This window comes from Lentzea tibetensis (assembly GCF_007845675.1).
In the GTDB taxonomy this organism is placed as follows: Bacteria; Actinomycetota; Actinomycetes; order Mycobacteriales; family Pseudonocardiaceae; genus Lentzea; species Lentzea tibetensis.
Genome location: NZ_VOBR01000002.1, coordinates 343,744 through 401,414, shown reverse-complemented (window position 1 = coordinate 401,414; position 57,671 = coordinate 343,744). Strand labels below are relative to the sequence as shown.

Sequence of the window (57,671 nt, the reverse complement as noted above, 5' to 3'; positions counted from 1 at the left end):
GCCGACCAGGAAGAGCGAGAACCCCGCGGTCTCGTGCGCCTCCCGGTTGCCGCTCGTGCGGTGGTGCCCAGGCTGGACCAGCGGCTCGTCGCTGAGTGGCACGAGCTGGTGCTGCGCAGGGTCGTAGCGGTAGACGCCCTCGGCGAGCGCGCTCACCCCGGCGCTGTGCACCTGGACGTACACGTCGACCGGGTAGACGCCGGCGGCCGATCCCCAGGCGCGGCGGGTGGTGCCGTCCTCGGTCCACTGCCGCAGGTGGTCCAGCAGGCCGCCGAACGCGTCCAACCGGACCCTGGATCCGCTGAACTCGCGGACGCTGCGCCTGCGGCGATCCGGGCCCGCGCCGGACGGGAGACCGATGCCGGACGACGACAAGGCGTGCCGGCTGCGGGCCTGCTCCTTGAAGTCCTCTCTGGCGTCCACGTCGAGCAGCAACTGCTGTGGCTCGAGCCGGTCCGGCGCCGCGGCGTCCCCCGCGTAGAACCGGACCAGCTCGTCGACCGAGCGGATCTCGTAGAGCACTTCGAGACTGGGGTGGGAGCCGAACTCGGACGACAGGCCGTTGGCGATGCGGATCAGGTCCATCGAGGTCAGCCCAGCCGCGCCGAGGTCGATCTGGGAGAGGTCACCGTCATCCAGCCCGGACTCGGCGAGCACCTGGGACAGCACCGACAACACCTGGGCGGTGACGTCGTCGGTCTCCCCCACCGGCGTCGGCGCTGCGCCGAACAAAACTCCCCGGTCGACCTTGCCGTTCGCCGTGAGCGGGTAGTCGTCGACCACCCGGATCAGGTCCGGTACCAGGTAGCGGGGCAGCTCGTGGGTCAGCTCGGCGCGCAGCCCGACCGGGTCGAGCGCCGAGCCTGGGCAGGGCCGGACCACCGCGACGAGCCGCCGGTCCTGGTCACGGGCGCCCTCGGCCCCGACCACCGCGTCGCGGACCCCGGCGAGCCGCACCAGTGCGCTCTCGATCTCGCCGGGTTCGATCCGGTTGCCCTGGATCTTCATCTGCTGGTCCTCCCGACCGAGTAGTTCGAGCACACCGTCCGGACCTGCCTGGGCCAGGTCGCCTGTGCGGTAGAGCCGTTCACCGGTGGCGGGCCGGATCGGGAAGCTGCGCCGGGTCCGTTCCTCATCACCCCAGTAGCCGCGGGCCAGGCCGGCGCCGGACAGGAACAGCGGGCCAGGGGTGCCTGCCGGCACCGGTGCGAGCCGCTCGTCCAGCACGACCGCGCCCTGGCCGCGCATCGCCGTGCCGTACGGGATGCTGTGCCACGCCGGGTCGACCTTGTCGACGTCGTGCAGCACGGACCAGATCGCGGCCTCGGTCGCCCCGCCCAGGCTGATCAGCCGGGTGTGCGGGAGCCGTTCACGCAGCCGGCGGGCCAGGTCGACCGGGATCCAGTCGCCGCTCAGCATGATCAGGCTGAGCTGGGCCGACCAGTCCAGGTCCTCGCCCATGGTCTCGGTGAGCAGTCGCAGCAGGGAGGGCACCGAGTTCCACATCGTCACCCCGTGCCGGGCCATCAGGCCGGCCCAGTGCTTCGGGTCGGAGCGGTGCCCGTCCCCCGGCACCACCAGACTCGCCCCGGCCGACAGGGTGCCGAAGACGTCGTACACCGAGAGGTCGAACGTGAGCGGGGTGAGCGCGAGCAGCCGGTCGGCGTGCCCCACGGTGAACCGCTCGTTGATGTCGGTGATCGTGTTGACCGCGGCGCCGTGCTCCATCGCGACGCCCTTGGGCTGCCCCGTCGAGCCCGAGGTGTAGATCAGGTACGCCAGGTCGCCGCTCGTGGTGCCGGGATCGTCGATCGTTGCCGGGCAGTCGGTCCAGACGTCCTCGAGCACGATCAGCCGGACGCCTGCCGGCCAGTTGCCCGCCGTGGCACGGGTGGTGAGCGCGAACCTGGCCGTGCTGTCGCGCAGCAACAGCTCGATCCGCCCGGTCGGCGCGGCCGGATCGACCGGGACGTAGACACCTCCGGCCTGCACCACACCGAGCACGGCCGGAGCCTGCTCCCAGCCGGGGCGCACCCCGACCGCGACCAGGTCGCCGGGACGCAGGCCGGCCGCGGTCAGCGCCGCCGCCACCTTCCCGGCCGCACCGGCGACGTCCTGATAGGACAGTGAGCGCTCGTCAGTGCGGATCGCGATCGCGTCCGGGCTCGCCGCGGCCCGGCCCAGCACCAGGTCGTGCAGCCGCGGCGACTCCGCGACGCGGACCGGGTCCGGCCGGGGCTCGGGCCTGCTCAGCGTCTCGGGGTCGGCGGTCCAGTCGCGGTGGCGGGCCAGACCGCGCAGCAGCGACAGGTACGCGTCGAACATCTCGTCGAGCAGCCCGGCCGGGAACAGCGCGTCCACCGAGTCCCAGGTCAGCACCGCGTCGTCGCCCCAGCGCATGGCCTGGTGGTCGAGCCACACCTGCGGGGTCTGCGACAACCCGTACAAGCGGCGGCCCAGCCAGTCCATCTTGCCGATGTCCTTGTCCAGCATGCTGGTGAAGACGACCGGGGCCACCGACTCGGGCATCCGCATCCGCCCCTGCGACTTCGACCGCTCCCGCCGCACGGTCACGCTGCCCAGCTCGCGGTGCTCGAGCGCGACCAGCATCGAGGTCTGGAACGCCCGCAGGTAGTCCTCGAACGCACCCGGTCCTGGCCGGGCCGCGACCAGCAGGACGCTGGTGAACTCGCCGATCGCCGGTGCGGAGCGGCCGAGCTGCGGGCCGTCGAAGGCGGGCACCCCGAGTGTGAACGGCGCGTCACCGCTGAACCGGCCGACCACGCAGGTGAACGCGGCGCCGAACAACGACGACACGGTGATCCCTCGGGCCGCCGCGGCGTCGCGCAGCCGCTTCCAGTCGGCCTGGTCGAGCACGGCCGTGCGCCGGGTGAACTCGGGACGGCGCACGGTCTCGGGGTCGAGCGCCAGCGGCAGCGCGGGCGGTGGTGGCAGCTCTTCGGCCAGTCGCGCCAACAGGGCGCGGTCCGGGCCGTTGTTGATCTCGTCGAGCCTGCGCCGCCGATCACGGGCGAAGGCCAGGAAGGCCCCGGCGGGCGCGGTCGGCGGCAGGGCGAGGCCCCGGTAGCGCACGCCCCACTCGTGGATCACCACGAAGATGCTCTGCGCGTCCAGCATGAGCAGGTCGAAGCTGACGTGGATGCGCACCTCGTCCGGCAGCAGCGTGAGCCGCAGCTCGAACAACGGTCCCTTGTAGGCGTCCAGCACCTGGCACGACATCCGGGCACGGGTGGCCGCGACCTTCGCCGCGGCGTCCTGGTCCTCGCGCAGGTCGTCGACCTGCACCTGCCAGGCAGCGGTGGGTGTGATCTCGCACTGCCTGCCGCCTCGGGTGGCGACCATCCGCAGCGCCGCGTGCCGCCGCACGATCTCGTCCCAGGCCGCGACCGCCCGGTCCGGGTCGAGCTCGGCCATCGAGTACTCGCCGTACGCGTGGCTGGCCACCCCGCCCAGGCCGAGCCCGTCGAACCGCCCGACCAGGTAGGCCTCCTGGAGTTCGGTGAGCGGGACCGGCTCGTCCTCGATCCGGGGCGCCGCCGGTTCCGGCAACGGGGCCCGGACCGGCTCCGCGACGGCCTCGGGTGCCGGTTCGAGGTCGAGCCCGTCGAGCACGAGTGCAGTCAGGTCGGCCACGCTCGGCCCGCGCATCATCGTCATCGTGGTGACGGTGACACCGAGCTCCCGCTCGATCCACGAGCCGATCTCGACCGCGAGCAGCGAGTCCATGTGCATCCTGGTGAGCGGCGCGTCCGGCGGGAACTCCTGCTCGGGCACACCGAGCAGGGCCGCGCACCGGGCCTTGATCCGGGCCTGGAGCAGCTCGGCCCCGGCGTCGCGGTCCAGCGCCCGCAGGCGCTGCACGATGGAGCGACCGTCCACATCGGCCGGTCCGGCCACCCCACCGCCCGCCAGCACCTCGGCGTACCGGGGCTCGTGGCCGGCGTCGAGGCCGAAGTGCCGGATGATCCGGCCGAAGTCCACCTTGGTGACGCCGACGCGGGGCGAGGACCCGCGCCAGAGCAGCCGCAGCGCCTCGAAAACCTGGTCGGTGGTGAGGTGGCCGACCCCGGAGGCGGCCAGCGCGCGGGCCGCGTTCTCGTTGCGGGTCAGGTATCCGGCGCCGTGGACGGCGCCCCAGTTGACGGTCAGCACCGGCCTGCCCAGCGCCGCGCGGTAGTCGGCGAACTGGTCGAGGAACGCGTTGGCGGCGGCGTAGTTGGCCTGTCCGGCGTTGCCGAGCAGGGAGGTGGTCGACGAGAACAGCACGAACGCGTCGAGGTCGTGGTCGGCGGTGGCCCGGTCGAGGTTCCAGGTGCCGCACACCTTGGGCCCGAGCACCTCGCGGAACCGGCGCTCGTCGAGCTCCGTGAAGGGGTCGTCGTCGATGACCATCGCGCAGTGCAGGACGCCGCGCAGCGGCGGCAGCTCCCGGTCGATCCGGGCGATCAGCGTGTCCACCTGGGACGCCGAGGTCACGTCGACCGCCTCGGCCAGCACCTGCACCCCGCCCTCGCGCAGCCGTTCGACCGCTTCCCCTGCCTCCGGCCCCGGCACTCCGGAGCGGCCGACCAGCACCAGGTGCCGGACCCCGGCGTCGGCGAGCCGGCAGGCCAGTTCGAGTCCGATGCCCGCGAGGCCGCCGGTGACCAGCCAGGTGCCTGCGAACCGCTCAGGGCCGGCCGGCGGGAGCGGGGTCACCGGCACGTCGTGCTCGCTCATCGCCAGCACCAGCTTGCCGATGTGCTCACCCGCCGCGAGGTGCCGGAACGCGGCCGTGGTCTGCGACGGGTGGTAGACCCGGTGCGGCAGCGGCCGCAGCGCGCCGGACTCGAACCTGGCCAGCAGCGCCGTGAGCTCCTCGGCGACCAGGGCGGGCCGCTGGGCGATCATCTGCTGGAGGTCGAAGCTCGAGTAGGACAGGTTGCGGGTGAACGGCCGCAGCCCGAGCCGCCGGTCGGCCCGCAGGTCGCGCTGCCCGATCTCGACGAACCGGCCGTACGGGGCCAGGCAGGCGATGCTGCGCGCGGTGGCCTCGCTGCCGACCGCGCTGAGCACGACGTCGACCCCGGCGCCGCCGGTGGCCGCCCGCACCTCGTCGGCGAACGCGAGCGAGCGCGAGTCGAAGACGTGCGCGACGCCGAGCGAGCGCAGCAGCTCCCGCTTCTCGGGACTGCCCGCGGTGGCCAGCACCTCGGCCCCGAGCTCGTGGGCGAGCTGGATCGCGGCCAGCCCGACCCCGCCTGCGCCGGAGTGGATGAGCACGCGCTCGCCGGGACGCAGCGCGGCGAGCCTGCCCAGCCCGATCGCGGCGGTGAGGAAGACCAGCGGCACCGTGGCCGCCTGGGTTGTGGAGAGCCGGGCGGGCTTGAGCGCCACGCAGGTCGCGTTCACGGTGGCGTGCGAGGCGAGCGTCGCCATCGTCGCGTCGACCGCGACCACCTCGTCGCCGACCCGAAGCCCGGTGACGTCCTGGCCGATCCGGGTGACCAGGCCGGCGCACTCGGCGCCCATCCGCAACCCGCGGTCTCCTGCCGTTGACGGCATCCGGCCCAGCGCGACCAGCACGTCGCGGAAGTTGAGGCCGACCGCGCGGACCTCGATCTCGACCTCTCCCGCGCCGGGTGCCCGGCGCGGCTCGGCCGCCCAGCGCAGCTCGTCGAGTTGTCCGGGGTGGTCGGTCACCAGTGCGTGCGCGTGGTCCTCCGGCAGGGTGCGGGCGTCCACCCGGTCGAGGACCGCGGTGGCCGGGTGCCGGACCAGGCGGCGCACGTAGCGCTCTCCCGAGCGCAGCGCGATCTCGTACTCGTCGTCGTCACTGCACAGCTGCGCCCAGAGCTGGTCGAGGTCGTCGTCGCCCGCCGCGTCCAGGTCGATCATCACGCAACGGGTGTGCGGCAGCTCGAGCCGAGCCGCCATGCCGATCCCCCACGCGGAGGCGCCGCCGAGCCGGACCGGCTCGCCGTGCAGGCTGTGCGCGCCCTTGGAGACCAGCACGAGCCGGGGACTCCGCTCTACGGGGACGTCGCGGAACACCCGGATCGCGTCGGCGAGCTCGACGCAGCGGTCCTGGATCGCCCGGCAGGGGTCGGCGGCGTCGGTGTCGCCGGTGCTCCACAACTGCACGATCCGGGCCGGCCGCAGGTCGCCGAAGTGGACCGGGTCGCCGGCCGGGACGATCAGGGCGCGGCCGCCGTGCTCGCGGACTCGGGCGGCCAGGCGTGCGGCGAGCTGCGGGTCGTCGCCGAGGACGATCCAGTCAGCGGCCGGGGGTGGCTGCGGCGGGGCGGGCTCGGCGATCGACGGGCCGGTGGCGAACAGGACGGTGTGCGGGGCGGTGTCGTTGCCGGTCCGGTCCTCGACCGCGGCGACCTCGGGGAATCCGCACTCGCGGAGCAGGTCGACCCAGCGGTCGCCGTCGAGCAGCGGGCCGGTGGTGCGCACGTCCTGGTCGGTGAACGACCACCAGCCCTTGGTCAGGCCGAACGTCAGGTCGGCCCAGATCCGGCCCGGCATCACCTCGGCCAGCACGAGCAGGCCGCCCGGAGCGAGCAGGCCGCGTAACGAGGCGAGCGTGCGGCGCAGCTCGGGGGTGGCGTGCACGACGTCGGACGCGAGGACGACGTCGAACGAGTGCGGGTCGAAGCCCTGCCCGGCCGGGTCGCGGTCCAGGTCGAGCACCCGGTGCTCCACGAACGGGAAGTCGCGGAACCGTTCCCTTGCCCGCTCGGTGAACGCGGCCGAGATGTCGGTGAAGACGTACTCGGTGCGTCCGGGCGGCAGCACCGGGAGCACGGCCGCGGTCAGCCCGCCGGTACCGGCACCGACCTCGAGGATTCGCAGCGTGCGGCCGAGCGTGGCGGTTCCCGCGACCCACTCCAGTGCCTGCCGGACGACCTCGTTGTGGAAGCGGACCGCCTTGGAGGTCTGGAAGAACCGCTCGGCCTCGCCGTGGTCGCCATCGGGGAACAGCAGCTCGAGCGGATTGGTCGCGCCGGTCACCACCGCGTGCAGGTGAGCTGCGGTCTTGCGGAGCAGGCGCAGCTCACCGAGCGCGTGCGGGTAGGTCGTCAGCATCCGGGCCCAGCGCGTGCGGTGGTCGGCGTCGACGTCGCGCAGCACCTGGAACGAGCCGTCGTCGCGGGAGGTCACGATCTCGGCGTCGGCCAGGAAACGCAGGAAGCCGTCGAACGCAGGCCGGTAGAGCGGGAGCAGCCCGGTGAGGCCGTCGACGGTGATCGTGCGGCCCGCGGTGAGCTCGACGCCGAAGCGGGCGAAGCAGTCGGCCAGGTAGGCGGCGCAGAGCTCGCGCAGGTCGGCCCGGTACCGCGGGCTGTCGCCGACCGCGGCCGGGTCGAGCGGGCGCAGGCCGGCCACCGCGGCCTGGGCGCCGAGGGTGACCGCACTGGCCGCCGGGCGGGCCGAGGAGCGCCAGCGCATCCGGTAGAAGTGGTCCCCGACCGCGCCGTCCGGGCTGTCCGGCCGGGGCACGGGGGTGCCGCGCATGCCGATCAGCTCGGCCAGCACCGCGCCGCCGGCGTCCAGCACGGCGATGTCGGCGTGCAGTGCGTGCGTGTCACGGGTGTGCACCAGCACGTGGGCGTAGGCGGGCGTGCCGTTCCAATGCACGCGTACGGCGTCCACTCCGGACGGCACGTAGTTGACCGGGATCAGGTCGCCCGGCCGCCGCGCGTTGCCGTCCAGCACCGCGGTCTGGATGCAGACGTCGAGCTGTGCCGGGTGCAGCACGTAGTCCTCGAGCGTGCCCGCGAGCTCGGCCGGGACGGCGAGCTCGACCAAGGCCTCGCCCTCGCCGGTGTGCAGCCCGGTCATGCCGCGGAACGCCGGGCCGTAGACGTAGCCCCGCGCGGTGAACGCCTCGTACACCTGGTCGCGGGCGTGCCAGGTGGCGCACCGTTGCCGGACGGCCGCGAGGTCGACGGCGCGGCCGCGCCCCGGCTCGGGGTGGTACCGGCCGCGCACGGTGCGGGCCCACACGTCGCCGGCGAACGAGCGGTGGTGCAGCTCGAAGGTGCCGTCCTCGGGGTCGAGCTCGATCCGGCCGATCTGCACGTCGTCCGGCTGGAGCGCGCACGATCGTTCGAAGTCGACGAACTCGAGTGCGGCCGGGCCGCCCAGTTCCTCACGGGCGGCGGCCAGCGCCGCCTCCAGGTACGCGGCGCCGGGCACGATGACCGCGCCGAACAGCTCGTGCTGACGCACCCAGGCGAGCCGGTGGTCGTCCCAGCGGATCTCCCAGGTCGGCCGGGCCGCGTCGACCCTCTTGAGCATCGGGTGCGACTGTCCGCCGGTTCGCCGGGCCTGGGCGGCCGCGGTCTCGTTCCAGTAGTTCTCGTGCAGCCAGACCGGACCGGGCAGTGACGCCGCCGGGACCGGGCCGGGGTGACGGCGCTTCCAGTCGATCGCCCGGCCGGCCGCGTAGAGCGCGCCCAGCGACTCGAGCAGCCGCAGCCGGTCGTCGCCGCCGCGCACGAGTGAGCCGACGGCGACCGCCGTGCGCCCGGTGTCGTCGAGGATCTCGCGGACCGCGCCGAGCAGCACGGGGTGCGGGCTGATCTCGACGAACGCGTCGTAGCCGTCGTCCAGCACGGCCCGCAGCGCGCCCTCGAAGAGCACCGGCTGCCGGAAGTTGCGCCACCAGTAGTCCGTGTCGAGCTCGTGGCCGTCGACCCGGCGGGCGAGCACGCTGGAGTACAACGGGATCGTGGTCGGCTTGCCGTCGACGCCGGCGAGCTCGTGGACCAGCTCATCGCGCAGCGGGTCCATCTGCGGGCTGTGGCAGGGGCACGCGACCCGCAGCTTGCGGGCGAAGACGCCGCGCTGGTCGAGCCGGGCGGCGACCCGGTCGAGCTCGTCGTGCGGGCCGGACAGCGTCGAGCCGCGCGGGCTGTTCTCGGCCGCCAGGCACACCCGGCCCCCGGTCTCGGCGCACGCCTTCTGAGCCGCTTCGGCGCCGAGCGCGACGAACATCATCCCGCCGCTGCCGTCGGCACGGGAGTGCACCCGCGCCCGCCGGCAGATGAGGCGCACGGCCGACTCCAGGTCGAGAGCGCCGCTGACGTACGCGGCGGCATACTCCCCGACGCTGTGGCCGAGCACGCCGTCCGGGGTGACGCCCCACGTGCGCCACAGCTCGGCCAGCGCGACCTGGACCGCGAAGACGGCGGGCTGGAGGCAGAACGTCTCGTTGACGCGGCTGTCCGCCTCGTCGGCGGTGAGCGCGTCCAGGATCGACCAGTCCAGGTGCGGGCGGGCCAGCTCGTCGCAGCGCAGCACGGTCGACCGGAACACGCCGTCGGTCTCGAGCAGCGAGCGGGCCATCGCCCACCACTGCGGGCCCTGCCCGTTGAAGAGGAAAGCGAGCTTGCCCGCCGCGCGTCCGGTGGGGGCGCCCGCGAAGACTCCAGGCGGGGTCTCGCCGTCGGCGCAGGCCCGGAGCTTGGTCGCGGCGTCCGCGATGTCAGCAGCCACCACGGCCAGCCGGTGCCCGTGGTGGCTGCGCCTGCGGGCCAGGAGAGCGGCCAGGCTCTCGAGGTCGCCGCCGGGCGCGCCGGGGCCTGCCAGCCGATCCGCGTACGCGGCCGCCAGGCGCCGCAACGCGGTCTCGCTCCGGGCGCTGAACGTGAGCAGCGCCGGGCCGTTTCCGGCTGCCGCGGGGCTCGACGCGGTGGTCACCGGGGCTTCGGCCAGCACGACGTTGGCGTTCGTGCCGCCGAAGCCGAACGAGTTGACGCTGGCCACCGCGGTCGGCAGGTGCTCGGGCCACGGTGTCGTCGCGGTCGGCACGCACAGGCCAAGGCCGCCGAAGTCGATGCCGGGGTTGGGCTCGTCGAAGTGCAGGTTGGCAGGCACCTGGCGATGGCGAACCGCGAGCACCGCCTTGATCAGGCCGGCGATCCCGGCCGCCGCCTCGAGGTGGCCGATGTTCGTCTTGACCGAGCCGACCAGCACCGGCCGGTCGGCCGCCCGGCCCGCACCGAGCACGCCGGCCAGCGCGGCCGCCTCGATCGGGTCGCCGACCGGCGTGCCGGTGCCGTGCGCCTCGACGTAGCCGACCTCGGCCGGGCCGACCCCGGCCGCACGCAGCGCAGTGTCCAGGTTGGCTTGCTGGGCCGGGCCGCTCGGCACCGAGATGCCGGGGGTGTGCCCGTCCTGGTTGACCGCGGTGCCGCGGATGACGGCGTAGATCCGGTCCCGGTCGCGCTGCGAGTCCTCGAGCGGCTTGAGCAGGACCAGCCCGGCCCCCTCGCCGCGGCCGAAGCCGTCGGCGGCGGCCGAGAACGCCTTGCACCGGCCGTCGGCGGCGAGCATGCCCGCCTGGCTCAGCGCCACCCCGAAGCCCGGCGTGAGGATGAGGTTGACCCCGCCGGTCAGCGCGGCGTCGACCTCGCCTGCCCAGATGCTCTGGCAGGCCGCGTGCACCGCGACCAGGGCGGAGGAGCAGGCCGTGTCGACCACCATGCTCGGGCCGCGCAGGTCGAAGGCGTGCGAGATCCGGTTGGCGAGCAGGCTCGTCGACATGCCGGTCGCGGCGTGCGCGCCCATCGCCTCGCCCTCGCCGGCCGTGGTCTGGATCTGCGCGTAGTCCTGACTGCTGGCACCGACGAACACGCCGGTGCGGGCGGCGGCGAGATCCTCCACCGGGATGCCCGCGTCCTCGCAGGCCTCCCAGGCGATCTCGAGCAGCAGCCGCTGCTGCGGGTCGAGCTGGTCGGCGATCCGGCGGGAGAAGCCGAAGAACCCGGCGTCGAACCCGTCCACCTGATCGAGGAACCCGCCCTCGCGCATGGTGATCCGGCCCGGCACGCGGTGGTCGGTGGCGAACAGCCGCTCGACGTCCCATCGGCCTGGCGGGATCGGCCCGACCGCGTCGACCTGACCGACCAGCAGATCCCAGAAGCTGTCCGGGCCGGTGACGCCGCCGGGGAGGCGGCAGCCGATGCCGACCACCGCGATTGCCCGGCTCTCCGCAACCTTGCTCATCCGACTCCTGTTCAGTTACCAGAAAAGTACAGTTACAGGAAACATACAGACGCTAGACAAATGCTCCGGGCGTGCGCGTCCGATCGGTCGACCGGACGGCGATCACGGCCTGGACACCGGCGAAGTGACGGTCAGCAGCGCCTTCGTCGTGTTGACGCGAGGCCGCTCTGCTGACGAACAGGGGTTGAGGTAGACATGCTCGCCCTTTCAGCGGCGTCGTCCGCGGTGAACGTCATGCCGACGTCCCGCATGTCCCACCTTCGATCGTTCTCGTCGCTGCGAATGTTCTCGACTGTGAGAACGTTATCGCATGTGGGAACATTGGTCCATGGCCACCGCGGACCTTCTCCTGCACCCCGTCCGGATGCGGATCCTGCAAGCGCTGTTCGACGCCGATCCGCTGACCACCTCACAGCTGCGCGACCGGCTGCCCGACATCGCCCCGGCGACGATGTACCGGCACATCGCCGTGCTGGCCGAGGCAGGCGTGCTGGAGGTGGTGGACGAGAAGCGGGTGCGCGGCACGGTGGAACGCAGCTACCGGGTGCGCGACGAGGAAGTGGTGATCGACCCCGCCGCGCGGGCGGCGATGACGCGGGAGGACCACCAGCGGGCGTTCACCACGTTCACGGCGTCGTTGATGGGAGATTTCGACCGCTACCTCGCCCGCGAGGGCGCCGATCCCACCGCCGACGGCGTGGTCTACCGGCAGGCCGCGGTGTGGCTGAACGAAGAGGAGTTCACCGCGCTGGTCGAGGAGATCGAGACCGCGGTCACCGCACGCGTCGGCAACGACCGGAACGACGGTCGCGTCCGTCGCCTCTTCAGCCTCGTGGTCGTGCCGGACCAACCTCGCCGACCATGAGGCCTCACCCGTCGAGACGACTGAAGGCGACCCGAGCCCGCTCCATGTAGCGCCATCCACGAGGAAGCAACGGCCACCCGAGTCTGACGAGGGTCCGGGTCACCCAGAAGACCGACTTCTGAACGGCGGTGGGCTGGTGGCCCAGAACTCGGCGCAGCGCCGGGGGCAGGGCGACGACGCTGAGCGCACGCGGTAGCGCGGCCAGCGGTGCGACGAGCCGCCACAGGCGCGCGGGGACCCAAGGTTGCGCCGAGATCCCCGGCCGGTTGAACACGTCCCGGAAGCGACGGGCCGCGGGGGTGAGCTCGAGTTCCTCCTCGCACATGCGGTCGAAGTAGCGGCGAAAGGCCGGGTAGTCGGCGGGCACCTCCCGCGTGCCGAGCCCGAACTGTCGCCAGCACCGCACCATTTCCTGATAGAAGGCCTCCCGTTCCGCCGGGCCCATCCGGTGGTCGAAGGCGTCGATCACGGTGATGACGTTCTCCGTGATCGTGGCGAACGCCCAGAAGAAGACCCGCGGGTCCAGTGCGCGGTAGGGCACACCGCGGTGGTCGATCCCCTCGACCGGCGCGTGCAGATCGCGAACCCGGTGCGCGGTCCGCGCGGCGGCCGGGCCGTCGTAGACGAGACCCGCGATGGCGGGCAGGGAGCGCAGGACGCGGTCCCACGGCTCCGCGTAGAAGGCCGAATGATCGATGACGCCCGCGCTCAGCGGCGGGTACATCAGCTGGAGATACCCGACCCTGCCCAGCAGCAGCAACACCCGCCAGTCCCCGCAGTACCGCCACGCGAGGGAATCCGGCCCCAGAGGCTCGGCCACCTCCCCGCTTGAAGCGCCGTGCATCGAGGACACCTCACTGCGACTCGAGGGAACGATCAGTACGGTCTCACACATGATAACGTTCGCGACAGTGAGAATGTTCGCAGAGTCGAGAACAGTGAGGTGTGTTTCAGTGACAGCGTTCGACCTGGCGGACCAGATGTTCGGCGTCACCCCTGGTCTGCGTGCTCGAGCCCGCGAGTACGCACACGCCCACGTGCTCCCCGTCGCCGCGCGCCACGACCGCGAGGCCACCTACCCCCACAGCGCGATCGCGGCGGCGCGTGCGGCCGGCCTGCTCAACACCGTCATCCCCGAGTCACTGGGCGGCACCGGGATGAGCTGCGTGGACGACGTGGTGATCGCCGAAGAAGTCGGGTACGGCTGCTCGAGCATCTGGACGACGCTGGCCATCCGCGGACTGACCACCGTGCCCATTGCCGTCGGCGGCACCCCCGAACAGCAGCGCATCCTGTTCGGCTCGGTCGCCGAAGGAGCCGTGCCCGCGTTCGCGCTGACCGAACCGACCGGCGGCTCGGACGTCGCCGCGATCACGACCACGGCGCGGCGCGAGGGTGGTGACTACGTGATCAACGGCATGAAGCGTTACATCTCCACCACCGACGTCGCCACGTTCTTCGTGTTGTTCGCCAAAACCGATCCCACCGCCGGTCGTCGCGGCATCTCGGCGTTCGTTGTTTCCCGCGATGCACCGGGACTCACCGTCACCCACCGGTTCGACAAGTTCGCCCACCGCTGTTACGACACCTCCGAGATCGCGCTGCGGGAGGTGATCGTGCCGGAGTCGAGCCGGATCGGCGCGGAGGGCGACGGGTTCGGGTTGGCGATGGCGGCGTTCGACCGCAACCGTCCCGCCGTCGCCGCAGCCGGCATCGGACTCGCCCGCCGCGCCCGCGACGAAGCACTCGCCCGCGCCACCAGCAGAACCGCGTTCAACTCGGCGGTCATCGACCACCAAGCCGTGTCACACAAGATCGCCGACATCGACGTCGGCATCTCGGCAGGACGACTGCTCTCCCTCGCCGCAGCCAAAGAACTCGACGACGGCAGACGAAACGTCACCACAGCAGCAAAAGCCAAGGTGTTCGCCACCGACCTCGCCATGCGCGCCGCCACCGACGCCGTCCAGATCTTCGGCGCGGCAGGCATCATGCGCGAGAACCCGGTCGAGAAACTCATGCGCGACGCCAAAGTGCTCCAGGTCTACGAAGGCACCAACGAGATCCAGCGCAACATCGTCGTACGAGACCTGGTGAGAGAGCGGTCGATCCGTCCCGAACACCGCAGCGGCGCGATCAAGATGCCGGAGTCGCAACCCAGCTAGAGTGCGACAGAGACCTCAGGAGACCAGCGAAAGACCGGCCGGCTGCGTCGAATTCGGCCGCTCCTGAGGCATTCGGATCACGATCTCGTCGCCGCCGATCCTCCTGGTGATCCACGGGCCGGACTCCACCATCACCTTGAGGGTCCGGACGTCCATCGCGTTGATCCGCGTCAGGAACCACTCGTCGGCGGGCAGCGAGCCCATCCGGCCTGCCAGCCGGGCCTTGATGGTCCTCACGCGCTCGTACAGGGTCGCGACGAGTGCGTTGCGGTCGAACGGCCCCTGCAGGCCGTCGCGGATGCGGTCCTCGATGCCGCGCGGCGCACCGTTCTCGTCGGGCATCAGCATCGTGATCCAGGCACGTGACTTCTCCCGGTACTGCAGCTGCTGCATGATGCCCTCGTGCACGGCGAAGTCCGCGGCGTGGAACGGGGTGCCGCGCCAGCGCGTGCGCAGCTCAGCGGCCAGTGAGAGCGCGCCCTTCAGACCGGTGTTCAGGCCGCGGCCCGGCCAGAAGTGCAGCGCGTTGGCCGCGTCGCCGAGCAGGAAACCGAACGTCCGAGGTCCGATCTGGGCGGTGAACTTCGACATCTGCTGCATGCCCAGCGTGAACGACGTGATGCCGGCGACGTCCGCCGCGTCCACGCCGAAGAACCGCAGGCCGTCCATGATCCGCGGCCACAGGAACGACAACCTGTCCACCGACGGCTTGAGCACCGCCCGGTGCTTGTCGCACACGAACCTCGGGCCCTGCGGTCGCATCGTGCAGCCGAGCACGCCGATGCACCGGACCGGGCCGCACTCGCCGAGCGCCACGATCTCGGACGCCTCCTCCGCGGTCAGCCGCATGTTGATGAAGCCACCGCCGAGCGAGTTGAAGAGGAACCTGTTCTGGCACACGGTGAGCGGCACGGTGTACTCGTCGTGGACCTTCGCCGTCACCCTGATGCCGAGCACCCGCTCGTCAAGCGGTGCACCGTCCACCGAGTACAGATCGCGACTCGGCGTGCCGAAGTGGTCCTTCAGGCTGTCCCTGGTCGCGGACCTGGCACCGTCGGCGATCGCCAGCACGTGCAGGCCGTCCCAGCTGTCCGGCGACGAGTACGCCTGCGGGACCAACTCGACGCCGTAAACGTCCTGCGCCGCGTCCAGCAGGCAGTCCTCGATCCACCGGATCTTGATGTTGCGGGGCCTGCCGCGCTCGGCGGGCGAGTCGGGCCCGAGCGGCCACATCTCGGAGAACCGGCCGCCGACGAACAGCCGCTGCCGCACCTGCTGGGGCAGCAGAGACCACACGTTGCTCTGCAGCGTGACGACCTGCTCCCGTCGCATGTTGCCGTCGGCGAGACCTCGCCACACGATCCTGTTCCGCCGCCGCATCCACCGCCGGTCGTGCACGCGCACCGCGGCCTGATCACCCAGCATCGACTTGAGCATGCAGGCGAACGACAAACCCACCGGGCCACCACCGGCAACGTCCACTCGCAGCGGCACGGCCCGCTGCGGCAACCGCACCACCATGTCCCCTGTCCTCCCCCACGTGACCTCGCGACGGCGAACGGTTCAGGCCATCACTTCTCCATACCAGAAAAGCAGTTCTGCGGCGTCGTCCCCAGCCAACGCGTCAGGGCGGCGTCCAGGCCGTCGGGGTCACTGACACCGGCGGCCGACGCCCACGCCACGAACCCGTCGGGACGCACCAGCAGACCGCTCACCCCTGCGCCGTCCGAACTCCCCCGCACCAACTCCAGCCGTCCGGTGTACTGCTCGGCCACGGCTGCCAGCCGGTCGTCCCCGGCGAGATCGACGAGCAAGGCCCGGCCGCTGCGGGCGTGGTCGGCGAGCCGGGTGCCGTCGTCCAGCCGTAGATCGGGCACCGTCGCGCCGATCAGCGGATGGCCGTCCCCCAGGTCGTAACGCTGCCACAGCCCGGAGATCCGCGTCGCGTAGTGGGTCGCCCCGTCCTGGGTGCCGAGCAGATCTGTGACCACCGCCCTGAGTGCGCTGCCGTGGGCGTCGCCGCGCATCACCGCCACCTGCGCGCGCGTCCAGTCGAGCACCCACGCGCCGATCGGGTGCCGTTCACCGGTGTAGGTGTCGATCAGGCCCTCGGGCGCCCACCCTCGCACGGTGGCGGCCAGCTTCCAGCCCAGGTTGACGGCATCGCCGAGCCCCAGGTTCAGGCCCTGCCCGCTGAAGGGCGAGTGCACGTGGGCGGCGTCCCCGCAGAGGAGCACGCGACCACGCCGATAGGTCGTCGCCTGCCGCGCGTTGTCCGTGAAGCGCGTGCCGCCGCCGGCGACCTCGGTCACGCGGACGTCGACACCGCTGACGCGCCGCAGACTGGCCTCCATCTCGTCCGCGGTGACCGGCGCCTCCCGGTCCTCCGGAGGGCCGTCCAACTCGACGGTGCGCACCCACCCCGGCTTCGGCCCGTAGACGTAGACGCCGGTGGAGGTGTGCTGCCAGCCCCGCCCCAGCAGCTCCGCCCCCTCCACGGTGCCCACCGCCTGGCGGAACGTGATCAGCGGGTCCGTGCCGGGGAACTCGAAGCCGGCCAGGCGCCGGACCAGGCTGCGGCCTCCGTCGCAGCCGACGAGCCACGCCACGCGCACGTCACCGCTCCCGTCCAGGTGAACGGTGACACCGGCCTCGTCCGCATCGAATCCACGCACCTCGACCCCGCGGCGAACCTCGACGCCGAGCTCCGCCGCGCGCTCACCGAGGATCCGCTCCACCTCGATCTGCGGGACCTGCACGTACCAGTGGGGACCGCGACCGCGCAGGCTCGGGTCCTGCTCGTCGACGAGATCCGCCAGGACCTGGATACCGCCGAAGTGCCCGGCGAAAGGCGCCCGCGTCCGCTCCCCCTGAAACGGCAGTCGCCCCTGCACCGCCTCGACTGCGGGGAGCAGACCACGCCGCTCGAAGGCCTCGGCGGACGCGGTGTTGATCCCCCCGGCCTTGGCCGCCGTGTCGGGCTCCGCACGCCGTTCGACGACCACCACCCGGACCCCCGCCAACCGCAGTTCCGCGGCGAGCATCAAGCCGACCGGCCCGGCACCAGCCACGAGCACGTCGTAGTCCATCAGCATCCTTAAGATAGAGAGCTGTATCTTACAGTCGGCAGCGTAGGACACTGCGATAAGATAGGCAAATCTATCCAACGGAGGAGCGTGGATGCCTGAGCGACGACGCGGAGCAGCACTGGAGAAGGCGCTCCTCGATGCGGCCTGGGAAGAACTGTCCGCCAACGGCTACGCCAGGTTCACCATGGACGCCGTCGTCCAGCGCGCGGGCACCAGCCCTCCCGTGCTCTACCGCCGCTGGTCCAGCCGTGACGAGCTCGTGCGGGCGGCCATCGCCCACGTCCTGGAACAGTCCCGAATCGAGGTCCCCGACACCGGGAGCCTGCGCGAGGACGTCCTCACCCTCATGCGGGAGATCAACGCCACCCGCGCCCGGCTCATCACCGTCATGAGCGCGCACCTGGCCAACTACTACCTGGAGACCGGCACCAGCCCCGGCGATCTGCTCGCCGCAGGACACGAGAAGACCGCCGACGTGCTCTTCGACCGAGCCGTCGGGCGTGGCGAGATCACGCCGGAACACCTCAGCGAACGCATCAAGGCGCTCCCCTTCGACCTGCTGCGCCACGAGATCCTCGTGACCTTCGCCCCCGTGCCCGACCGCGTACTCGAGGAGATCGTCGACACGATCTTCCTTCCTCTCCTGCGCTGACGACGCCGCTCCTCACCGATCCTCGGTGCAGACGCTGGGGATGTACCCGGACCAACCCGGGCCACCGTCGTGGTGCTGGCGACAGTCCTGCACGAGGATCCAGCCGTTGGCGTTGGTGAATCCGCAAGCCTGGTACTTCGATCAGGTGAGGGTGTTGGCCGCGCGCCAGTGGAGGAACTCCGGCGCCGAGGTGAAGTCCGCGAAGTCGCTGAAGTCGGGGTTGCGGGTCAGCACGTGGTCGACGACGAGGTACGCCTCGGCGGCGCGGCCCATGGCGAGCAGGATGCGGACCTTGGTGTCGCGGAGGTAGTCGTAGGCGGGATCGGCTCCGAAGGTGAGCGCACGCTCCACGATGGACAGTGCCCGGTCGAGCTCGCCGCGCTTCATCAGTTGCCAGGCCAAGGAGTTGCCCGCGGTGCGGGTCACCTCTTCCTGGAACTGTCCTTCGTCGGTGAAGTGCCACACCTCCCCCGGCTCGGGCACCATGGCGAGGGCCCGCTCGGCGTAGCCGATCAGCCTGTCGGTCAGCCCTTCGTCGGCGTCGACGAGACGGCTGAGGGCGTAGACGAGGCCGTAGTAGGCGTAGAGCTGGTCGTGGTCCGAGAAGCTGGCACCGGTTCCGCACCGGTCGAGCGCCTCTTCGAACAGTTGCACGGCGGCCGGATGGTCGCGGCCGAGCTTCGCCTGGCCGTTGGTGACGAGGTCGTGCACAGCGCGCCAGTTGGGGTCGTCGACGTCGTTGCGGGTCGGGACGCCGCGCAGGTCGATCTGGACCTGGGGGAACGTCTCGGCCAGCCGGTCGAGGGTCGGCCGGTCGAGGCTGGTGGAGTGCAGGTCGACGACTTGGAGCTGACGGAGCTGGTAGAAGGACTCGGGCAGTTCGGACAGCTCGTTGCGCGACAGGTCCAGCCGGCGCAGTCCCTGCATGGCGGCGAAGGCGTGGTCCGGCAGTCCGGTCAACGCCGGCCGGCGGTCGTGGCGGCCGGCGCCCCAACGGCCGATGTTGAGCTCTTCCAGCGTGGTGATGGGCCACACGGCGTCGAGCAGATCGTGATCGGGGTACCGGCCGGTGTCGCCGTCATGGCCGTTCACGTGCAGGACTCGAAGCCTGGGCAGCGCGGCGAGATCTGGCAGCCGCGGCACGCCGCCTAGTGCGCCGTCGAGCCGCAGTTCCTCCAGCGCGGTGAGGCCGAGCAGGGCACCGGGGATCTCGCCGAGCACGGCCTCCGTCAGGTCGAGCGTGCGCAGCCGAGCCAGCCGGGTCACCGCGTGCGGGAAGCCGTCAGCGCTGCGCAGCCGGCTGAGGTCGAGTTCTTCCAACGCGGGTGGCGCGAACGACTCGGGTATCGGGCAGTTCAGGCTTCTGGCCCGCAACACGGTCAGTGCGGGCGAGGTGCCGAGCTCGTCGGGCAGGTCGCGCAGCGGGTTGCCGGAGATGTCGAGTACCCGCAGGCCTTCCAGGCGGCCGATCGCGGCGGGGAGACGCTTCAGCGCCAGGCCCGACAGGTCCAGCTCCTCGAGTGCGGTCAGCTCGGCGATGCGTTCGGGGATCTGGTGGATCTCGTCGTTGCCGGCGAGGGAAAGCTTGCCCAGATTGGGAAATGCGAACAGCTGCTCAGGGAACTCGCGCAGGTTGCGGTCGGCCAGGTCGAGCTCGACAACCTCCTCGGAGCGGGCCCGCAGGGCATCCAGCTCGGCCAGAGCGGCCAGATGGCTCGGCACCGCACCGGGGCGCAGGATCGGCCTGCCCTCCACCAACGCCCACTCGATCTGGCCTTCGTCGACGTAGCCGTCCGGGTCGAGCATCGCGGGCAGCAGCACCTCGGACAGCTCGTCATCGGCGAAGTCGACCGGGCAGCTCGCGGTGAAGTCGGCCGAACAGCTCGTGAAGCTCGGATCCGCGACGAGGGTCGCGTCCGGCCGTCCTCCGGAGAAGGTCATCTTGAAGTACCGGATGTTGACGATGGTCTTCGCCCGCGTGACACCACCGACGTCGAGAAATCCGCCGTCCTCGCCACGACAGCCGAAGACTCCGTTGTCCACCAGCAGGTCACCGCGCACAACCACCGTCGGGTTGCCGCACAGCAGCACGTTTCGCGCCCGCACGTTCCCGGTGACGAGCACGAAGTTCCCCATGTGGTCGTCCCACCAGCTGAGGTCGCCGTCGACGGTCAGATCACCGTCGACGATCACGTTGTACGGCACCCAGTCCCCGTCGGTCTCCGCGCTGAAGTCCCCCGTCACGTGCAGGCCGCCCTCGTACAGCCGGAACTCCTGCTCGTCGCTGAACTCCCGGTACGGGAACCGGGATTCGACATCGGCGAAGAGGCTGAAGCGCTCCTCGGCCTCGTCGACGTCGACAATGCGATACCCGTTGGCTGCGGTGGAGGCCGTCATGGCCGCACACCATAGGGGACAGTTCGGCGTCGATCGGGTTCAGACCTGATCTCCTGCCGTTGCGGCGCGGATGACGTCGTGCAGCTCGGCTTCCTCCTCGTCGGTGAGCACCGCCACCGCCGCCGGAAACGCCTCGGACAGATCCACCATCACGTCGAGGATCACCTCGTCCAGGAGCTCGTCGAGATCCGCGGGCCCGACCTTCGAGCGCGCGCTCGCCAACCGCGCCGGGTTCACCATCGCCCGGCCGATGTGGCACAGATCAGCGAGAGGAAGTCTCACCTGCGGGTCCCACGGACGGCTTTGGTCGAAGCGCTGCTCGTCGAACTCGTCGATCTTCATCTTGATGATCGGACGCTGCTCGGGTGAGCACGGGGTGTCGGGCCGCAGAACGATTCCCTCCGCCAGGTTGTCCGGCAGTTCGGGCAGGCCGAGCACGTGCGGTACCCGGCTGGGGAACCGCTGCGGCAAGGCGTCCAGTGCCGACCGGGTCCCCCTGCCCAGCAACGGCACCACGTCGAGACCAGCGGCATCGGCGATCGCCGCGACGTGCGCATAGGGCTGGAAGACGCCGGGATCGTCCGCATCGTCGTGGCTGAGCACGTCGAAGAGGGCGAAGCGGACGTCCGGGCTGTACCAGATCCCCGTCTGCACCGCGGCCGCTCCCGAGGCCGGCGGCACGTCGGGATGGGGATACCGGCCGCCGTACAGCTCGCCGAAAACCCGCACAGACGCACCGCCGCTGTGCGACAAGGCGATTTTCGCCGCCTGCTCGAGGTTGCGGCGCAACAGTTGCCAGCCGAAGAACGGCTCGTCGCCGCGCAGCCACGCCTTGCGCTTGCCGACGGACACGTCCCGGCCGTCGCAGGCGACCACGAGCTGGGCGCCGTGCACCTTCTCCGTGGCCACCCAGGGACCGCCGACAGCCGTCCCGCCGAACTGCTCGGCCGTCGGGATCTTGGGGTAGGAAATGTGCTGCACCACGGCAGTATGGTCAGCTGAGGCCAGACCGTCACGCGCAATACCGATGCCCGCATTGCTTGCGTTGCAGCGCCGTTCCAGCCCCGTGTCAGCTACCGGTGCCACCGTTCGCCACATGAGAAAAACCCTGTTAGCCATGGCCTTCACGGCCGTCACCGCTCTGGTCACGGCGACAACGCCCGCGACGGCGTCCGCCGATGCCAACGGGCTGTACGGCCCCAAGGGAAATCCGTCCCACGCCCTCGCGAGTGCGCAGGGCGTCTCAGCGCTGACCTACCTCTACGGTGGCGCGTATCAGTTCGCAGTGGCTGATGGGTCGAACATGTTCATGACCGTCTCCCGGCCCGCTCTGGCCTCCGGCGACTTCCACACGTTGGGCGAAATGGCCGCGTCATCCGCGGACAGCATGAACTACGTCGAGGTCGGCTGGACCGTCGATCGGGGCCTGTTCGGCGACCTGGAGCCGCACCTGTTCGTGTTTCACTGGGTGAACGGACAGCCGACCTGCTACAACGGCTGCGGCTTCGTCCCGTTCGCCAATCCCGGGATGGTGAAGGCGGGGATGACCCTGCGGCCGGGCAACTCCACGCCGCAGTTCACGATCCAGCACTTCCAGGGCAACTGGTGGGTCGGCTACAACGGCGTCTTCTTCGGCTACTACCCCGACTCGCTGTGGGGCGGCGCCTTCACCAAGGTCGGCCTGGCGCAGTGGTTCGGTGAGGTCGCCGCGAACAGCGCGACACCGTGCACGGACATGGGCAACGGCCAGTTCGCGTCGTCGCCGTCGTCGTCGGCCGCCGTCGCCATCGGCTTCATCGGCGGTCCAGCGGCGAGCATCAACCTCAACACGACCACCAACCCGTCGCTGTACAGCGCTGCCGTGACAGGGTCGAACAGCGTTCACTTCGGCGGTCCAGGAGCCTGTTGACCCGTGTTCTCACCTACTCCGGCCGACCAGCCGGAGTAGGCGGTGTCGCTCTTGTCCCGCCGGCCTTGGCGAGCACCTCGTCCATCCACGCGGCGAAGTGGACTGCCGTGCCTGCGGTGCCGGGCAATTCCCGCGTCGTCCGCACCGCCGCGAGGAGGGCTTCGGTCATCGCTTTGACGGTGTAGCGCGCCTCGATCCACCTTCGGCCCGCTGCGCGAAGTGCGTCCTGGCCGGGCAGGTCCAGCAGTTCGAGCGCCTTGGCCGCCAGCAGGGCGGGGCGGTACTCCGGGACCGACCACGCGGACGGCGCACCGAACAGCTCCTCACCGCCGCCTGCCGGATACCCGGCCACCAGGCAACCGCTCGCCAACGCCTCCGCGATCGGCAGGCCGAAGCCCTCGCCGATCATGCCGCCCAGGCCGATGAACACCGACGCCTCGCCCAGAGCGGCCGCCACCTCGGCCTCGGTGCAGTTCGAAATCTCCTGAAATTTCACTCCTGCGCCGCGCGGATCGTGCTGGAGCATTCGTTTGATCAGCGCGGCTTCTTCGGCCCGTTTTCTCGGCATCCACGCGATGGTCGGGTCATTTCGGTCGCGAGGGCGGAACAGGTCGGTGTCGATCGCGTTCGGCACGAGCATCAATGGCAGCTCGGGGTGCGCCCGGCCGAGCACGGCGACGCTTTCCTCGGACACCGTCCACACGGCAGGAGCGGGACTCCATCCTGGATAGCTGATGTCGTCATCCCAGAGCGAGAACGTCTGGAAGTGATTCTGGTTGAAGATGACCTTGCGGCAGCCCGGTGCCGGATCGCGGCCCGGCAGCACCACCGGCTCCGGCCACACCAGGACGTCGTCGTCGGCCAGGGCGAGCTCCGTGCCGGACCACATCGGTACCCGCTCGTCGAACCACGTGTACCGGAAGCCCGGTGTCGGGCACCACAGAGCGGCGTCGACACCGGCACCGGCCAGCGCCGCGACGTGCCTGCTCATGATCCGGACACCACCGACCGGGCGTTGCACCTCCGGTGCCGCATAAATTACTCGACCCACGATGAAAGATTCCTCCGGTGTGCCGAATCGGAAATCCAGAACGTAGGACACCCGGTCAATCACCGTCAATGAGCTTCCAATTTCCTTCCGGACTCCTTCCGAGGCAATTCCGAAATAAATCCCGAGGCTCACTCAAATGAGACAACGCCGAGAGGGAACCGCCCGAAGGTAGGGTCCCCCGCGTGGAAGAGTCTTCCGGACAACCGATCTCCATCAAGATCCTCGGCCCGTTCGAAACAACCGTGGACGGCGCCCCGGTTCAGCCGGGCGGCGCCATCCAGAAGGTGTTGCTGGCGGCTTTGGCGATGAACAACGGCAGCTCCGTGTCGATCAAGGAGCTCGCCGCCGCGGCGTGGGGAACGGCGGTGCCGGCGGCGCATCGGGCACAACTGCACAAGCGGGTCCGCATGCTGCGCGAGACTCTGGGTGAGCGGGCGATCGCCACCACCGGAGCCGGCTATCGGCTCGACCGCGCGGTCTGCCGGGCGGATGTGCACGAGTTTCGCGAGCGGCTCACGCGGGCGCGGGCGCACCGTGCCGCTGGTCGTGCCGAACGTGCCGTCGAGGAGTTCCGCGGTGCGCTGGCGCTGTGGCGGGGGCCGGTGCTGGCCGGTGTCGAGCACGACTGGCCGCTGTCGGTGCGGGCGGAGCTCGAGGAGCTGCGGGTCCGCGTGATCGAGGAACACCTCGAGGTCGAGCTCGGGCTCGGCAGGCACGCGGAGCTGGTGGCGACGCTGTCATCACTGGTGACGACGTATCCACGGCGAGAGCGGCTGGTCGGGCAGTTGATGGTCGCGCTGCACCGGTGCGGGCAGCGGACGGAGGCACTGGAGGCCTACGACCGTCTTCGGCTGGCACTACCCCAGGACGCCGAGCCGTCCTCGTACCTGGTGCAGCAGTACCGGTCGATCCTCGGCGGGGCGAGCACGCAGGAACCGGGCCGGGTGACCGTCGTGCCCGCCGGGTTGCCCATGAGCATCAGGCGATTCGTCGGGCGCGACGGCGAGGCCGCGGTGCTGGATTCCTCGCTGTATCCGGACGAGCTCGGTGCGGGGACGCCCATCGCGTTGGTGACGGGACTGGCCGGGGTCGGCAAGACCGCGTTGGCGGTGCGGTGGGGCCATCGGCGGCGCGATCTGTTCCCCGATGGCCAGCTCTACGTGAACCTGGGCGGGTTCGACTCGCACGCGACGACGGCGGGCGAGGCGCTGAACCAGTTTCTCCGCATTCTCGGCGTCGATGCCCGGCAACTGCCGGAAGCGTTGGCGGACAAGGTGAATCTGTACCGGAGCACGCTCGCCGGCCGACGGATGCTGGTGGTGCTCGACAACGCCGTGGACGAGGAGCAGGTGCGGCCGCTGCTGCCCGCCGAGCCCGGCTGCGCGGTCATCGTCACGAGCCGCCACGACCTGCGCGGGCTGGTCGCGCTGGACGACGCGCGGCGCCTCGAGCTCGACGTCCTCACCGCTGACGAGGCGTACCTGCTCGTGGCACAGATTCTCGGCGAACACCGGGCGTCCGCCGAACGGGCCGCGGCCGACGAGCTCGCGCTCTTGTGCGGATACCTGCCGCTCGCGTTGCGGGTGGCGGCGGCGAACCTGGCGGCACGCACCGGATCGATCGCGGACGCCGCGGCGGAGCTGGCCGGAGACGATCGGCTCGCGCGACTGAGGATCGGCGGCGACCAGGTGGTCACCTCCGCGTTCGACCTGTCCTACCGGGCGCTGCCCGAGTTCCCGGCGCGGCTGTTCCGGCTGCTCGGGATCCTGCCGACGCCCGAGTTCGCGGTCGAGACCGCGGCCGCCGTGCTGGGTGAGCCGTTCGACGTCGTGGACTGCGCGGTCGCCGAGCTGGAACGGGCGTGCCTCGTGATGCCGCACCGGCCCGGCCGTTACCGGCTGCACGACCTCCTGCACGTCTACGCGGGTGGTCTGGTCGGCGCAGGCGAAGGCGAATCGGCACGTCGCACCCTGTTCGAGTTCTACCTCAGCACCGCGGACGCGGCCGTCGCCTGGCTGGTGCCGCTGATGGCGAGACACCCGCGCGAACCGTCCGACGTCGCTCCCCTCGCGTTCGGCTCGGACGAATCGGCGCTGGCGTGGTTGAACGACGAGTGCGAGAACATCGTGACGAGTGCGCTGAAGCACGCGGAGAAGGGCACTCGCGGCATCGCCTGGCAGCTCGCGGACGCGATGCGCGGGTACTTCTGGCTCACGAACCGGTACGAGCTCGGTGGTGCCGTGGCGCTGGCCGCACTGCGGGCCGCGCAACGCGATGCCGACCTGCCTGGTCAGGTGACCATGCATCGCGCACTGGGCACGCTGAAAGCATCGTCCGACGTCGACAGCGCGATCGACCACTTCCAGCTCGGGCTGGATCTCAGCGTGCGGCTGGGCGACCGGGCGTTGCAGCGCAGCGCACTGAAGAACCTCGGGTTCGCCACCGTGCTGCGCGGCGACCTCGTTGCCGCGACGGAGGCGATCGAGCGAGCACTCGCGCTCGCCTCGAGCGCGGCCGACGAGCTGGACATCACCAAGCGGCTCGGCAGAACGTTGTGCCTGTCCGGCCGGTTCGAGTCCGCCAGGAGACACTTCGAGCGAGCAGTGGCATTGATGTCGCACACCGGCGATCGTGATGTGTACACGCTCGTGTGGCTCGGGACCACACTTCGCGTGCTGGGCGACGTGGCCGAGGCACGCCGTCTGGCACAGGAGGCGGAGCAGCTCGCCGCCGAATCGGCGGCCGACTACTGGCTGCTCGTCGTGCGTTGCGCGAATTCGTTCCTGGACAGGGATGGCGGCAACTCGATGAGGGCGATGTCCCTCGCTCGGGAGGTTCTGGAGCACGCGGCGCGGGCCGCGGATGCGCACCACGTCCTGTTCGGACACGAGGTGGTCGGTCAGGTGTTGCTCCACTTCGGCAGGTGCGACGACGCGGTGTCCGAGCTGAGCGACGCGGTGAAACTCGCGGGAATCGTCGGCAACGTCAACGAGTCCGTCCGGCTGACGATCAGCCTGGCCCGTGCGCTGGCCGCCACCGGCGAGCGCGACGACGCCCGGCGGCGAGCGGAGGAAGCGCTGGAAGTGGCCACCCGGCACCAGTTCGCGGTGGAGCGGGGCAAGGCGCTGACCACTCTGGCGGTGCTGCAGAGCGGAGACCACGCGCTCGACCGCGCGCGCCAGGCACTGGAGATCCAGCGGGAGACCGGCCACCGGCTGGGCCAGGCCGAGGCGCTTCTCGTGCTGGGACACCGGGGATCCGCCGACTCGGCCGAGTCGGTGCGTGAGGCGGAGTCGATTTTCCGGTGCTACACCGGCCATCCGCGGCACGTGCCCGCAGGCACGCTCGGCTGGGCCGACCTGGGACTCGCGCCACTCCGCTGCGCGCACTGCGCGACCTGACGACCGCACGACTCACCTGGCCGCGGCTCCGCGGCCTGCCGAGCCGCGGCGAGCCTGACGAGTGCGCGGCCGTCGAGCTCACCTGGCCGGACGGGCAGAAGGCGAAGCGGGACGTCAGCGAGGACTTCCTCCGCCTCCTGCGCTCCGCCAAGGCGCAGAAGCGCTTCGGGGAACTGGGTTTCCGCGACCCCTCGCACGCTTCGGGCCTGCTCGCCACCGACGACAACGGCGTGCCGCCCGGTTTCCAGGTGAAGGAGCTCCAGACACCGGCCCCGACTGCCGCGGCGACTACTGCGTGCTGTCGCCGGCCGGCCCGTTGAACGAGGTCAAGCGCAAGGGATCACGGACAAGATCAGGGCGTTGCCGTCGGACGGCGGAACCGGGTTGTTCGACACCGTCGACGAAGCCGTCACCATCATGCGGCAGAACCTGGACAAGAAGGCCATCAACGCCGTGGTGCTGCTCACCGACGGCCGCAACGACAAGAGGAAGCCGAGGATCCCAGCGCCATCGCGGACGACCTGGTGGCGGCGATCACGTCGAACTTCTGACCGCAGTGCCGTGGAAGTACCTGCGGGCCGCCTCGGCGTGCAGTGGGAACACCAGCTCCGAGGTCTGGTCGGCGTGCAGGATCCCGCGCTCGGAAGCCTCGGAGTTCGGCGTGAACGCGGGCAGCTCCGTCACTGCGGGAGCCAGGCCGAACAACAGCACGGTCTTCCCCGCTGACGTGAACCAGTGCGGCGCAAGGGAATCCGCGGCTATCTCGACCCCTGCCTCCTCGCGCAACTCTCGCGCGGCGCTCTGCTGCCACGTTTCGCCCGACTCCATGAACCCGCCGACCAGGGCGAGACCAACAGGGTGAATCGCCCGCCGCACAACCAGAAGCCCGGTGCGGGATCCCTCCACGACCGGTAGCAGCACCACGGCCACCGGCACCGGGTTCGACCACACCTGCGTGCCGCAGGAAGCACATGTCCGGGGGTAGTGGGAGATATCGGGGTACCTGGCTCCGCAGCTGGAGCAGAACGAGTCACGCGTCACGACGCGAAACCTAGCGCGACCCGCGCGTCGTGGCGTGCGGCCCCTTTGCCGGTGGTCGCGGCAAAGGGGCCCACGTGGGCAGGAGCCCTCAGAAGGTCAGGCTCCAGGTGTCGATGTAGCCGACGTCGGCGCTGGCCACGTCCTGCACCTTCAGCTTCCAGGTGCCGTTGGCGACCTCGGAGCTCGCGTCCACCGGGAAGGTGGTGATCACGTTGTCCGCGGAGTCACCGCTGGAGTTCTTCAGCCGGTACGTGGTGCCGTCCGGCGCGACCAGGTCGATCACCAGGTCGCCGCGATACGGGTGCTTGATGTCCACACCGACCTTGAGCGTCGACGGCGCGTTGCCGGTGATGCCGGTGACCACCACCGACGACGTGACCGCGGCACCGGCATCCGGAATGTCCACATTGGTGTCGTTGGTGAACGTCTTGCCGCCGGGCGGCGTGGTGCCGTTGACCGCCTCGAGCGCGTCGACCCGGCCCTCGCCGTAGAACGAGTTCTTGGTCGTGCCACCGGTGCAGCGGCTGTCGCTCGGGCAGGCCTGGTCCTCGGCCTGAGCGGCCAGCTTGCCGCGGAGGTCGGCGACCGTCGCCGACGGGTTCACGCTGGCCAGCAGTGCGGCCACACCGGCGACGTGCGGCGAGGCCATCGAGGTGCCGGACTTCTGGCCGTAGCCGCCACCGGGAACCGTCGAGTACACGCTGTCGCCCGGCGCGGCGATGTGCACCTTGTTCGTGCCGAAGTTCGAGTACGACGACTTGCCGTTGCTCGACGTCAGCGCGGAGACCACCACGACGCCGGGCAGCTCGGTCGGCAGGCTCAGGCAGTCGTTGGTGACGGTGCGGTTGACCGGAGTCGAGTCGTCGGGGCTGGTGTTGTCGGTCGACTTGCCGGCCAGGTTGTAGTTCTCGTTGCCCGCGGCGGCGACGTTCAGCACGCCCTTGCCCTCGGCGTAGGCGGCTGCCCGCTTGACGCCCTCCAGGATGGCGGCCTGATCGCGATCACTGGGGCAGTTGAACAACCACGGGTCGGTGTAATAGCTGTTGTTGGTGACCTTGATGCCCTTGTCACCGGCGAACACGAAGGCGCACACGGTGTTCTCCGGGAAGAACAGGCCGCTCGGGTTCTCCGCGATGCGCACCGAGGAGACCTTGACGCCGGGCGCGACGCCGATCGCGCCCTTGCCGTTCTTGGCGGCGGCGATGGTGCCCGCGACGTGCGTGCCGTGATCACCGACCGGCCGCCAGGCACCCTCGCGGGTGTCCAGCTTGCCGTAGGCGCAGGACGCCGACTTGCCCGCGTCGAAGTTGGCCTTGAGGTCGTAGTGCTGGTCGTCGACTCCCGTGTCGAGCACGCCCACGGTCACCGCCGCGGAACCCTGGTTGACGTCCCATGCCTTGTCCGCGCCGATGTTGACCATGTCGTAGCGCGAGATCTCGTTCGCGGTCGGCGTGGTCTGGCTCGGCGACGGCGGGATGGCCGGGTTCGCCGCGGCGGCAGGCACGTCGGTGGTGCGGGTCGCGCCGACCTGTTGCACACCAGCGACCGCGCGCACCTTGGTGGCGAAGTCGGCGGCGGTGGAGTGCGCGACGATCACGCCGATGGGGTCGTAGGAAGCGAACACCGTGCCGCCGTTGCCGGTCACCGCGGTCTTGCCCGCCGCCACGTCGGCGGGCGCGGTGATCACGAAGTAGGCGCGGTTGCCCGCCGCGGCGGACTGGTTCGCGGCCTGCGGCTTGTTCCCCCTGGTCTCGAGATCGGTGACCTGGTTCGGGACGGGCTGCGCGGGGCTGTTCGCCGTGGCGGAGGGCGAGCCGGCGATGGCGAGACCGGCGCCGAGCAGGACCGCCAGCGCGGCACTGCTCAGCGACGTTCGTGACGACAGGGACACTTGCGTCCTCCGTTGACCTCGTGGGGCGGTGCGCCAACGCGGCGCGGGCAGGGAGCCCCTTGTGCTCACTTAGAGGGACGCGGACACCGTTCGGGACGCGGGTGGGACAACGGTTCCGCTGGACGCGGTGCACGGTTCTTCACGGTTACCGGTATGCCCGCCCGGCTGGCAGGAACTGAACGGCGATCGCGGACGACTGGTGCTCCACACGTCCCTTCCTGCCCGCCCGAGGTGCCGCATGTCTGTTTCCCCACCCCAGGTGGATGACGTTCCCGCTCGCGTGAGCGCGGAACGATGGTCGGTGGTGCCGCTGTTGCGCCGGCTGCACTTCTACGCCGGTGTGCTCGTCGCACCGTTCCTGGTGGTCGCGGCCGCGTCAGGACTGCTGTACGCGCTCGCGCCGCAGATCGACGACGTGCTCTACGGCGACCTGCTGCGGGTGCCCTCGGCCACGGGCGCGCCGCGGCCGCTCGCCGAGCAGGTCACCGCGGCCAGGACCGCGCTGCCCGAAGGCACCGTGACCGGCGTGCTGGTAGCCGAGGAACCGGACGCGACGACGCAGGTGGTGTTCGCACTGCCGGGACTCGCCGAGGACTACAGCCAGACCGTCTACGTCAATCCGCACACCGGGCAAGTGCAGGGCCAGCTGACCACGTGGTTCGGCTCCACACCGGTCACGACCTGGCTGGACGGGCTGCACCGGCACCTGCAGCTGGGCGAGCCGGGCCGCCTGTACTCGGAACTGGCGGCGAGCTGGCTGTGGGTCATCGCCTTGGGCGGTCTCGTGTTGTGGCTCGTCCGGCAGCGCACCGCGCGGCGCCGGGTGCGGGCGTTGGTCGTGCCGGAGAAGGGTGCGAAGGGTGTGCGCAAGACCCGGTCCTGGCACGCGAGCGTCGGGATGTGGGTGCTGCTCGGCGCGCTGTTCCTGTCCGCCACCGGGCTGACCTGGTCGACGTACGCCGGGGAGAACTTCACCGCGGTCCTGGTGGCGTTGAACGCGAAGGCGCCCGCACTCGACACCGCCCTGCCCGGCACCAACGGATCCGGCACCACCGGATCCGGCGCACACGAGCAGCACAGCACGGGAACATCGGACAAGACCGACCCGGTGGATCCGGCGACCTTCGACCGCGTGCTCACCACAGCGCGAGGCGCCGGCCTCGACGGGCCGTTGCAACTCGGCGTGGCAGGCGAACCGGGGAGCGCGTGGACCGCCGCGCAGGTGGACAACACCTGGCCGGTGCGCCTCGACAAGGTCGCGGTGGACCCTGCGAGCGCGGCGGTGACAGCACGCGCCGACTTCGCCGACCGGCCGCTGCTGGCGAAGTTGTCGTCACTGGGCATCCAGGCGCACATGGGCCGGTTGTTCGGCGCGGCCAACCAGATCGTCCTGTTCCTGCTGGCGGCGGGCATCCTCACGCTGATCGTGCTCGGCTACCGGATGTGGTGGCAGCGCCGCCCCACCCGTGACGACCGCAGCACGCCGCTGGGTGCTCCGCCCGCTCGGGGCGCTTGGCAGCAGTTGCCGTTGTGGGCGGTGATCCCAGGGCCTCTGGTGCTGATCACGATCGGGTGGGCGATCCCGCTGCTGGGGCTGAGCCTGCTCGCGTTCCTGGTGATCGACGGGCTGATCGGCCTGGCACGCCGCACTCGGCAAGCGCGATGACGAGTGCGGCGTGATCCTGCTAGGCCGCGGGTGACACCGTGATCGGCACGGCGCGCTGGCACCGCTGGCACCCACCGAGGTGCTGCATGCTGGTCACGACCGGCTGCCACCCGTCACCGGCGATCCGCACCTCGTGGGGACCGCTGACGACGTCGGCGAACAACACCTTGCCGTCCTGGCCGGTGTCGCCTTCGGCCACCGTCCGGCCGTCGGTGAGGTCGACCAGGGCAACCCGCAGGCCGGCCACCCCTTCGCCTTCGTCGACCGCCCAGTCGTGGTCGAGGTCGTGGTACGCCGTGATGGCGACCGGACTGTTCGGCGCACCGGGCACCCGTGTCGCGTCGAACGCGTTCGGGAACCCGGCCAGGTAGCGCTCGTCGTCGCCGAAGTCGCACTCCACCAGGACGGAGGCGTGGCGAGCGGCGTCGGCGGGCACGAGCCCGGTCACGCGGAACACCCGCGTCTCACCGGCGGCCACCGTGACTCCGGCCCGCCCGCGCGGCAGGTCACCCCAGCGCGCGGGGTCGTCGAAGCCGTCGATCCACACACCGTCGCCGTCGCGGTCGCAGCCCGCCGTGACCCCGGTCAGCGGGGTCGAGCCCCGGTTGGTGAGCGTGACGGTGACGGCCGCTTCCGCACCGACCGCGTACGACTCCCGCTCGAACTCGACCCGCGCGTCGAGCGCCTCCCGCAACGGACGGCGCGCACCGATCTCCTGCGGCCGCGGCGTGCCGTCGACCCGCACGTTGCGCACGGCGGCGACGAGCCAGCTGTCGGGCAGGTCGTAGACGTCGACCTGGTACATCCGCGCGGGCAGGTCCGCGATCTCGAACCGTCCGCCGTCGTCCGTGACCGCGCTGGACTCCAGTCCTCCGCCGCGGGCGGTGAACCTGGTGCCCGCCAACGGCTGCTCACCGTCGTCCTGGGTGCCGTTCTTGTTGAGGTCACCGAACAACGTCCCGGTGATCGAGCCGCGGACGTCCGCCTCGATCACGTCCACGTCCACGAAGGTCTGGTTGTCCGCGGTGTTGGCGTCGTTGGAGAACAGCAGCGAGATCTTCAACCGCGCGTCGCCGTCGTTGCCGTAGAAGCTCCCCGCCACGTCGATCGTGCGGGTCTCACCGGCTTTGACCGCACCTCCTCGTCCGGTGTGCGCGAACTCCTTCCAGTGGTGGCTGGGCACGGTCAGGAACGAACCCGAGACGTGGGAGCTCGTGACCCTGACGCCGGCAGCGTCGACCGGGCCCTTGTTGGTGATGGTGACCTTGATCGGCACCTGCTGGTCCGGCACGTAGGTGCCCGGTGCGACCTCGGCGGTGATGGCGAGATCGGCCTTCTCGGCCGCGTGCGCCGGCACCGCGAACCCCGTGACGAGGGCAGCGGCGAGCGCCATGGATCTGAACATCAGGTGACTCCCCCAGTTGATGTTGCCTCCGCTTCGAACGTAGCGGGCGAGTCAATCGGTACTGTCGGCGCAACCACGGCGGCCTTGCTGTGCTGCCCGGAGCGTCGTGGTGGAGAGGGAGCCAGCATGACCGTCAAGCCCGCGCTCTGGTTGCGGCACGAGGTGCGCTCGACCGAACGCCGCACGCCGATCACTCCTGCCGACGCCCAACTGCTCGTGGCCGACGGGTTCGCGGTGACGGTGGAAGAGTCGTCGCAGCGCGTGTTCCCGGTCGAGGACTACGCCGCCGCGGGTTGCCGCATCGTCCCGGCCGGAGCATGGGTCGACGCGCCGGAGGACGCGGTGGTCATCGGGCTGAAGGAACTGCCGGACGCTCCCGCCGCGCTGCGGCACCGGCACGTGTTCTTCGGGCACGCCTACAAGGGCCAGCCCGGAGCAGCACGCCTGCTGCGCCGGTTCGCCGACGGCGGCGGTGTCCTGCTCGACCTGGAGTACCTGACCGACGACTCGGGCCGCAGGCTCGCGGCGTTCGGCTACTGGGCGGGGTACATCGGCGCCGCACTGGCCGTGCTCCACCACCGGGGCACGCTCGACACGCCACTGCGCCCGATGACCAGGCAGGAGCTGGACACTTTGCTGGCGCAGGAGAGCGGCCCGGTGAGCGCCTTGGTCCTCGGCGCGCTCGGCAGGTGCGGGCGCGGCGCCGGTGACGCACTCGTCGTCGCGGGCATCGAACCGACCAGGTGGGACCTCGAGGAGACGCGCGACCTCGACCGAAAAGCGTTGCTGCGACACGACATCATCGTCAACGGCGTGCTCACGACCGTGCCGGTGACCCCGTTCCTCACGCCGCCCGACCTCGACGACCCGGACCGCGGCACGACGGTCGTCTGCGACGTGACGTGCGACGTCGGCTCCCCCTGCAACGTCCTGCCGATCTACGACAGCACCACGGACTGGTCGCACCCCGCCCGGCGGCTGCACGACGACCCTCCGCTGGACATCATCGCCATCGACAACCTGCCCTCCCTGCTGCCGGAGGAAGCCAGCGTCGCCTTCTCCGCCGACCTGCTGCCACACCTGAAGACACTCGGCAACGACGACTCACCGTGGCAACGGGCCGATCGGCTCTTCCGCGAGGCCTGCGCCTCCAGCACCTGACCGCCGGCGCTCAGCGTTCGTCGGGTGTGCCGAACACGGCGCACCCGGAGGACGACACGGAGGGCTGGCTGTCCCAGTTGTCGGCGTGGTCGGGCTTGCCGAACAGGTAGCCCTGGGCGAACGCGCATCCGGCGCGGCGCAGCCAGTCGGCCTGCTCGGAGGTTTCGATCCCCTCGGCGACGGTGTGGGCGCCGAGGACTTCGGCGAGGTCGATGATGCACCGGACGACTCCGGCGGTGCGGCCGCTGTCCTCGAGCGCGTGCGTGAACGATCTGTCGATCTTGACGACGTCGAACGGGTACCGCTGCAGGTAGCTGAGTGACGAGTAGCCGGTGCCGAAGTCGTCGAGCGCCACCCGCACCCCGGTCTCCCGCACGGCCATCAGGCCGCGCATCGCGGCGTCGTCGGCCCACACCGACTCGGTCACCTCGATGGTCAACCGGTCCGACGCCAGTCCGGTCGTGGCGAGCACGCGGTCGAGCGCCGGCAGGAACGCGGCGGTCGCGAGCTGACGGGTCGACACGTTGACCGTGATGTCGAGGGCGCGGCCCTGGTCGTGCCAGCGCACGGCCTGGTGGCACGCCGCCGCGAGCACCTTGTCGCCCAGCGGCATGATCAGGCCGGTCTCCTCGGCCAGGCCGATGAACTCGCCGGGGCCGAGCAGCCCTCGTCCCGGCCGCTGCCAGCGGACCAGTGCCTCGGCGCCGGTGACCACCGACGTGGTCAGGTCCACGATCGGCTGGTAGTGCAGGACGAGCTGCCCGCCGTGCACGGCGGTGCGCAGGTCGGCCTTGTCGCGCTGACGGGCCAGCACCCGCTCCCCCATCTCGGGGCGGAACAGCCGGATCCGCCCGCCACCCTCCCTCTTGGCCACGTACATGGCGGTGTCCGCGTCGCGCAGGAGTTCCGCCGTTCCGACACCGGGCGTGGCGACCGCGATGCCGATGCTTGCCCGGATCACCAGGTCCGGGCCCGCCTCCAGTTCGGACAGCAGGTGCGTCGCCAGCCGCGTCGCCTCCTGCGCGTCGTGACCCGGCGCGAGAACGGCGAACTCGTCACCGCCGAGTCTGGCCGCGGTGGACGTGGGGCCGATCGCCGCGCCGATGCGCTGGGCGGCAGCGCGCAGGTACGAGTCGCCCGCCTGGTGACCGTCGGCGTCGTTGATCTCCTTGAACTGGTCCAGGTCGATGACCAGCAGACCCGCGGTCTCGTCCACGAGCAGGGCGGAGTCCACCAGGTGCAGGAAGTGCGCGCGGCTGGCCAGACCGGTCAGGTCGTCGCGCTCGGCTCGGCTGCGCAGCGCGTCCTCCAGCCGACGCCGCTTGCTCACGTCCACCGCGGCGACCAGCGTCTGCTCGGGCCCGGACACCTGTTCCACCGGAACGGCGTGCACGGCGAGCACGCCCGCGCGGCCGATCGTGACCTCGACCGGTTCCGGGTGGGCGTCCCGGCACCCTTCGGCGCACCGGGTGATGTCCGCGCCGTGGGCACAGGGCACCTTGCGGTCCCCCGGCTCGTCGGTGTCCCAGCCGAACAGCGCTCGTGCGCGGGCGTTGTGCAGCCGCGGTGTGCCGTCGTCGTCGAGCAGCACCAGCCCGACCGGGCTCGCCTGCAGCACGGCCGCGACGGTGCGGCGGGCGTCCTCCTCGAACCGCACGGCGCGGACCGTCTCGTAGAGCGCGATCGACCCGATCACCAGGCCCACCAACGGCATCAGGCTCGCCGCGACCGCATCGATGTCGACGGCCTCGTGGCGCGCGCGGACCTCGGTGGTGATCGAGACGACGAGGCCGGTCACGTATCCCAGCGACGCCAAGGACGCCTTGGGCGGGAAACGACCGGGTCCCCCGCGCAGCGCGCGCCGGGTGGTCACACCGAACAGGAACGCGATCACCGGCTGCGGGACCGGCAGGAGGAGCACCCCACCGGCGGCGGCGATTCCCTCCACCACCGCGATCGGCCAGCTGTCGCCGTCCGGGCGCAGCCACCACGAGCACAGCACGATCGCGACCAGGACAGCCAGTGGAAAGCGGAGAAGACCGCCGTCCGCCACGAGGAGCTGGACCATGAAAGCGATCCCACCCAGCCAGGCGAAGCAGTTCGTCAGCAACCTGACGCCCCGCAGCGCGACGTGGCCAGGCGGGTCCGTCACGTAGCTCACCTGTTCCGACGTCATCGCCGCGGAACGGTGTGGACGTGTCACGCCCAATTCCCCCCAGGGTCAGGGTGAACTCGCTTGCTCAGCCAATTGAAGATCGAACTATCGGACCTCGGCCTGCGCCTCGCAACCGCCGTTCGGGTGAGCAGGCGTTACGCGGCCCGGTAGCCGGGGATGTCCTCGACCCGGTGGTAGATCGGCAGGCCGCGGTCCTGGGCGATCCGCACGTCCTCGTCGGCGCCGGTGGACTCACCGGGCAGCCGGAGCACCGCGTCGCAGTGCTCGAGCAGGCGTTGCGCGGTGGGATACATGATCTGTTCGGCGACCGGATCGGCCGGACCGGCACCACCCGCGCCGCGCAGCACGGGCAACGCGACCCACTCCCCGATCATCGGGACGTGGCCGCTGCGGAAGATCGGCCAGGCGGCCTCCTCGAGCCGGGCGAGGTTGCGCGCCATCAGATCGGGATCGTCACCGGTGCCCGAGCGGTAGGGCCCGGCGATCAGAATCAGCATGAAGCCGACCATAGTGTGCAAGACTCGGCAGAAACAAGGAGAACCGTGCATGCTTGCCGCTCAACGTCGTGACCTGCTGCTCGAACGCCTGCGCACCGACGGTCGCGTGATCGCCAAGGACCTGGCCGCCGAGCTCGACCTGTCCGAGGACAGCATCCGCCGGGACCTGCGCGACCTGGCCGCGGCGGGACTGTGCCAGCGCGTGTACGGTGGCGCGCTGCCCGTCTCGCCGGCGATCGTCGACTACGGCGCGCGCCGGGACGTCGAGGTGTCCGGCAAGCAGCGGGTGGCGGCCGTCGCGGCCGAGCTGGTCGCACCGGGCAGCACCGCGATCATCGACGGCGGCACGACCGCATTGGCCGTGGTGCGCGCGTTGCCCCTCGACCTGCGGGCCACCGTCGTGACGCACAGCCCGACGGTGGCGAGCGCGCTCGCCGACCACCAGGCCGTGGACGTCTACCTGATCGGCGGACGGCTGTTCAAGCACTCGATGGTCTCCTGCGGCGCGGCGGCCGTGGAAGCCGCGCGCGGCCTGCACGCCGACGTGTTCCTGCTCGGCGTGACCGGTGTGCACCCGGAAGCGGGACTGACCACCGGCGACGCCGACGAGGCCGCGATGAAACGCGCACTGGCACGCCAGGCCGCCGACACCTACGTGCTGGCGAGCTCGGAGAAGATCGGCGCGGCGTCCCGGTTCTCCGTGCTGCCGCTGACCGAGGTCGCCGGCGTGATCACCGACGCGAGCGCGGACAACCCGACGGTGCGCGAGCTGGGTGTACCGGTCATCCACGCGCCATGACGGACTGTCGTGGTGGGAGGGCGGTTCAGCCGAAGGCGGCGACGGCACCACACGACGCCGCGAGACCCAGGCACAGCGGGGAGTAGTAGAGCCGGTCGAGCCGCGCGAACTCGGTGCTCCGACGGGACGACACCACCAGTCCGCCCGCGCCGCGCAGCAGAAGCACCGCCGCGACGCAGCCCGTGCCCACCGCGGGCAGCCAGCCGGGCCCGGCCGCGGTGACCAGCCCCGCTCGGGCGACCACGAGGTAGCCGGCCACGCCGAGCAGCACCGCCACCACCGCCGTCATCCCCGCTGTCGGCAGCTTGTCGACCGGCACGTCGACGACGCGGCGGGCGAACTCCTCGCGGGTGCGCAGCGGCCACGGCGAGAACATCCACACCACGTGCAGTGCACCGATCAGCACCAGCACGACGGCGGTGAGCAGAGCCAATGCTGCCATCGTGACATCCACCTTCCGTACACCTCTGCATGGTTTTCCGTACAGTACTGTATGGAAGGTGGCGAAGCCCCGACTCTCGAAACAGGACTGGCTCACCGCGGCGCTCGTGGCGCTGGCCGAAGGCGGGGTCGGTGCCGTGGCCGTCGAACCGCTCGCGCAGCGGCTCGGGGTGACGCGCGGCAGCTTCTACTGGCACTTCGCCGACCGGGAAGCCCTGTTGAGCGAAGCGCTGGAGTGGTGGGAACTGCAGGGCACGGACGCGGTCATCGAGCAGGTTGCCGGGATCGCCGATGCCGAACAGCGGCTGCGTGCGCTCTTCGCCATCGCGATCACCGAGGATCCGACCGAGGGGCTGGAACCCGCGCTGGTGGCGCTGGCCGACAACCCCGTTGTGGCGCCGGTGCTGCACCGCGTCACCCAACGCCGCGTGTCGTTCCTCGCCGACGTGTACGCCGAGCTCGGTCTGCCGCCCGCACAGGCGCGGCGCCAAGCAGTCGCGGCCTACGCGGCGTACGTCGGGTGGGTGCAGCTCAGGAGAGCCACCCCAGCGGCTCTTCCGGAGATCGTTGACGACCCCGACGCGCTCGCGCACCTCGTGGAGCAACTGGTGCTGGTCCGCGATCGGTGAAGATCGAACCCGGCGGCGGTCACTCGCCGAGCAACGCCGCGAACGTCCGGGCGAACAGGTACGCGTCGCCGGGCCAGCGGGCCGACACGTAGTTGCCGTCCCGCACCACGAACGCCGGTCCGTCGTCGGTCGCGGTGCCGCGCTTCGTGAGCTCCACCGGCCCGCGCTCGACGTGGGCACCCGTGGCGGCGACCTCGTCCTGCACGTAGGCGGGATAGGTCCGGTAGTAGCGGCCGCGGCGCCACGCCGTGAGGAAGTAGGCGCCGCGTTCCATGTACTTGGGCAGGCAGGTCGTGCGCCGGTCGGCGAGCACGCTGCGTCCCGTGGCCGGATCGGTGGTGCGGGCCAGCACGAGCACCCCGTGACAGATCGCGCCGACCGGGCGCTCCAGCGACCAGAACTGACGAACCTTGTCCCGCAGCACGGCCGAGCCCAGGTACTGACGCATGCCGGGTGCGTGCCCACCGGGCAGCAACAGGCCGTCGTACTCCTCGGGCTTCAGATCCGCCCACGCCACCGGATCCCGATACGCGGACTGAGCGGTGAGCTGGCGGTAGTACTCCCCCGGCTCCGGCTCCGCGCCCAACTGTCCGAAGAGGACACCGGTGAGCAGCAACGGATCCGCCTCCGGCTGGCCGCCGCCGAACTCGGTGGCGAAGACGACCTCGTGGCCGGCATCGGTGAGCAGCCGCCACGGCACCGCCACCTCGGTGACGTCGAAGTCGTGGTCGGGCAGCGGAAGCAGTACGCGCACGGTCGGTGATGCTAACGAGTCGGCGACCGCGCCGGTGCATTCGGCGGACGCGTTCTTCATCTCCACCGGCAGGGCGGATGGTCACATCGACCGTCCGCCCCTCGGTGTTGTACAGGCGTTTACTGGTTCGGGCCGGCGCCACCGGGACGGATGCCGGTGGTCTGCTGGACCCAGGCCGCCCGCCGCGGGATGTTCTGGTAGGCGACCGTCAGCTTCGACGGGTCCGATCCGCCGCCGACCGGGCCCGTGCAGGTGCCGATGACCTGGCCGTTGTAGACCATGGGACCACCGGAGTCACCGAAGTAGGCCTGGCCGTTGATCGGAGCGCCGTTGATCGTTCCGCCGATGGCGACCACGCGCAGGTTCGCGGTCTTGATCGACTGTGCCAGCGGGCCGCCGGGCGCGGAGATGCCGCCCCAGCCGTAGATCTGCACGGTGGCGCCCATGGGCGGGGGCGTCGCGGTGTAGGGCATGTACTTGCTGATGTTGGCAGGCGAGGCCAGCTTCTTCAGCGCCACATCGCCGTTGGTGAAGTCCTGCACGACTCGGATGCTTCGGCCCTGGCCGAGTCGCTGGCTGCCCACGCGCACGCTGCCGCCGCGACCGCAGTGGGCGGCGGTGAGCACCCACAGCGGGCCGATCACGGAACCGGAGCAGAATCCTCCCGCGCTGACCTGCGCACCCCATGGCGCGCCACCTTCTGGCACGGTGCCACCACCGATGATGTTCGGGTGCACGTCCGCCGACTCGCTCGCCTGAGACGGCGCGGCGGTGCCGAGGCCGGCGACGAGCACGGCGCCGACCATCACGCTGAACAACTTGAGCCGCATTACCTCTCCTAAATCAGGACATGGGCAGGGAAACCATGGATGCGGCGGAGCCTCCAGGAGCTGATCACCACCATTGTGCTGCCCAGGTGGACGGTCGGGACGTCCCGGATTTCCGGGCTGCCGGTCGAGGCCGACTCTCAGTGCGACATTCCGCAGTACGTGGCGACCGCGGCGGCGCGGTTGCGCAGGGAGGTGCGCAACCACTGCGGCGCAAGGGCTTCCGCGTTCGCGGCGAGCTGCCACAACGCCCACACCGCGTGTCTCGAATCCTGGAAGGTCACCTCCAGCCGCAGCCAGCCGTCTGCGTCGGCTTCTTCGGCGAGGACGGCCAGCGCGGTGCCCACCAGCTCGTCGCGCCGCGCCGGGTTCAGCCGCACCAGCACGGTGACCTGGTCGCCGCCGGTCCGGAACCGAGTGCTGCGTTCCTGCCAGGCCCGGTCCAGATCGACCCGGTCCGGTCGTTGTGCGGGTTCGGCGAGCACCTCGGCGGCCAAGATCCTGGACAGCCGGTAGGTGCGATCCGCGCCGGACCTCGTGGCCAGCAGGTAGCCCTGGCCGCGCACGGTGACCAGACCGATCGGGTCCACCGTGCGCCACTTCGGGGTCTCGTCCGCTGCCGCGTAGTGGATGCGCAGCTTGCGTCCGGCGAAGACCGCGCGCCGGACCTCGGCCACGACGGCGTCGGGCACCTCCTCGGCGACCAGCCGGCGCGCGAGGAGATCGGTCTCCGGGTCGATGAGCAGTCGCTGGGCCGCACCGGCCGCGGTCTCCCGACAGCTCTCGGGCAGCGCGTCGACCACCTTGCGCATGGCCGACGTGAGCGCCGAGCCGAGGCCGAACGCCTGCGCGCCGCGCCGCGATCCGGCGACCAGCAGGGCGAGTGCCTCGTCGTGGTTCAGTCCGGTGAGCTCGGTCTGGAAACCGGGCAGCAACGCGAAACCACCGTGCCTGCCGCGTTCGGCGTAGACCGGGACGCCGGCCGCGGACAGCGCGTCGATGTCGCGCAGCACGGTGCGGGTGGACACCTCCAGCTCGCGGGCCAGCGCGGTCGCGGACAGCCGGCCGTGCTGGCGCAGCAGCAGCACCAGCGACACCAACCGGTCGGCACGCATGCGAAAACTCTAAGGGAATACACGACACAGGATGTCGTGATTCGTTGGCAGGCTGATCCGCATGACGAGCAAGACAGTGGCCACTGAGCCGAACGACCTGGGCAAGTACTTCATCGAGCGCGGCAACGCGGGCGATGTCGACGGGCTGGTGGCGTTGTACGAGCCGGACGCCGTGCTGGCGTTCCCGCCGGGCACCCTCGCGACCGGGCACGCGGAGATCCGCGAGGTGTACGAGCGGTTCGTCGCGGCCGCGCCGGTGCTCTCACCGGGGAGGCAGCATCCCGCGCTGGTGAGCGGCGACCTGGCACTCACCGCGTGCACGCTGACCACCGGTGAGATGACCGTCGAGATCGCCCGCCGCCAGCCGGACGGGTCGTGGCTGTGGGTCCTCGACCAGCCGATGCTCCTGCCGTAGCGGAACGGCGGTGGGCGCGGCCGCGCCCACCGCCACCACAGTGGAGGCGGAGATGAGACGCATCGCGACGATCGGCGTCTACGGCTTCACGGCCGGAGCATTCGTCGACGAGCTCACCAGCGCGGGCGTGGGACTGCTGCTCGACCTCCGCCAGCGCCGCGGCGTCCGGGGCCCCGACCACTCCTGGGCGAACTCGGTGCGGCTCCAACGCGCGCTCGCCGCGGCGGACATCGGCTACCGGCACGTGAAGGAACTGGCGCCGACGACCGAACTGCGCCGGCTCCAGTACCGCGCGGACGACCGCAACGGCGTGGGCAAGCGCAACCGCGTCGCGCTGGCGCCCGAGTACGCCGAGCGCTACACCCGCGAGATCCTCGACCCGTTCGACCTCGGCGCGCTCGTGGCCGAGCTCCCGAGCAGCTCGACGACCGCGCTGCTCTGCGTCGAGCGCGACCCGCAGGCATGTCACCGGTCACTCGTGGCCGCGCGCCTGTGCGCCCAGCATGGCCTGGTGGTCACGAACCTCTGCCCCGGCCTGGCCCAACGCTAGCCGGGGCACAGTGGCTGGCCGGCTCCCCGCAGCAGGGCCGTGCCGCCCGTGTTCGCATATGTCGGCGATATGCCGTGCTGCCTAGGCTCCGGGCATGCGCGTGCTGATCGTGGAGGACGAGCCCTACCTGGCCGAAGCCGTCCGTGACGGTCTCCGGCTGGAGGCGATCGCCGCCGACATCGCAGGCGACGGCGGCACCGCACTGGAACTGCTCAGCGTCAACTCGTACGACCTCGCGGTACTCGATCGCGACATCCCCGGTCCCTCCGGCGACGAGATCGCCCGGCGCATCGTCGCCTCCGGCAGCGGCATCCCGATCCTGATGCTCACCGCCGCCGACCGGATCGACGACAAGGCGTCCGGGTTCGAGCTCGGCGCCGACGACTACCTCACCAAACCGTTCGAGCTCCGGGAGCTCGTCCTGCGGCTGCGGGCGCTCGACCGCAGGCGCGCGCACGCCCGGCCTCCGGTCCGCGAGATCGCGGGCCTCCGGCTGGACCCCTTCCGCAGGGAGGTCTTCCGCGACGAACGCTACGTCGCGCTCACGCGGAAGCAGTTCGCCGTGCTCGAGGTTCTCGTCGCCGCCGAGGGTGGTGTCGTCAGCGCCGAGGAGCTGCTGGAGCGGGCCTGGGACGAGAACGCCGACCCCTTCACCAACGCCGTCCGCATCACCGTCTCCGCACTGCGCAAACGACTCGGCGAACCGTGGCTCATCGCGACGGTGCCCGGCGTCGGCTACCGGATCGACACCGGCTCGTGAACCGACGCCCAGGACTCAGCGCCCGGCTGAAACTCACCCTCAGCTACGCCGGAGTCGTCCTCGTCACCGGCGCCGTTCTGCTCGCTGTGGTGTGGATGTTCCTGCTGCGGTACGTACCCGACAGCTCCCAGGGCCTGCTCGGGATCTCACCCAACCGCTACCTCCTCTCGCGCATCTTCGGCCGCGCCGCGGCCGTGGCACTCGCCTTCCTGCTCGTGTTCGGCCTCGTGGGCGGGTGGTTCCTCGCCGGTCGGATGCTCGCTCCACTCGCCCGGATCGCCGACGCGGCACGGCTGGCCGCGAACGGATCGCTGTCCCACCGGATCCGCTTGGAGGGCCGCGAAGACGAGTTCCGCGAGCTCGCCGACGTGGTCGACACCATGCTCGAACAACTCGAGTCCCACGTCGCCGAACAGCAGAGGTTCGCCGCGAACGCCTCCCACGAACTGCGCACCCCGCTGGCGATCTCGCGGACGCTCCTCGACGTCGCCCGCAAGGACCCCACGCGGGACCGGGGCGAGCTCGTCGAACGCCTCCACACCGTCAACACGAGGGCGATCGACCTCACCGAGGCACTCCTGCTGCTCAGCCGCAGCGACGGCGGGAGCTTCACCCGCGAGCCCGTCGACCTCTCCCTCATCGCCGAAGAAGCCACCGAAACGCTGCTCCCCCTCGCCGAACAGCGCGGCATCACGCTCGACGTCACCGGCGAGACAACACCGGCCGCCGGCTCCGCGGCGCTCGTGCTGCGGATGGTGGCGAACCTCGTCCAGAACGCCATCGTCCACAACCTCTCCGCCGGCGGCACCGTCGCGGTCCACACCGAACCGCAGCACGACGCGAGCGTGCTGCGGGTGGAGAACACGGGCCATCCGCTCCCGCCGGAACTGGTTCCGACGCTCACCGAACCATTCCAGCGCGGAACAGAACGCATACGCACCAACGAGCACGCCGGCGTCGGTCTCGGTCTGGCCATTGTGGACAGCATCGTCCGGGCGCACGACGGGACCCTCGACCTCACGCCCCGCGCGGGCGGCGGTCTCCTCGTGACGGTTCGACTGCCACGTCCTTGAGACCGGGGTCCGGATATCGCTGGCGTATCGAAAATCGGATACGCCACCGCAACAGTCACCCGGCTTGGGTGGAGGCATCCGGACGGAAGGGGGACGCAACGTGCTCAACAGGTGGCACGACTGGGTCGGCACGTTCACCGGCGTGGTGGTCATCACGGTGCTCGCACTGCCGTTGGCAGCGCTGGCGGTGTGGGTTCTGGCCCATCTCCGCAGTGCCAACGGCAGCTCGTCGGCGTGGCGGACGTCGCTGGCCGACGTCGGCATCGTCTACGGGACGGTACCGCCGGTGTGGATGATCCTGTTGCCGGGCGAGGAACCCGGTGTCGCCCCCGGCCGGGTGAGCCTGGTACCGCTGGCGGATCTGCTCGAGATCGTCGCCGACGGAGCCACCGGGCAGATCGTCGGCAACCTGCTGGTGTTCGCGGCGCTGGGGTTCTTCGCCCCGCTGCGGTTCGCGGCGCTGGCGTCGGTGTCGCGGATCCTGGCGCTCGGCGCGGGCTGCTCGACCCTGGTCGAGACCGCGCAGTACGTGCTGCAGCTGGATCGGGTGTCCTCTGTGGACGACGTGCTGCTCAACGCAGCAGGCGCCGGGCTGGCCGCACTGGCGTCACGCCCCTGGTGGCGCGCCGCGGCCGGAGCGTCGTCCGATCAACCTCGGCCGCTGAGCCCCCAGCGTTCTTAACACTCCCTTAGGACGGTCGCACTGGGCTGTGACCGCCACCACAACTAGCTTCTGGAAGACCGCACCTCAGCCGTTTCCAGGAGAGCCCAACGATGCGTGATCGCCTGTTTCAGATCAGCGTGGGAGCGCTCACACTGGTCCTGCTCGCAGCGGGATGCGGCAATCGGAGCGATGGCAACACCGCGTCCGCGGTCGGCGCCTGCGAGGCGGGCGAGGGACGCATCACGATCGCCACCGGCAACGCGGGCGGGGTGTACCACACGGTCGGTGGCGGTCTCGCGCAGCTGATCAGCGGCAACACCAGGCTGGAGGCGACGGCCGCCGAGACCGGCGCGTCCGTGCAGAACATCCAGCAGCTGGCCGCGGGCGAACACGACATGGCGTTCTCACTGGCGGACATCGCCGCGGACGCGGTCGAGGGGAAGGGCAGCTTCGCGGGCAGTCCGCAGAAGATCCAGGCGCTGACCCGCATCTACCCCAACTACACGCAGGTGCTGGTGCGCAAGGACAGCGGAATCGAGAGCATCACGGACATGCGCGGCAAGCGGATCTCCACCGGATCGCCCAAGTCCGGCACCGAGGTCGTGGCCAACCGGCTCCTGAAGGCAGCCGGCCTCAACCCCGAGTCCGACGTGCAGGCGCAGCGGCTGGACATCACCAAGACCGCCGAAGGCATCGAGAACGGCAGCATCGACGGACTCATCTGGTCCGGCGGGCTGCCGACCGCGCAGATCACCGGCATCACGACCGTCCTCAAGGGCAAGGTGAAGTTCATCGACGTCATGCCGTTGCTCGGCACGCTGAAGCAGATCAGTCCGGTGTACGACGACGGCGTCATCCCGGCCGCGGCGTACGGCCAGGCCGCGGACCTGCCGACCGTGGTGGTGCCCAACGTGTTGCTGGTTCGCGAGGACTTCGCCGCAGCCGACGCCTGCGCGATCACCAAGCTCATCCTCACCAGGGGCGAGGAACTGGAGAAGGTGCATCCGGCGGCCAAGGACATCACCATGGACAAGGCGCCGCAGACCGAGCCCGTTCCGCTGCACCCCGGCTCCACGCGCGCACTCGGGTACTGATCCGCTCGTCGAACGACCGGCGGCGGTCCAGGTACCGCCCACGTGCAACGGGCGGCCCGCGACGCACGTCGGCGACCACAGGCCCAACGTGTTCGTCGGGACGGCCGGTGCCGACGAGTTCTTCGGCGCCAACGGCAACGACTGGGCCGACGGTGAGGAAGGTACCGACACCCTCAACGGCGGCCCCGGCTTCGACGTCGGCGACGGTGGCGCGGGACCTGCCGACCGGTGCGACGCCCGGTTCGAGTCGCTGTCCAGCTGCGAGGTCATCTTCTGATCAGCCAGCCGGGCAGCCGGTTGCGGCTGAAGTGACCATGATGAACCCATGGACGTGAACGAGGTTCTGCTCCCCGGTGTCGGCCTGCGCTACGAGTTCACCAACGCCGACGGAGAACGCATCGGCATCGTCGCCCGCCGCTCCGGCGACTTCGAGGTGCTCACGTACTCGGACACCGATCCGGACGAGAGCAGGCCGGTGTTCCGGCTGACCCCGGAGGAAGCGGACACCGTGGCGGAGATCCTCGGCGCACCGCGCATCGCCGAGCGGTTCGCCGACCTGACCAAGGAGGTGCCCGGCCTGAGCGCCGGGCAGGTGGCCGTCGCGCCGAGCTCCCCCTACGTGAGCCGCCCGCTCGGTGACACTCGTGCGCGCACCCGCACCGGCGCGTCCATCGTCGCCATCGTCCGCGGCGACGACGTGATCGCCTCCCCCACACCCGACGAGGTGCTCCAGCCGGGAGACGTGCTCGTGGTGATCGGCACCCACGAGGGCATCAACGGCGTGCGCGCGATCATCGAGACCTGACGTGCACACCTCGCTCGCGCTCCTGCTCGAGCTGGGCATCATCCTGGTGGTGCTGAGCGTCCTCGGCGCGCTCGCCCGGCGCTGGTCGTTCTCGCCGATCCCGCTCTACCTCCTCGCCGGGCTCGCACTCGGCGAAGGCGGCATCGCACCCGTACCGGCCGCGGGCGAGTTCGTGCGGGCCAGCGCGTCCATCGGTGTGGTGCTGCTCCTGCTGACGCTCGGACTGGAGTTCAACACCGCCGAGTTCAGCCACAGCCTGCGCCGCCACGTGCCGTCCGCGGTGCTCGACTTCGTCCTCAACGCCACACCGGGCGCGATCGCGGGCTGGCTGCTCGGGCTGAGCTGGGTCGGCGTGCTCGCGCTCGCCGGCGCCACCTGGATCTCCTCATCGGGGATCATCGCGCGACTGCTCAGCGACCTCCGCCGCCTGGGCAACAGGGAAACCCCCGCCGTGCTGTCCGTCCTGGTCATGGAGGACTTCGCCATGGCCGTCTACCTGCCGGTGCTGGCCGTGCTCGCTTCCGGCGGCACGTGGTGGCAGGCCCTGCTCGGCGTGACCATCGCGGTCGGCTGCGTCGCGGCCGCCTTCGCCGCGTCACACCGCTGGGGGCACCACGTCAACCGATGGCTCGGCCACCCCGACTCCGAACAGCTGATGCTCCGCGTGCTCGGCACGACCCTCGTCGTCGCCGCACTGGCCGAGCTCGTCGACGTCTCGGCCGCGGTCGGCGCGTTCCTCGTCGGCCTCACCCTCACCGGCGAGGTCGCCGAACGCGCACGAGCCGTGCTGGCACCCCTGCGCGACCTGTTCGCCGCGGCCTTCTTCCTCGCCATCGGACTCGCGGTCAGTCCCACCGATCTCCTGCCGGTGCTCCCCGCCGCCATCGCACTCGCCGCGGTCGGCATCGCCACCAAGTTCGCCACCGGCTGGTACGCCGCCCGACGCGACGGCGTCGCACTCCGCGGACGACTCCGCGCCGGCACCGCCCTCATCGCCCGCGGCGAGTTCTCCATCGTGATCATCAGCCTCGCCGGCTCCGCGAGCACCGCGATCGGCCCGGTCGTCACCGCCTACGTCCTCCTCCTCGCCACCATCGGGCCGATGCTCATGAGGTGGTCGGGCACGTGGTCGTGGATCACGTCACCGCGACCGTGAACGCCGCGGTGTGCACCTTCCCGCCGTGGGCGAACTCCAGGAACAGCCGGTACTCGCCCCGGTCGGCGAACACGGCCTGGAAGCTGAGCTCCCCGTTGGCCAGCGGCGCGCCTGCCGGCTCGAGCGGGTGCTGATGCGTGGCGGACAGCAGCATGGTGTGGAAGCCGGTCATGTGCCCGTTGGCACCCAGGTGGGGTTCGAGCGAACGGATCGGCGCACCGTCGGGGCCGTGGATGGCGAACCTCAGCACCTGCGGGCGCATCGCCGCGGGCTGGACCGGTTCGTCCACACGCGACACCGTGAACCCCGTGCCGGTCACGGTGTCCGCCGCTGGCGCGGGGACGGGCACCAGCGTGGTGTCGCCGGGCACGCTGAACGGCACGCCGAGCACCACCGGGTGCCGCGCGTCCTTCGTGTCGAGCGGGACGAACTCGGCGAACATCCGGTAGGCGCCGCCGTCGGTCAGCTCGAGCGCGGTGTGCCAGGTGTCGCCGTCGAGTGCCGGGTGCACGTGCTCGAACACGTGCATGTCGTCGCGGACGGCGAAGAAGTGCATCTGCTTGGTCTGGTTGTCCAGGAACCGGGTCACCGGAGTGCCGCTGCCGTCGAGGATGCGGAACGCGACGGGCACGGCAGGGCCTCGGGTGGTGGGCATCGTGACGCGTTCGAGCCGGTAGCCGTTCTCCACTTCGGACAGACCGTCGCTGTGCGCAGCGGGCGTCATGTCCACCGCGCGCTGGTGGGCGGAGTGCGCGGGGCCGGGCGTCGGGCGGGCGAGCACGAACGCCGCGGCCACCATCACCGCGGCGGCGACGACCGCGAACACCCAGTCCGTGAACCGCAACTTGCGCATGGTCACTCCTCACGAGGCGGGTGGGCGGCGAACCACCCACCCGCGCCGGTTCAGAACCGCAGGCTCCAGGCGTCGATGTAGCCGGAGTCGGCCCGGTAGGTGTCCTGCACCTTGAGCTGCCACGTGCCGTTGGCGGCCTCCGCCGACGCGTTCACCGTGTAGGTGGTGATCACGTTGTCGGCCGAGTCCGAGCTGGTGTCCTTGAGCCGGAACGTCGACCCGTCCGGTGCGACCAGGTCGATGACGAGGTCGCCGCGGTACGAGTGCTTGATGTCGACGTTCACGCTCAGCGTCGCCGAGGCGTTGCCGGACAGGCCGGTGACGGTCACCGGGGAGGTGACCGCCTCGCCCGCGTCCGGGATGGCGACGTCGGTGGTGTTCTCGAACTTCCCGCCGCTGGGCGGCGGTTCGACCGCGCCGAGGTTCGGCTTCACCACGACCAGGCCCTGCTCGATGCCGTTGACGAGCACGATGCCGCTCGCGAAGTACGGGTAGTTGCTCCACGCCCCGTTGAACCTCGCGGTGTCGGACGCCGGGTAGATGTCGAAGTACCCGGCCTCGGAGAGCTGCGCGGACGCGACCTGGCTGACGTCGAGAATGCGCAGGCCCGCCTGGTAGTTGGCCTGGTAGGAGTACTGGCCCTTGATGTACTGGTTGTGGTCGATCGCCGTCGCGGGCGAGTGGTAGGTGCCCGTGTGCGCTGGGTTGGCCAGGCTGGCCAGGTCCCAGATGTAGGTCTTGGTGCGCTTGTCGGTCCCGCTGGACTCGTCCTGCTCGTCGTCCAGCAGGAAGTAGCGCTGGTCCTCGGTCAGCCAGCCCTGGTGCGAGTACTGCGAGCCGGAGTAGCCCTGGCGCGCGAGTTGGACCGGGTTCGCCTTGTCCGTCACGTCGACGATCGTCAGCGTGTCCTCGTTGGAGTTGAAGCAGATTTCCCGGCCGCGGTAGGTCGCGTCCGGGCCTCGGTAGACGACGCACTGGTTGTCGTGCGTGTAGCCGTCCTGCGACACGCAGCCCGCCTTCTTCGGCGACTTCGGCGTCCGGATGTCGACGACGTGCGGGCCGCCGCTGCAGGTGTTGGAGCCGATCGCGTAGGCGAAACCGGTCTCCTCGTTGATGGCGATGTTGTGCGAGGGACCGAACTCCTTGTACAGCGCGTCGGCCGTGAACGTCTGCGGCGTCGTGACCGTGCGCAGACGGGTCAGGTCGAACACCTGCATCCCGTGGCCGCTGATGAAGTCCGCCACGATGAACGCGTGGTCCTTGTACACCTTCATGTCGCGCCACGAGCTGCTGCCACCGTTGGACGGCAGGTTGCCGAGGAACTTCGGTGACGTCGGTGTGCTCACATCCACGAACGCCGTGCCGTTGGTGCGGCCGACGATGGCGTACTCCTTGCCGGAGGACGGGTCGGTCCAGCCCCAGATGTCGTTGCCGTTGCCGCCGCCGATCGCGGACAGGGGCAGGACGCTGAGCAGGTCCACGTTCTTGCAGGGGTAGATGTCCGCTTTGCCGTTGACGCACGGCACACCGGCCGCGTTGCCCGTCACGGCGTGCCGTTCGGCCGGGAGGTGGTCGGCGAGGAAGCTTCTCGCCGCCGCCTGTCCTTCCGGGGTGTCGGGGTCGTGCGCGGACGCGCCCGACATCGAGAGGGCGACCGCCGATGCCGTCAGCACGGCCAGCACCCCCATGCGCAGGGTCTTCATGAAGTTGTGCTCCTCACCGGAAAGCAGGGGGTTTCCGATCAACTACCGACGGTAGGAGCACGGACGACGCACTGTGAAGCCCCGTTCGTCTGGTTCGAGCACGCCCAACATGCCGCTGTTATCGAGCGGATGCCGTCTTCGCGAGGTAGATGGTGTTGGCCGCTTCGCGCTTGCCCGACAGATTGTCAAAACCGACGACCTCGACCTCGACCTCCGCGAAGTGCTTCTCGAGCGCCTTCGTGAAGTCCTCGTCGGGACGATCGTCGGACCAGAGCGCGAACACGCCGCCGGGATGAAGCTGCTCGCTGAGGCGTTGCAGACCCGAGGACTCGTAGAACCCGGCGTGGCTCGGATGCAGCAGGTGGCGCGGCGAGTGGTCGATGTCGACGATGATCGCGTGGAACAACCGTTCGGGGGCCGCGGGGTCCAGCCCTGTCGCCGCTCGGGCCATCGCGAAGAAGTCGCCGTGGACCAGGGTGCACCGCGGATCAGAGGTCAGCGTCACGCCGGCGGGTATCAACCCCCGCTCGTGCCAGTCGATCACCTCGCTGAGGGCGTCGACGACGACCAGAGAACGCACGTTCGGGTTCTCCAGCACGGTTTGGGCGGTGTAGCCGAGACCCAGACCGCCCACGACCACGTCCAGTGCGGTACCGGCCAGCTTCGTGAGGGGAAGGCGCCCGATCTCCACTTCGGCGACGGTGAACAGGCTGGACATCAGGAACTCGTCGTTGAGCTTGATCTCGTAGACCTCCTTGCGGAAGGTGAGATCCCACCGACGGCGCAGAATGAGTTCACCCATCGGTGTCTGCCGCCAGTCGAGCTCCTCGAAGCGAGCACTCACCTGACGTGCCTCTCGCGTGGATTCATCCGCACAGCGTAGTAGTCCGACAGCACCACCTCCGCGCCGCCACTCGGACCAAGAAGACCGGGACGGAACTAGAGTCGCGTCATGAAGTTGCCCCGGTTGCTGGACGGACGGCTCAAGCTGCGGCACCTCGTGCTGCTCGAGGCGTTGCTGCGACAGGGCACCGTCGTCGGCGCGGCGGCCCAGCTGCACGTCACCCAGCCGGTGGCCACGAAGGGCTTGCACGAGCTGGAGGACATCCTCGGCGTCAAGCTGTTCGACCGCGGCCCGCGAGGCATCACCCCGACGGTGTACGGCTCCGCGTTCGCCGAGTACGCCACGGCCGTGCTCACCCAGTTGACCGAGGCGGGCAGGCACATCGCCGAGCTGGCCGACGCCGAGCGCGGCACGGTCGTGGTCGGCACGCACCTGGCCGGGTCGAACGTGCTGCTGCCGCGGGCGATCACGGCCATCAAGCGGGATCGGCCCCACCTCACCGTGATCGTGCGCGAGGCGGCGCCGGAGCCGCTGCTCGTCGAGCTGGTCGCCGGGCGGGTCGACATGATCGTCGGCCGGTTGACCGCGCCGTCGGACGGCCAGGTCACGCGGCACAAGCTGTACGACGAGTCCGTCGACCTGGTCGTGCGGGCATCACACCCGCTGGCCGGGCGGACGGACGTCGATCTCGCTGAGCTCGGCCGATATCCCTGGATCCTGCCCGGTGCCGAGACCGTGCTGCGCCGGGAGCTGGAGGAGTTCTTCGCCCGCAACGGGATCGCGCTGCCCACCAACCGGGTGGAGACCACGTCGTTCCTGACGGTCCGCCACCTGTTGCTGGAGAACGACGTCATCGCCGCTCTCCCGAGCCTGATCGCCCGCGACGAACCGCGGCTCGTCGCCTTGGCCGTGCCGCTCGAGCAGATCGGTCACAGCGTGGGCGTGACGTTGCCCGCGCGCACGCCGAGCCCGTCCGCTGAAGCGCTCATCGACTGCCTCACCGCGGTGGCCGCGGAGATGACGGACCGCTGACGCAGTCCCAGGAAGCGTTCGGCGTTGCCGCGGCTGATCAGGTCGCGTTGCCCGGCGGACAGGAAGTCGCTCTTGCGGACCACCGCGCCCGCGGGGCGTTCGCCCAACGGGTAGGGGTAGTCGCTGCCCACCATCACGTTGCCCGCGCCGACCGTGTCGACCAGCAGGCGCAGTGCCCGCTCGTCGAAGACGACCGAGTCGACCGAGAACCGTCCGATGTAGTGCGACGGCGGGTACAGCGACGTGCCGATCACGTCGTGACGCTGGTGCCAGGCGTTCTCGAATCGGCCGAGCCAGAACGCGAACGACCCGCCTCCGTGGGCGAAGCAGATCTTGAGCCGGTCGTCGATCCGGTCGAAGACGCCACCCAGGATGAGCGCCAGGATGGACAGGTGGGTTTCGGCTGGCATGCCGGTGAGCCACTGCGCCATCCACCGGTTCGACCGGGGCGTGCTGGCCATGTCCCACGGATGCACGAACACCGGCACGTCCAGCGAAGCGCAGTGCTGCAGGAACGTGACCACGCCCGCGCTGTCCAGGTCGAGATCGCCGATGTGGTTGCCGATCTCCACGCCGCGGTGTCCATTCGCGACACAGCGGTCCAGCTCCCGGCACGCGGCATCGGTGTCCTGCAACGGCACCTGGCAGAACGGGATGAGCCGGTCGGGCGCCGGATCGACGATCCGCAGCGCGAGGTCGTTGAAGATGCTGGAGATCTTGGCGGCCTCCCCGCCCGACCGGCCGTAGTGGAAGAACGCGGGCGTCGGGGACACGACCTGGACGTCCACGCCGTCGGCGTCCATGTCGGCCAGCCGCACGTCGGCGTCCCAGCAGCTGGCCTGGACGCCGCGGAACTCGCGGGAGCCCATCATGATCATGGCGTCGGACTCGGAGTCCACGCGCAGCCACGGCGCGTCGGGCCCCGCCTCGTTGCTCAGGTCGGGCCAGCCGTTGGGCACGTAGTGGGTGTGTACGTCGATCATCCTCAGCCCTTGCCGGGGTGCGTCGCGCCGCAGCGGGAGCACTTCCTCGCCGTTTCGTCGGCGTAGAACTGCTCGAAGACCGGCGGCAGGTCCGCGACGATGTCACGCACCTGCAGCTCGATCTCGTGGACCAGTGCGTCGCATTCCGGGCAGTACCACTGGAACCGTTCGAGGGTGCCTTCCGCGCGGACTCGCTCGATCACCAGTCCGATCGACTCGGGGTCGGGCCGTTGCGGCGAGTGCGGCGTCTCGCCCGGCAGCAGCCAGGTCTCGCCCTGGCGGATGTGCACGGTCCGCGGCCCGTCCGCGGTCATGACGATGACGTGCATGTCGCCTTTGATCTGGAGGAACCACTCCTCGTACGGGTCGAAGTGGAAGTCCGTCCGCTTGTTGGGTCCGCCGACGACCTGAACGATGAAGTCGGTGCCGAGAGCCATGGTCCGGTTGTTCACGGGTGGCTTGAGCAGGTGCCGGTGCTCATCGATCCAGCCTGCGAAGTCGATGACGGGGGGAAGCTCGCTCATGGTTCACCTCGATGTGCGATGGCCTGGATCTCGATCAGCAGATGGGGATGAGGAAGCTGGTGCACCGCAACGGTGGTGCGGGCGGGCCCGTTCTCGTCGAAGAACTCGCCGTAGACCTCGTTGTAGCCACCGAAGTCGTTCATCGACACCAGGAACGTCGTGATCTGGGTGATGTCGCCGAGGCCTGCGCCGATCTCGGCGAGCACGTGGCCGATGTTCTCGATCACCGCCCGCGTCTGCGCCCTGATGTCCAGGTCCGTCGTGCCGAGCTCGTCGACCTCGACGCCGGCGAACGTGTTGTCCGGACGGCGCGAGCTGGTGCCGGACACGAAGATCAGGTCGCCGGCGACCTTCACGTGCGGGAAGCGCCCGCGTGGCCGGGCCGGCCCCGGAATCGTCCGCGCCCCGCTCATCGGTCCCGCCCCGTGAACGACACCGAGCCGAGGCCGTCGATCCGGCAGACGACCGCGCCGGCCACCAGCGGGATGGCCGCCGTCGCGGCGCCCGCGAGCACGGTGTACCCCGCGCGCAGCGGGATTCCCCTGCGCCTGGCCACCTCCGCGAGAGCAGTCAACGCTCGAGCCGGATCACCCAGAATCGCACTGGTGGAACCGGACTCGCGCGCTGCACCGGCACTCAGTCGCACGGCGCGGTCGCGCACGTCGCCGATGGGCTGCCACGGACCCAGCGCGTAACCGGCGGCGGAGGTGTTGTCCGCCACGACGTCGGCGTGCGTGAACCGGAAGTCGCGGTAGCGCGAGTCGATGATCTCGACGGCCGGTGCGACGGCGTCCACGCAGGACTCGATCGGGGTCGTGCCGTCCACGTCCCGGGCGAGCCGGTAGGCGATCTCGGGTTCCACCCTGGGATGGATGAACCGGCTCAGGTCGGCGACTCCGTCCACCGGGATCAGCATGGCACTGGTCAGGTGACCGACGATCACCTCGGACACGCCCATCTGAGCCATCTTCGCCTTGCTGGTGAACCCGAGTTTCACACCGGTGATCCTCTCGCCACGCGCTTCGCGCAGCCCGATCACCGCCGACTGGATTCGATACGCGTCGCGGATGTCGAAGTGGACCGAGCCGGTGATGCTCGGAATGTCGTCTCGCGCGAGCTCCGCCCCGTCCAGTCGCAGCGCCAGTTCCCTGATCTTCGCGTCGGTGAGGGTCATCGCGCGCCGTCCTGCGCGGCGAGATCGAGTGCGATGTCCACCAGCATGTCCTCCTGGCCGCCGACCAACCGGCGGTTGCCCGCCTCGGTGAGGATGCGGCGGACGTCCACCCCGTGCCGTTCGGCGGCTCGTTCGGCGTGCAGCAGGAAACTGCTGTACACACCGGCGTACCCGAGCGTCAGCGTCTCCCTGTCGACCTGCACCGGCCGTGTCCTCAGTGGACGGATGATGTCATCCGCCGCGTCCTGCAGCGCGTGCAGGTCGCATCCGGTCTCCCAGCCCAGCAGGTCGGCCACCGCGACGAACGCCTCGGCGGGGCAGTTGCCCGCACCCGCTCCCTGACCGGCCAGTGCGACGTCGGCCCGGTGGGCGCCGTGCTCGACCGCGGTCACGCTGTTGGCCACCGACAGCGACAGGTTCTCGTGTGCGTGGATGCCGAGCTCCGTCGCCGGATCCAGTACCTCGCGGTACGCCTCCACGCGTTCGGCGACGTCCCGCATGGTCAGCCGGCCACCCGAGTCCGTGACGTACACGCAGTGGGCCCCGTAGGACTCCATCAGCCCGGCTTGCTCCGCGAGGTCGATCGGCGAGATCAGGTGGCTCATCATGAGGAACCCGGCGACGTCCATGCCGTTCTCACGAGCCCACTCGATGTGCTGAGCGCTGACGTCCGCCTCGGTGCAGTGCGTCGCGACCCGGACGCTGCGCACACCGAGGTCCTGGGCCCGCCGGAGATCTTCGATCGTGCCGATGCCGGGCAGCACCAACGTGGTGAGCACGGCGTTCTCGATCGTCTCGGCGGCCGCGATGATCCACTCCTCGTCGGTGTGCGCGCCGAAGCCGTAGTTCACACTGGAACCGCCGAGGCCGTCGCCGTGCGCGACCTCGATCGCGGCGACGCCGGCGGCGTCCAGAGCGGACACGATCTGCCGCACCTGGTCGAGGCGGTAGCTGTGTCCCATGGCGTGCATGCCGTCGCGCAAGGTCACGTCCTGGACGTACACCTTCATGCCGCCACCCACTCCCGCAGCTCGGCGATCCGTTCCGCGGTGCGCAGGGCCGCCGAGGTCATGATGTCGAGGTTCCCGGCGTAGCTGGGCAGGTGATGACCGGCACCGCGCACCTCGAGGAACACCGAGACCTTCACCCCGGTGACCCGCCTGCCGAGCGCGGGCACGAACACGGCCGACACCGGATCGAACTGCACGTCCTGCTTGAGCTGGTAGCCGTGCACGTACCCGCTCACGGTCCGCACCATCCGCCGGACCGACTCGGCGATCGCGGCCAGGCTGGCACCGGGATCCTCGACGAACGCGAACACGGTGTCGCGCATGACGATCGGCGGTTCGGCCGGGTTGAGGATGATGATCGCCTTGCCCTTCCCCGCGCCGCCGACGGTCGCGATCGCCGATCCGGTGGTCCGGGTGAACTCGTCGATGTTGGCGCGCGTTCCGGGGCCCGCCGAGCGGGACGCGATCGAGGCGACGATCTCCGCGTAGACGACCGGCGCGACACTCGAGACAGCCGCGACGATCGGGATCGTGGCCTGGCCGCCGCAGGTCACCATGTTCACGTTCGACGCCTCGACGTGCTCGTCGAGGTTGACCGACGGGACGACGAAGGGGCCGATCGCCGCCGGCGTCAGGTCGATCATCACCTTCCCGTGCTCGGCCGCGACCGCGGCGTGCCGCTCGTGGGCCTTGGCCGAGGTGGCGTCGAAGATCACCCTGACGTCCTCGAACTCCGGCATGGCGACCAGACCGTCGATGCCGTCGTGCGTGGTCGCCACCCGCAACTCCGCCGCCCGGCGCAAACCGTCGGACCGCGGGTCGACGCCGGCCATGGCGCGCATTCCCAGCGTGCCGGACAACCGCATCACCTTGACCATCAGATCGGTGCCGATGTTGCCCGATCCCAGGATCGCGACGCCGACTCCTCCGCGTCCCATCATGCGATCACCGCCTCGACCTCCGCCATTCCTTCCAGCTGGAGCCGGAACGAGCACGAACCCGTGACGGGCACCATGGGCCCCAGCGCCCCGGACATGACGACGTCCCCGGCGCGCAAGAACTGTCCGCGGCGCACCAGTTCCCTGGCGAGCCAGGCGACGGCCGCGACAGGGGAACCGAGACAGGCACTCCCGGCACCGGACGACACCTGCGCGCCGTTCCTGCTCAACCTCATCTTGATCGACACCAAGTCCCTGTCCCGCAACGAGTGCGGTGTCGTGCCCAGCACGACGGCACCGCTGGACGCGTTGTCCGCGACCGTGTCGGTGATGGCGAGGTCCCAGCCCTCGATGCGGGAGTCCACGATCTCGATGGCGGGCAGGACGAAGTCCGTCGCCCGCAACACATCCGCGACGGACGCGCCGGGGTGGTCGATGTCCCTGCCGAGCACGAACGCCAGTTCGCCCTCCGCGCGCGGCTGCAGCAGCGAGTCCAGCGGCACCGGCTGGGCGTGTGCGTAGATCATGTCGTCGAACAGCACGCCGAAGTCCGGCCGGTACACCCCGAACTGCCGCTGCACCGCCGCGGCGGTCAGGCCGATCTTGGCGCCGACCACCCGCGCGCCCGCGGCGATCCTGGCTTCGTTCAACACCGACTGCACGGCATAGGCCGCGTTGATGTCGTTCGCACCGAGCAGGTCGCGGACCGGCGCACAGGGCAGGCGCTGTGCCCGCGCGGCGGTGAGCCGAGCGGCCGCTGAGGCTGTCGCCGTCACAGCTGCACGCACACGTTCGTGGGTTCGGTGTAGAAGTGCAACGACGAGGCGCCGCCCTCACGGCCTATCCCGGAGAGCCCCATGCCGCCGAACGGCGATCGCAGGTCGCGCAGGAACCACGTGTTCACCCACGACATGCCCACGTTCATCGCCTGTGCCACCCGATGCCCGCGGCGGAGGTCGTTGGTCCAGACCGACGCGGCGAGCCCGTAGTCCGTGTCGTTGGCCAGCGCGATCGCCTCGTTCTCGTCGTCGAACGGAATCAAGGCGGCAACAGGTCCGAAGACCTCCTCGCGCACCACGCGGTCCTCATTGGTCAGTCCGGTCCACAGCGTGGGCTCGATCCACGACCCGTCCTCGAGAT

General features: G+C 70.5%; 47 protein-coding genes (2 of these 47 only partly in view). 20 read left to right on the top strand and 27 right to left on the bottom strand.

All coding sequences use genetic code 11. The annotated features are described in order from the left end of the window. Window positions 1-11,022, bottom strand: partial view of a non-ribosomal peptide synthetase/type I polyketide synthase gene (locus FKR81_RS03780; protein ID WP_146349481.1) — the 5' portion only. Its footprint begins 216 nt before the window's first position; 11,022 of the gene's 11,238 nt are visible here — the first part of the coding sequence; the start codon lies at window positions 11,020-11,022; the stop codon falls past the left edge of the window. A gap of 328 nt (window positions 11,023-11,350) precedes the next feature. Here FKR81_RS03780 and FKR81_RS03775 point away from each other — a divergent pair, with 328 nt between their 5' ends. Next, window positions 11,351-11,887, top strand: coding sequence for a helix-turn-helix domain-containing protein (locus FKR81_RS03775; protein WP_146349480.1), 537 nt, complete (start codon window positions 11,351-11,353; stop codon window positions 11,885-11,887). A gap of 4 nt (window positions 11,888-11,891) precedes the next feature. Here FKR81_RS03775 and FKR81_RS03770 read toward each other — a convergent pair whose 3' ends face one another. Beyond that, window positions 11,892-12,731, bottom strand: coding sequence for an oxygenase MpaB family protein (locus FKR81_RS03770; protein WP_186762743.1), 840 nt, complete (start codon window positions 12,729-12,731; stop codon window positions 11,892-11,894). 109 nt (window positions 12,732-12,840) lie between these two features. Here FKR81_RS03770 and FKR81_RS03765 point away from each other — a divergent pair, with 109 nt between their 5' ends. Beyond that, window positions 12,841-14,052 carry an acyl-CoA dehydrogenase family protein gene (locus FKR81_RS03765; protein ID WP_186762742.1) on the top strand — a complete coding sequence of 404 codons (1,212 nt, stop codon included), beginning with the start codon at window positions 12,841-12,843 and terminating at the stop codon, window positions 14,050-14,052. 15 nt (window positions 14,053-14,067) lie between these two features. Here the strand turns inward: FKR81_RS03765 and FKR81_RS03760 are convergent, their stop codons facing one another. Both FKR81_RS03760 and FKR81_RS03755 read right to left on the bottom strand, forming a co-directional pair. Further along, window positions 14,068-15,573, bottom strand: a complete 1,506-nt coding sequence (locus FKR81_RS03760; protein WP_146349477.1) for an FAD-dependent monooxygenase family protein — start codon at window positions 15,571-15,573, stop codon at window positions 14,068-14,070. A gap of 50 nt (window positions 15,574-15,623) precedes the next feature. Then, window positions 15,624-17,141, bottom strand: coding sequence for an FAD-dependent monooxygenase (locus tag FKR81_RS03755; RefSeq protein WP_146349476.1), 1,518 nt, complete (start codon window positions 17,139-17,141; stop codon window positions 15,624-15,626). A gap of 91 nt (window positions 17,142-17,232) precedes the next feature. Between FKR81_RS03755 and FKR81_RS03750 the strand changes: the two genes are divergently transcribed. Further along, window positions 17,233-17,793, top strand: coding sequence for a TetR/AcrR family transcriptional regulator (locus FKR81_RS03750; protein ID WP_146349475.1), 561 nt, complete (start codon window positions 17,233-17,235; stop codon window positions 17,791-17,793). 141 nt (window positions 17,794-17,934) lie between these two features. On the opposite strand, the gene FKR81_RS03745 is transcribed toward FKR81_RS03750, so the two are convergent. Both FKR81_RS03745 and FKR81_RS03740 read right to left on the bottom strand, forming a co-directional pair. After that, complete coding sequence (locus FKR81_RS03745; protein ID WP_146349474.1) at window positions 17,935-20,190, bottom strand: leucine-rich repeat domain-containing protein; 2,256 nt, start codon at window positions 20,188-20,190, stop codon at window positions 17,935-17,937. Window positions 20,191-20,229: 39 nt separating this feature from the next. Continuing rightward, window positions 20,230-21,174: an RNA ligase family protein gene (locus FKR81_RS03740; RefSeq protein ID WP_186762741.1), complete on the bottom strand. Its 945-nt coding sequence runs from the start codon at window positions 21,172-21,174 to the stop codon at window positions 20,230-20,232. A gap of 133 nt (window positions 21,175-21,307) precedes the next feature. On the opposite strand from FKR81_RS03740, the gene FKR81_RS03735 reads away from it, so the two are divergent. Then, the gene (locus tag FKR81_RS03735) at window positions 21,308-22,099 is read left to right on the top strand and encodes a neprosin family prolyl endopeptidase (protein WP_186762740.1); all 792 of its coding nucleotides are present in this window, start codon (window positions 21,308-21,310) and stop codon (window positions 22,097-22,099) included. Window positions 22,100-22,112: 13 nt separating this feature from the next. Here FKR81_RS03735 and FKR81_RS03730 read toward each other — a convergent pair whose 3' ends face one another. Further along, window positions 22,113-23,282: a glycosyltransferase family protein gene (locus FKR81_RS03730; protein ID WP_146349471.1), complete on the bottom strand. Its 1,170-nt coding sequence runs from the start codon at window positions 23,280-23,282 to the stop codon at window positions 22,113-22,115. Window positions 23,283-23,332: 50 nt separating this feature from the next. Here FKR81_RS03730 and FKR81_RS03725 point away from each other — a divergent pair, with 50 nt between their 5' ends. Together FKR81_RS03725 and FKR81_RS43290 are read left to right on the top strand one after the other, a co-directional pair. Continuing rightward, window positions 23,333-26,551, top strand: a complete 3,219-nt coding sequence (locus FKR81_RS03725) for an AfsR/SARP family transcriptional regulator (protein WP_146349470.1) — start codon at window positions 23,333-23,335, stop codon at window positions 26,549-26,551. Then, the gene (locus FKR81_RS43290) at window positions 26,455-26,871 is read left to right on the top strand and encodes a hypothetical protein (protein ID WP_186762739.1); all 417 of its coding nucleotides are present in this window, start codon (window positions 26,455-26,457) and stop codon (window positions 26,869-26,871) included. Before FKR81_RS03725 ends, FKR81_RS43290 begins: the two co-directional genes overlap by 97 nt. A 214-nt stretch (window positions 26,872-27,085) precedes the next feature. Here FKR81_RS43290 and FKR81_RS03720 read toward each other — a convergent pair whose 3' ends face one another. Further along, the gene (locus tag FKR81_RS03720; RefSeq protein ID WP_146349469.1) at window positions 27,086-27,592 is read right to left on the bottom strand and encodes an NUDIX domain-containing protein; all 507 of its coding nucleotides are present in this window, start codon (window positions 27,590-27,592) and stop codon (window positions 27,086-27,088) included. 88 nt (window positions 27,593-27,680) lie between these two features. After that, a complete protein-coding gene (locus FKR81_RS03715; RefSeq protein ID WP_235921264.1) occupies window positions 27,681-29,483 on the bottom strand; it encodes a S8 family serine peptidase in 1,803 nt (600 codons plus the stop codon). A gap of 280 nt (window positions 29,484-29,763) precedes the next feature. On the opposite strand from FKR81_RS03715, the gene FKR81_RS03710 reads away from it, so the two are divergent. Continuing rightward, window positions 29,764-31,149, top strand: coding sequence for a PepSY-associated TM helix domain-containing protein (locus tag FKR81_RS03710; RefSeq protein WP_235921261.1), 1,386 nt, complete (start codon window positions 29,764-29,766; stop codon window positions 31,147-31,149). A gap of 19 nt (window positions 31,150-31,168) precedes the next feature. On the opposite strand, the gene FKR81_RS03705 is transcribed toward FKR81_RS03710, so the two are convergent. Beyond that, window positions 31,169-32,554: a COG1361 family protein gene (locus tag FKR81_RS03705; protein WP_146349467.1), complete on the bottom strand. Its 1,386-nt coding sequence runs from the start codon at window positions 32,552-32,554 to the stop codon at window positions 31,169-31,171. 126 nt (window positions 32,555-32,680) lie between these two features. On the opposite strand from FKR81_RS03705, the gene FKR81_RS03700 reads away from it, so the two are divergent. After that, window positions 32,681-33,715, top strand: coding sequence for a saccharopine dehydrogenase (locus tag FKR81_RS03700; protein WP_146349466.1), 1,035 nt, complete (start codon window positions 32,681-32,683; stop codon window positions 33,713-33,715). A 10-nt stretch (window positions 33,716-33,725) separates the two neighbouring features. On the opposite strand, the gene FKR81_RS03695 is transcribed toward FKR81_RS03700, so the two are convergent. Together FKR81_RS03695 and FKR81_RS03690 are read right to left on the bottom strand one after the other, a co-directional pair. After that, window positions 33,726-35,918 carry a putative bifunctional diguanylate cyclase/phosphodiesterase gene (locus tag FKR81_RS03695; protein WP_146349465.1) on the bottom strand — a complete coding sequence of 731 codons (2,193 nt, stop codon included), beginning with the start codon at window positions 35,916-35,918 and terminating at the stop codon, window positions 33,726-33,728. Between the two features lie 107 nt (window positions 35,919-36,025). After that, on the bottom strand, window positions 36,026-36,388 hold the full coding sequence (locus FKR81_RS03690; protein ID WP_186762738.1) for a DUF4406 domain-containing protein: 363 nt from the start codon (window positions 36,386-36,388) through the stop codon (window positions 36,026-36,028). A gap of 49 nt (window positions 36,389-36,437) precedes the next feature. Between FKR81_RS03690 and FKR81_RS03685 the strand changes: the two genes are divergently transcribed. After that, window positions 36,438-37,187: a DeoR/GlpR family DNA-binding transcription regulator gene (locus FKR81_RS03685; protein ID WP_146349464.1), complete on the top strand. Its 750-nt coding sequence runs from the start codon at window positions 36,438-36,440 to the stop codon at window positions 37,185-37,187. Window positions 37,188-37,212: 25 nt separating this feature from the next. Here the strand turns inward: FKR81_RS03685 and FKR81_RS03680 are convergent, their stop codons facing one another. After that, window positions 37,213-37,629, bottom strand: a complete 417-nt coding sequence (locus tag FKR81_RS03680; protein ID WP_146349463.1) for a DUF3995 domain-containing protein — start codon at window positions 37,627-37,629, stop codon at window positions 37,213-37,215. 58 nt (window positions 37,630-37,687) lie between these two features. Between FKR81_RS03680 and FKR81_RS03675 the strand changes: the two genes are divergently transcribed. After that, window positions 37,688-38,257: a TetR/AcrR family transcriptional regulator gene (locus FKR81_RS03675; RefSeq protein WP_146349462.1), complete on the top strand. Its 570-nt coding sequence runs from the start codon at window positions 37,688-37,690 to the stop codon at window positions 38,255-38,257. A 19-nt stretch (window positions 38,258-38,276) separates the two neighbouring features. Here FKR81_RS03675 and FKR81_RS03670 read toward each other — a convergent pair whose 3' ends face one another. From FKR81_RS03670 to FKR81_RS03660, 3 genes are all read right to left on the bottom strand, one after another. Then, window positions 38,277-39,011 (bottom strand): type 1 glutamine amidotransferase domain-containing protein, encoded by a 735-nt coding sequence (locus tag FKR81_RS03670; protein WP_146349461.1) that lies wholly within the window; start codon window positions 39,009-39,011, stop codon window positions 38,277-38,279. 119 nt (window positions 39,012-39,130) lie between these two features. Further along, window positions 39,131-39,841 carry a S1 family peptidase gene (locus tag FKR81_RS03665; protein ID WP_146349460.1) on the bottom strand — a complete coding sequence of 237 codons (711 nt, stop codon included), beginning with the start codon at window positions 39,839-39,841 and terminating at the stop codon, window positions 39,131-39,133. 137 nt (window positions 39,842-39,978) lie between these two features. Further along, window positions 39,979-40,953: a helix-turn-helix transcriptional regulator gene (locus FKR81_RS03660; protein ID WP_146349459.1), complete on the bottom strand. Its 975-nt coding sequence runs from the start codon at window positions 40,951-40,953 to the stop codon at window positions 39,979-39,981. A 76-nt stretch (window positions 40,954-41,029) separates the two neighbouring features. On the opposite strand from FKR81_RS03660, the gene FKR81_RS03655 reads away from it, so the two are divergent. The 9 genes from FKR81_RS03655 (at window position 41,030) to FKR81_RS03615 (ending at window position 47,470) form a co-directional block, all read left to right on the top strand. Further along, window positions 41,030-41,368, top strand: coding sequence for a YybH family protein (locus tag FKR81_RS03655; RefSeq protein ID WP_146349581.1), 339 nt, complete (start codon window positions 41,030-41,032; stop codon window positions 41,366-41,368). 52 nt (window positions 41,369-41,420) lie between these two features. Beyond that, window positions 41,421-41,918 carry a DUF488 domain-containing protein gene (locus FKR81_RS03650; protein ID WP_146349458.1) on the top strand — a complete coding sequence of 166 codons (498 nt, stop codon included), beginning with the start codon at window positions 41,421-41,423 and terminating at the stop codon, window positions 41,916-41,918. A gap of 94 nt (window positions 41,919-42,012) precedes the next feature. Then, a complete protein-coding gene (locus FKR81_RS03645; protein ID WP_146349457.1) occupies window positions 42,013-42,678 on the top strand; it encodes a response regulator transcription factor in 666 nt (221 codons plus the stop codon). Next, entirely contained in the window at window positions 42,675-43,751 is a 1,077-nt protein-coding gene (locus FKR81_RS03640) for a sensor histidine kinase (RefSeq protein ID WP_146349456.1), read from the top strand. Before FKR81_RS03645 ends, FKR81_RS03640 begins: the two co-directional genes overlap by 4 nt. 100 nt (window positions 43,752-43,851) lie before the next feature. Then, complete coding sequence (locus FKR81_RS03635; RefSeq protein ID WP_146349455.1) at window positions 43,852-44,433, top strand: VanZ family protein; 582 nt, start codon at window positions 43,852-43,854, stop codon at window positions 44,431-44,433. 92 nt (window positions 44,434-44,525) lie between these two features. After that, window positions 44,526-45,509, top strand: coding sequence for a TAXI family TRAP transporter solute-binding subunit (locus FKR81_RS03630; RefSeq protein WP_146349454.1), 984 nt, complete (start codon window positions 44,526-44,528; stop codon window positions 45,507-45,509). Window positions 45,510-45,597: 88 nt separating this feature from the next. Further along, entirely contained in the window at window positions 45,598-45,786 is a 189-nt protein-coding gene (locus tag FKR81_RS44850) for a hypothetical protein (RefSeq protein WP_146349453.1), read from the top strand. A gap of 48 nt (window positions 45,787-45,834) precedes the next feature. Further along, window positions 45,835-46,314 carry a cation:proton antiporter regulatory subunit gene (locus FKR81_RS03620; protein WP_146349452.1) on the top strand — a complete coding sequence of 160 codons (480 nt, stop codon included), beginning with the start codon at window positions 45,835-45,837 and terminating at the stop codon, window positions 46,312-46,314. Window position 46,315: 1 nt separating this feature from the next. Next, window positions 46,316-47,470: a cation:proton antiporter gene (locus tag FKR81_RS03615; protein WP_146349451.1), complete on the top strand. Its 1,155-nt coding sequence runs from the start codon at window positions 46,316-46,318 to the stop codon at window positions 47,468-47,470. Here FKR81_RS03615 and FKR81_RS03610 read toward each other — a convergent pair. From FKR81_RS03610 to FKR81_RS03600, 3 genes are all read right to left on the bottom strand, one after another. Further along, entirely contained in the window at window positions 47,451-48,323 is an 873-nt protein-coding gene (locus FKR81_RS03610) for a hypothetical protein (protein WP_146349450.1), read from the bottom strand. The two genes, FKR81_RS03615 and FKR81_RS03610, sit on opposite strands and share 20 nt — an antisense overlap. Window positions 48,324-48,373: 50 nt before the next feature. Next, the gene (locus FKR81_RS03605; RefSeq protein ID WP_235921257.1) at window positions 48,374-50,068 is read right to left on the bottom strand and encodes a choice-of-anchor B family protein; all 1,695 of its coding nucleotides are present in this window, start codon (window positions 50,066-50,068) and stop codon (window positions 48,374-48,376) included. Window positions 50,069-50,144: 76 nt separating this feature from the next. Next, on the bottom strand, window positions 50,145-50,828 hold the full coding sequence (locus tag FKR81_RS03600) for a spermine/spermidine synthase domain-containing protein (protein WP_222598166.1): 684 nt from the start codon (window positions 50,826-50,828) through the stop codon (window positions 50,145-50,147). 150 nt (window positions 50,829-50,978) lie between these two features. Here FKR81_RS03600 and FKR81_RS03595 point away from each other — a divergent pair, with 150 nt between their 5' ends. Next, window positions 50,979-51,902: a LysR substrate-binding domain-containing protein gene (locus FKR81_RS03595; RefSeq protein ID WP_146349448.1), complete on the top strand. Its 924-nt coding sequence runs from the start codon at window positions 50,979-50,981 to the stop codon at window positions 51,900-51,902. On the opposite strand, the gene FKR81_RS03590 is transcribed toward FKR81_RS03595, so the two are convergent. The 8 genes in view from FKR81_RS03590 to FKR81_RS03555 are tightly spaced (at most 2 nt apart) and all read right to left on the bottom strand, a layout consistent with a single transcriptional unit that may run on beyond the window. Further along, window positions 51,800-52,885: an amidohydrolase family protein gene (locus tag FKR81_RS03590; protein ID WP_146349447.1), complete on the bottom strand. Its 1,086-nt coding sequence runs from the start codon at window positions 52,883-52,885 to the stop codon at window positions 51,800-51,802. The genes FKR81_RS03595 and FKR81_RS03590 overlap by 103 nt on opposite strands. A 2-nt stretch (window positions 52,886-52,887) precedes the next feature. After that, window positions 52,888-53,409 carry a 3-hydroxyanthranilate 3,4-dioxygenase gene (locus FKR81_RS03585; RefSeq protein ID WP_146349446.1) on the bottom strand — a complete coding sequence of 174 codons (522 nt, stop codon included), beginning with the start codon at window positions 53,407-53,409 and terminating at the stop codon, window positions 52,888-52,890. Next, on the bottom strand, window positions 53,406-53,822 hold the full coding sequence (locus FKR81_RS03580) for a RidA family protein (RefSeq protein WP_146349445.1): 417 nt from the start codon (window positions 53,820-53,822) through the stop codon (window positions 53,406-53,408). The genes FKR81_RS03585 and FKR81_RS03580 overlap by 4 nt, the downstream gene beginning before the upstream one ends. Continuing rightward, on the bottom strand, window positions 53,819-54,583 hold the full coding sequence (locus FKR81_RS03575) for a 2-keto-4-pentenoate hydratase (RefSeq protein WP_146349444.1): 765 nt from the start codon (window positions 54,581-54,583) through the stop codon (window positions 53,819-53,821). The genes FKR81_RS03580 and FKR81_RS03575 overlap by 4 nt, the downstream gene beginning before the upstream one ends. Beyond that, window positions 54,580-55,593, bottom strand: a complete 1,014-nt coding sequence (gene dmpG / locus FKR81_RS03570; protein ID WP_146349443.1) for a 4-hydroxy-2-oxovalerate aldolase — start codon at window positions 55,591-55,593, stop codon at window positions 54,580-54,582. Before dmpG ends, FKR81_RS03575 begins: the two co-directional genes overlap by 4 nt. Then, window positions 55,590-56,531: an acetaldehyde dehydrogenase (acetylating) gene (locus FKR81_RS03565; protein WP_146349579.1), complete on the bottom strand. Its 942-nt coding sequence runs from the start codon at window positions 56,529-56,531 to the stop codon at window positions 55,590-55,592. Before FKR81_RS03565 ends, dmpG begins: the two co-directional genes overlap by 4 nt. After that, window positions 56,531-57,307, bottom strand: a complete 777-nt coding sequence (locus FKR81_RS03560) for a 2-keto-4-pentenoate hydratase (RefSeq protein ID WP_222598165.1) — start codon at window positions 57,305-57,307, stop codon at window positions 56,531-56,533. The genes FKR81_RS03565 and FKR81_RS03560 overlap by 1 nt, the downstream gene beginning before the upstream one ends. After that, window positions 57,304-57,671, bottom strand: partial view of a 2-hydroxymuconic semialdehyde dehydrogenase gene (locus FKR81_RS03555; protein ID WP_146349441.1) — the final stretch only. 1,084 nt of this gene lie beyond the right edge of the window; only the last 368 of its 1,452 coding nucleotides appear in the window; the start codon falls outside the window, past its right edge; it ends in the stop codon at window positions 57,304-57,306. The genes FKR81_RS03560 and FKR81_RS03555 overlap by 4 nt, the downstream gene beginning before the upstream one ends.

Bases quoted from the DNA above. Each gene is read 5' to 3' on its own strand.
- FKR81_RS03775 (WP_146349480.1), top strand. From the start codon at position 11,351: ATGGCCACCGCGGACCTTCTCCTGCACCCCGTCCGGATGCGGATCCTG.
- FKR81_RS03770 (WP_186762743.1), bottom strand. From the start codon at position 12,731: ATGCACGGCGCTTCAAGCGGGGAGGTGGCCGAGCCTCTGGGGCCGGAT.
- FKR81_RS03760 (WP_146349477.1), bottom strand. From the start codon at position 15,573: ATGGTGGTGCGGTTGCCGCAGCGGGCCGTGCCGCTGCGAGTGGACGTT.
- FKR81_RS03755 (WP_146349476.1), bottom strand. From the start codon at position 17,141: ATGGACTACGACGTGCTCGTGGCTGGTGCCGGGCCGGTCGGCTTGATG.
- FKR81_RS03750 (WP_146349475.1), top strand. From the start codon at position 17,233: ATGCCTGAGCGACGACGCGGAGCAGCACTGGAGAAGGCGCTCCTCGAT.
- FKR81_RS03745 (WP_146349474.1), bottom strand. From the start codon at position 20,190: ATGACGGCCTCCACCGCAGCCAACGGGTATCGCATTGTCGACGTCGAC.
- FKR81_RS03735 (WP_186762740.1), top strand. From the start codon at position 21,308: ATGGCCTTCACGGCCGTCACCGCTCTGGTCACGGCGACAACGCCCGCG.
- FKR81_RS03705 (WP_146349467.1), bottom strand. From the start codon at position 32,554: ATGTTCAGATCCATGGCGCTCGCCGCTGCCCTCGTCACGGGGTTCGCG.
- FKR81_RS03700 (WP_146349466.1), top strand. From the start codon at position 32,681: ATGACCGTCAAGCCCGCGCTCTGGTTGCGGCACGAGGTGCGCTCGACC.
- FKR81_RS03690 (WP_186762738.1), bottom strand. From the start codon at position 36,388: ATGCTGATTCTGATCGCCGGGCCCTACCGCTCGGGCACCGGTGACGAT.
- FKR81_RS03685 (WP_146349464.1), top strand. From the start codon at position 36,438: ATGCTTGCCGCTCAACGTCGTGACCTGCTGCTCGAACGCCTGCGCACC.
- FKR81_RS03680 (WP_146349463.1), bottom strand. From the start codon at position 37,629: ATGGCAGCATTGGCTCTGCTCACCGCCGTCGTGCTGGTGCTGATCGGT.
- FKR81_RS03665 (WP_146349460.1), bottom strand. From the start codon at position 39,841: ATGCGGCTCAAGTTGTTCAGCGTGATGGTCGGCGCCGTGCTCGTCGCC.
- FKR81_RS03660 (WP_146349459.1), bottom strand. From the start codon at position 40,953: ATGCGTGCCGACCGGTTGGTGTCGCTGGTGCTGCTGCTGCGCCAGCAC.
- FKR81_RS03650 (WP_146349458.1), top strand. From the start codon at position 41,421: ATGAGACGCATCGCGACGATCGGCGTCTACGGCTTCACGGCCGGAGCA.
- FKR81_RS03645 (WP_146349457.1), top strand. From the start codon at position 42,013: ATGCGCGTGCTGATCGTGGAGGACGAGCCCTACCTGGCCGAAGCCGTC.
- FKR81_RS03630 (WP_146349454.1), top strand. From the start codon at position 44,526: ATGCGTGATCGCCTGTTTCAGATCAGCGTGGGAGCGCTCACACTGGTC.
- FKR81_RS03620 (WP_146349452.1), top strand. From the start codon at position 45,835: ATGGACGTGAACGAGGTTCTGCTCCCCGGTGTCGGCCTGCGCTACGAG.
- FKR81_RS03610 (WP_146349450.1), bottom strand. From the start codon at position 48,323: ATGCGCAAGTTGCGGTTCACGGACTGGGTGTTCGCGGTCGTCGCCGCC.
- FKR81_RS03600 (WP_222598166.1), bottom strand. From the start codon at position 50,828: ATGGGTGAACTCATTCTGCGCCGTCGGTGGGATCTCACCTTCCGCAAG.
- FKR81_RS03595 (WP_146349448.1), top strand. From the start codon at position 50,979: ATGAAGTTGCCCCGGTTGCTGGACGGACGGCTCAAGCTGCGGCACCTC.
- FKR81_RS03590 (WP_146349447.1), bottom strand. From the start codon at position 52,885: ATGATCGACGTACACACCCACTACGTGCCCAACGGCTGGCCCGACCTG.
- FKR81_RS03585 (WP_146349446.1), bottom strand. From the start codon at position 53,409: ATGAGCGAGCTTCCCCCCGTCATCGACTTCGCAGGCTGGATCGATGAG.
- FKR81_RS03580 (WP_146349445.1), bottom strand. From the start codon at position 53,822: ATGAGCGGGGCGCGGACGATTCCGGGGCCGGCCCGGCCACGCGGGCGC.
- FKR81_RS03575 (WP_146349444.1), bottom strand. From the start codon at position 54,583: ATGACCCTCACCGACGCGAAGATCAGGGAACTGGCGCTGCGACTGGAC.
- dmpG (WP_146349443.1), bottom strand. From the start codon at position 55,593: ATGAAGGTGTACGTCCAGGACGTGACCTTGCGCGACGGCATGCACGCC.
- FKR81_RS03565 (WP_146349579.1), bottom strand. From the start codon at position 56,531: ATGGGACGCGGAGGAGTCGGCGTCGCGATCCTGGGATCGGGCAACATC.